Below are 56,836 nucleotides of genomic sequence, written 5' to 3'. Positions count from 1 at the left end.
GGGTAGGAGGGCCCGCGGTGGTCAGTCGATGTTCTCGCGTCGGATAGCCATGACCGGTCAAATGGGTGTTGCGACGCGGCGGATGGCGGAATCAGGCTCGATTGGCCGATGATGTTCATCACCCCTGTGATGTTATAGGTGAGAAAATGCAGCGCCATCTCAGCGGCGACATTCCGTAGGCGCTTCATCAGGAAGTGGGTCGCACCCATACGGGCCTTGATCGTGCTGAAGGGATGCTCGACGGTCTCGCGCCACGTGCGCATGGCCTTGGCAAGCCGCTCCTGACCGATGCGCGGCCCGAGAACCGACAAATTGCTTGGTGAATGTTGGGACGACGCCAGCGCGGCTATACATGCCGAAGAGACTGCGCTTAAAGCAGACGCTTTTCCAAGCGAGCCATCCGCGCCCAGAGCAACGCCAATGGGCCCAACAGAATCCCGATCGCGAGAACGATAAAGACCAGCAGCCAGCCACGCGCGGTCTGCGGTCCGCCCGCCGCATCGAGCGCAACGCCCGTCCCCCACGCGGCGAGGGCTGAAAGCCCAAAGCCGACGGTGGAATGCAGGGCCAGCGTCGCGCCGCGATGCTCGGAGACAGCCGCAGCTGACATGCCGGCCGTTAATGCACCGGAATCCGCCGGTACTGTCAGGCCATAGACGATCAGCAGCAACGCCAGCACCCACGCAGGCGCAGTTGCGTTGAGACCGATGGCGATCGCAACGCAAGCTGATGCAATCATCACGACCGTGATGGCGCGATGTCGTCCGAATTTCAGTGCAGCTTCGTTGCCGAGGATGCTGGCCGGCATCGAGATCACCGCGAAGCAGAAGCTCATTAGCACCGGCGACAACCACGAGGGTGCGCCTTGATGCGCGACGACAAAGGTCCAGAATCCCACCAGCCAGGTGCGGATGCCATAGAGCTCGAAGCAATGCGCGCCATAACCGAAGATGTAACCGAGGGCCTCGCGGTTGGTGAAGACTGGCCCGAAGTTCAACAGCCGACCTGCTTTCGGCGTGGGCCGACGCCCCTCCATCAGGAGGCACGCGACCACCATCGCGATGGGGCCGATGCCCGTGACGTAGAAAGCGATCCGCCAGCCCCAGCGATCTGCGAGCAGTTGCGCAACGAGAAACGAAAGCCCGACGCCGACCGAGAAGCTCGACGTGTACAACGTCACCGCCCGCGAGGTGTCGCCGGCGGGCAATCGGTCCGTCAGAGCCTTCAGCCCTGGCATGTAGGCCCCGGCAAATCCCAAGCCTGCGAGCGACCAGATGATCGTCCCAGACCAGAAGCCTTCGGCGAAGATGCCGAACGCAGCTGTCGCGAGGCCACTGATGATAGAGCCGCAGATCAATACGATCCGTGCGTCGATGCGGTCGGTCAACGTCGTCAGCACGGGCACGGCGAGCATGTAGCCGAACGCGTAGCCGCTCGCCATCATGCCGCCCTCGGCGGCGGACAGCCCCCATGCCGGCATCAGGTGCTGCGCCAGATTCGCCGAGAGGGTCACATGCGGCAGCAGATTGCCAACCTGGCCGATGCACATGACCGCAATCAGCGACCATCCGCTCAAGCTACGAATGCTCTCCTCCCATCGTAGCTCGCCTCGCGCGGACGGACCTCATGAGCAACCGCACCCAGCGCTGCCTGCCTTCTTCGCCGTTTCGTCGGCGGCGCAGCAGGCCGATGCCTCTTCCTTCGCCGGACCACCACAGCATCCCGCTGCGGCTGCCTCGAGGCCACCGCGCGTGCAAACGCCGGTTTCCGGCAGCACGAGCTCGACCCGGGCGGCGGCTTTCTTGTCGCCGGCAATATCGGCGACGATCGAGCGGACCTGCTCGTAGCCGGTCATCATCAGGAAGGTCGGCGCACGGCCGTAGGACTTCATGCCAGCAAGATAGAAGCCGGGCTCGTCATGGGCGAGTTCGCGGGCGCCATGGGGGCGGACCGTCCCGCAGCTGTGCTCGTTGGGATCGATCAGCGGCGCGAGCGCGGCGGGCGCCTCGATCGCCGGATCGAGTCGAAGCCGCAGCTCAGAGAGAAACGACAAGTCGGGACGGAAACCGGTGGAGACGACCAGCTCATCCGCAACCACGCTTCGCGCTCCGCAGCAGGCTCCGGTCAAAATCTTGAGACGGCCTCCGGAGTCCGAGATGTGAGTGACACCAAATCCGCTCTCCACCGTGATTTTGCCGGCCGCCACCAGCGCTGCGAAGTGAGAGCCGAGCTCGCCGCGCGCGGCAAGCTTGTCATTGCGACCGCCGCCGAAGGCCTTTGCGGGATCGGCGCCGCGCAGCAGCCAGATGGCCTGCGTACCCGGCACCTCGTCAGTCAGTTGCGCGAGATCGATCAGCGTACCCACGGCGGAATGGCCGGCACCGAGCACGGCAACGGTCTTGCCGGCATACCTGGCGCGATGGGTGCCGCACACATCCGGCATGCCGTAGGCGATGCGATCCGCGCGCTCGCGTTCACCGATGGCGGGCAAACCGTTGCTGGCGGCGGGATTGGGAGAGAACCACGTGCCTGATGTATCGACGACCGCATCCGCGCGCAACACTTCGGGGCCTTTGCCGTTCTGATAGCGGATTTCGAACGGGGCCTGCTCCCGCCCCTTTGTCTTGGCCTTGTCGAAACCGGCGCGGCTGATCGCCGTCACGCGACTGGAGGTGCGGATCGCCTCGCGGAGCGGCGTGCGTGTCGCGAGCGGATCGAGGTATTGATCGATCAGTTCGCCGCCAGTTGGGTAGGACTCGGGATCCGGCGAATTCCACCCCGTGGGCGCAAGCAACCGCGCAGCCGCCTTGTCGATATTGTATTCCCATGGCGAGAACAGCTGGACGTGCTGCCACTGACGAACAGCATGTCCTGCTTCCGACCCGGCTTCGAGCACGATCGGCGACATGCCGCGTTCGAGCACATGCGCTGCGGCCGCGAGGCCGACCGGACCTGCCCCGATGATGGCAACCGTCTTGCCGTTCATTTTGCCGTCCATTTCGCTTCTCCGATCATTCTAGAATCATCGAATAATAGCGACCGAAAAAATCAGGCCGCCGTTTGCGTATCCTTGCATCCGATTTCGTCCGCGCAGCACTCCGATGCCAGGAAATTCACCAGTCCTCGCATTGCGTCGAAGTTCGCATGACAAACCAGCGTCGTGGATTCGCGGACCTGGTTCACCAGCCCTACCGAGACCAGAGCCTTGATGTGATGGGACAGCGTCGATGCCGGGATCTTCAGCTTCTCCTGCAAGCGCCCGACCGGCATGCCCGGATGCCCGGCCCGGACCAACGCCCGATAAATCTGGAGCCGTGTCCGATTGCCCAGGGCTTCGAGGCGAGCTGCTGCGTCGTCGATCTTCATCTCCATCACGATGCACCGCCGCGCGTTGCCTGTCAAACCATATTTCTAGAATGTTCGAAATATCATTCCGGATTGGGTTGGGTTTCCGGATTGACGAGCGCTCAGTGTTTCCATAAATCTGGATATATGGAAACTGAAGACGCCGTCTTGGCGCTCGCCGCCCTGTCGCAATCGACCCGCCTGGGGGCGTTCCGGACGCTGGTGAAACACGAGCCTGATGGCCTTGCGGCCGGCGACCTCGCGCGCCTGCTGGAAGTCCCTCAAAATACGCTGTCGGCTCATCTGTCGATCCTCACACGCGCGCGCCTCGTGACCTCCGAGCGGCAGAGCCGGTCGATCATCTACCGCGCCAACCTCGCAGAATTTCGCGATGTTGCGGTTTTCCTGCTGCAGGATTGCTGCGGCGGCCGGCCCGAAGTTTGCGAGCCCGTGGTTCAAACCCTGCAATCCTGCTGCTCACCAAGGAGAGCGGAGCGAGCGCGCTGATGGATAGTTTCGACCTCCCCCGGCGCCTCGCGGCCGAGGCGCTCGGCACCGGCATTCTCGTCGCCACCGTGGTCGGCTCCGGCATCATGGCGGAAACGCTGACCAAGGACGTTGCGCTTGCGCTCCTCTGCAACACCTTGCCGACGGGTGCCATTCTTGTCGTCCTGATCGCGGTGCTCGGTCCGATCTCCGGTGCGCACTTCAATCCGGCAGTCACGCTTGTCTTCATCGGCAAGCGCGAGCTGCCGGTGAATGAGGCTGCGCTCTACGTCATCGCGCAGATCGCCGGCGGCATCGCCGGTACGATGGCCGCGCATTTGATGTTCGCCCTGCCCTTGCTCGATCTGTCGACGAAAGTCCGGACCGGCGGACCACAATGGTTCGCTGAGGCGGTGGCCGCCTTTGGGCTGGTCGCGACGATCCTGGCCGGCATCCGGTTTCAACGGACCGCCGTACCCTGGCTCGTCGGCCTCTACATCACCGCGGCGTACTGGTTCACCGCTTCGACGTCGTTTGCTAATCCGGCCGTGGCCATTGCGCGGTCGCTGACCAGCACATTCGCCGGCATTCGCCCGACAGACCTCCCCGGCTTCATCCTCGCTGAGCTCTGCGGTGCATTCGCCGGCATGCTGTTGATGAACTGGCTGCTTGGTCCCTCCAAGGCGCGCGGCCCTGTTCCAATTGCGGAGACCACCCGATGAGCGTCACGATCTACCACAACCCCGACTGCGGCACCTCGCGCAACACGCTGGCGATGATCCGGCAAAGCGGTGTCGAGCCCACTGTCATCGAATATCTCAAGACGCCGCCGTCGCGCGGCACGCTCAGGCAACTGATCGCGGAGATGGGGATATCGGTCCGCGCCTTGCTGCGTGAGAAGGGTACGCCCTACAAGGACCTCGGCCTCGCCGATCCCAAATGGTCCGATGACGAGCTCATCGACCACATGCTCGCGCATCCCATTCTCATCAATCGTCCGATCGTCGTGACACCAAAGGGCGCGCGATTGTGTAGGCCTTCGGAAGCGGTCGCCGATCTTCTCGACAATCCCATCGGCCAGTTTGTGAAGGAGGATGGCGAGGTCGTCGAGGCGCGATAGTGCGCCATCGACTGGCCGGGCATCTTCGGGAAATGGTCAAGCTCGCAAAGATCAAGCTTGTACCGGCCGCGTCGTGGATCTGACCGCCTCTGGAGGCCTGTGTCGTCATCGAACCAGCTTAATACGGCATTGCTCTCGTCGACGGAGTTTCGAGAGCGCGGGCGAAGCATACCAGCGCACCATTCCTATTTCGAGGGAAGCCGGTAAACCTCACCCGGCTGGAGGTCGACCTCTTCGAACATTCTTTGCTGCTTTTCAGATAAGACGGCCGGTAGGATGTGTGCTGTCCAGCCCTCCGGCACGGCCGCAAGGACCAGCGTCACGGCCTGGCTTGGCTTGGCCAAAGCAAGCCATACTTCCGTCGATCCCGAATCCGACGTCGCCTCGACGATGGTAAACTCTCTGCCGAAAGACTCTGCCATGAAGGGTCAACCAGCCCCCGCTGCAGCAGTTTCTAACTTAGAGCGGCTCACTCGGGCGGCTTCAATCCCGGCGATCGCAGCCAATCGCTCATGTGCGAGCCGGTCTCACATTGCCTTGCCTTACGGATCACCTGCTCCCGTAGCGGCCCGTGCGGAAGCAGGCTCGCTTCTTCGAGCAAACGCTGAGCCTCTTCGGCAAGGCGCTCCTCCAGAGATCGAGTCTGTTTGAAACGACGCCGCTTTGTCATGGCGCTGCTCCCTTGTTCGAGGAGGGCGGGAGCGCTACGGGCGTTCTCATCACAGATAGTAGCCGAGGTCCGGGCTGTGATGTCCGAAGCGTGCGCCCGTCCTGGTCGCCTCGCAAGCAGTATCTTTCGCGACTTTTCCGGAACTCTTTAGGAATGGCTCAAAGGGCGCAATCGGCTCAAACCAAGGGTTCAGCGGTCAAGTTGTCCATTTACGTGAAAGCGTCGGGCGCCGCGCACGACGCTGCCTGGACGGTCAAGCAGCCCATTTTCATTTGTGAACGGTTTGGCCACATATTAGCCTAGCGGAAAACCTTCCGAGGTGAGGGACCCGATGAATCTCGAAGACTTGTACCGGCTTCTGCGCAGCGAGCACGTCCAGGCGCAAGGGATCGTCGATACCCTCGAGGAACCCCTCCTTGTGCTTGACCAGGGCGGACGTGTTCTGACAGCCAATCGCGGGTTCTACGAAACCTTCAGGGTTGGACGGGACGACACGGTTGGGCGCAGCCTGTTCGACCTCGGCGACGGTCAATGGGACATACCCGAACTCAGGCGCCTCGTCGGCGACATCATTCCCCGATCCACCGCCGTCGTCGGCTACGAAGTTGCAGCCAATTTTCCGGCCATCGGAGCGCGAACAATGCTGGTTAGCGCCCGTCGTCTGGTTCACCCGGATAATAACAGCTCCAGCGTTCTGATCCTGTTTGAGGACGTGACCGACAGACGCCATAGCGACGCTCAAAAGGACATTCTTCTCGCCGAGACGCGGCACAGGATGAAGAACCTTCTCGGGATCGTTCGCTCTCTTGCCAATCAGGGCGATGTGGAAGGCCGGTCAGCGAAGGATTACCGGGACGCCTTTCTAGGGCGACTCCAGGCTGTGACCGAAGCCGAGACCCTGGCGCTGGCCAGCAGCGCCGAGGCCGATCTAAGTGCTCTGGTGGAGCAATCGTTGAAGGCTGCAGGCCCGGACCGCTACCGAGTGATCGCGGGAGCCGCCATTCGCCTCAGCCGCCGCCAGGTCGTGCCGATGACCCTCATCCTGCATGAACTCGTCACCAACGCCTGGAAATACGGTGCGTTCTCCAAGCCCGGAGGACTGGTACACCTCAGCTGGCGCACATCTGAGGACGACGGCAAGTCCGTCATTCACATCGATTGGAAAGAGGAAAACGGCCCGCCCGTCGCTCCGCCAACTCGCTCTGGCTTCGGCTCCAGGCTGATCGATCTCAGCGCGGTGCAGGGCTTGAGGGGCTCTGTGGAACTGAAGTACGAGCCCACCGGTTTACGCGTTTACATCACGGCGCCTTTGGAGTCCTAAAGACCAGGGAGCACTCATGGACGACGCTCCCAGAATATTGGTTGTCGAAGACGAGTACCTGATCGCACTGGAGCTCGACACCGAACTGAGGGCCGCTGGCTACCGCGTGATCGGCCCTGTCCCGGACATAGATGGCGCTTTAGAGCTTTTGAAGGTTGAGCGGCCCGACGCCGCCGTTCTCGATGTCAACTTGGCGGGAAAATGGATCACCCCGGTTGCCGAGACGCTCCGCTCGATGTCCGTGCCCTTCATTCTTGCCAGCGGCTACGTTGCCGCCGACCTCCAAGCCGAACCGGTCCTACGCGATGCGATCAACGTCGGTAAATCGTGGAGGTCCGAATTTCTCCTCACATCCCTTCGCGACGCACTCAAGCGGGTGTAGCTCGTCGCCGGAGTGGTTTCTATCGCCATTTTTGAAATGACGGGTTAGCTGCTGGAACCGAGGAGGCTTAACCTATGTTAATGTCTGCATAGGGAGGTGTCCTATGGCCGGCGAGTACACAGACTGGCTGGCAAAGAAGATTGCCGCCAGGATCGAGGAGATCAAGGCCGCCAACGAATTGACTCACGAGCAACTGCGAAAGTCCTACCTGCAACTAGGACTCTCCGAGGCTCTGCTTCAACTCCCGGTCCCGAAAGTCTGGCGTCCTGATCCGCCGAAGGAATAATGCGGCTCATCATATGTTGTAGGTAGCGAACGTCTACTTTGGTACTTAGGAACCTCATTTCATCCGAGGTCCAATCGTGTCCAAGACTGGGGACACTGAGCCATCGCCACCGCCTCCGCGACTAGGGCCACCGTGTCCCAAGTGCAGCGGGCCCTTGCGGACACCACATCCATCCTCGACGTGAAGAACGACAAAATGGTGCCGATCTATCGATGTGGCGACTGCCACGAAGCAGTGTGGCTGTGAAACTCATAGGCGAATATCTTGAACGTCCCGCCCAGTTCGAGCGGTTGGCATCTTGGGCTGCTGCGCCTTGCCGATGATGGAAGAGCGAGCTCAGGAAAGCCGGCGTGGGAACGATGGCGCGCCTGACTTCAACCGCCACGGTCAAGAACGCGCCGTATGCCGAGTGCGACGAGAGGCTAGGCGGGGGCCTTCAGAGAATCGAGACGCTTGCGGAGAAACGCCAGCACCATGATCTCGTCGGAAGTGAGCTTGGCGTACTGGCGCTTGAACTTCTGCGCGATCTTGAGTTCAATCATCTTCACGAGGTCACCGGACATGTAGGCGTCCAGGACTTCCGGATGCACGTAGCACTTGCGGCAGATTGCCGGTGTGTTGCCGAGCTGCTTCGAGACGCTCTCGATCGCCGCGACGACGTTGCGCTTGGCCTCGGCCTGGCTGTCATACTTTTTGCATTCGGCCAGGGCCAACGCAGCCAGAACCGTTCCTGCCCAAGTCCGAAAATCCTTGGCGCTGAAGTCCTCGCCGGTGATGTCCTTGATGTAGGCGTTGACGTCGCCGGAGTCGACGGTGCGGGGCTGTCCGTCGTCGTCCAGGTACTTGAAGAGCTCGTGTCCCGGTATCTCCGCGCAGCGCTTCACTATTGCGGCTATCCGCCTGTCCTCGACGCGAAGCTTCCATTGCTTGCCTGACTTGCCCGTGAAGTCGAACCGAAGGACGCCGCGCCCGACAGCGACGTGCTTGCGGCGCATGGTGGTGAGCCCGTAGGACTTGTTTTTCTCGGCGTACTCGGCGTTGCCGACACGGATCAGCGTCTTCTCCAGAAGACTGACGATTGTGGCCAGCACCTTTTCGCGGGGAAGCCCGTCCAGCTTCATGTCGGCGGCGACCCGGTCCCGCAACGCAGGCAGGGCGGCCGCGAACTGGATGATATGCTCATACTTATTCTGGTCGCGTAGCTCCCGCCATTTCGGATGATAGCGGTACTGCTTGCGGCCCCGCGCGTCGAGCCCGGTTGCCTGGATGTGGCCATTTGCCGAAGGGCATATCCATACGGATTCGTAGGCCGGCGGGATCCCGATTGATCTGATGCGTCGGAGGATGGTGGCATCGGTGATGCGCTTGCCGTCCTTGTCGTAGTAGCTGAAGGTGGTTCCGGTCCGTTTGCGCGTGTAGCCCGGCGCGGAGTCGCTGACGTAACGAAGGCCTTCTTCCGCAATGGTGGCTGCGACCTCGGCGGTGCGGTCCAGAACCTGTTCTTCGTTGCGAGTCTCTCGGAGCATGGGCCTGTCCCTCGGAAGCACCCTGGGATCGAGGCTCCACTCCTTTCTAAAGGAATGAACACAGCGGTTGGTTCCGTTCGGACATCGCGAGTCGTACATGCAGATCAGTAGCCGCGCAGAATACCGGCTCCCAGCTAAAGCCGGCGGTTCCTCTCCACGTGCGCTGCGCAGGCTGACGGTCGCGGCCAGGCCTAACTTCAGACAATCGCCACAAAGTTCACCGACATGGCTCCCCAGTCAGTGTGCGAAGGCCGCATGTGTTGCGTCAGCGCTATGTCGTCGAGAAACGACCACTCGAGGTCAGCGTCGAGCAGATCCTGCGGGCTGACCGTCGCGCGGGAGCACGTGCCATCCTGGCATCCATCGATAAAAGGCGCTTCGAAAGCAGGTCCGAAGGGCAGCGCCTCCGCAAGATGCTTCGCTTCGAGACCTCTCTCTGGGAAAGCGGCCACCATGCCGTGGCCGGCGTGGATGAGGCCGGAATGAGCCCCCTCGCCGGCCCAGTCTCCGCGGGCGCGGTGATCCTGAAACCCGGAACGCGGATAGTCGGGATCGACGACTCGAAAAAGCTTGACGCCGCGGCTCGCGAAGAGCTCGCGAAGGAGATCAAGGAAAAGGCAGTCAGCTGGTATGTGGCGTTCGTCGAGGTCGAGGAGATCGACGCGATCAACATCTATTGGGCGGGCATCCAGGCGATGCAGCGTGCGGTCCGCGGGCTCGGGTTGGCGCCGCAGCATTTGCTCATCGATGCGAAGCGGTTGAAGGAAATTGATATTCCGCAGCAGGCGATCATCAAAGGCGACGGCAAGTCCGCCAGCATCGCCGCCGCCTCCATTCTCGCGAAAGTCGAGCGCGACACCGTCATGCGAACGCTCGACGTATGTCACCCCGGCTACGGATTCGCGGACCACAAGGGCTACCCGGTGCCGGCTCACTATGAGGCGCTCGCCAGGCTTGGCGCATGCGCAGCTCACCGGCGATCGTTCGGACCTGTTCGTAAGGCTCTCGGGTTGCCGCCCCTGCCGCCGTGGCCTTCGGCAGCTGAGCGCGAGGCGGGCTGAACAAATCGTACGCTTCGTCTCGGCAGCGCTATTTTCGCGAACGACATCCTTGGCGATCTTGTCGGAGCGCAGGCCGAGATAAACCGGTTGGCGCAGCTCGCCCTTGCTGGTCCACTCCGCGAATTTCACTTCCGCGACCAACGAGGGACGCACCCAGGTCGTGACCCGCTCGTCCTTCACCTTGGCAGGAAAGGGCGACTTGGCTGCCTTGAGCCTCATGAGCTTGCCGTAAAGCTGTTCCAGAACTTGGTGGCTGAAGCCGGTGCCGACGTGGCCTATGTACCGCCACGCATCGCCTTCGCGTACCGCCAGCACGAGGGCGCCGAAGAACGGCCGGGTTCGCCTCGGCGCCGTGAAGCCGGCGATCACGACCTCCTGTCGCTGTGCGGTCTTCACCTTCAGCCAGTCCGCGGTCCGGCCTCCAGATGCATACGCGCTGTCGGAGCGCTTCGCCATGATCCCTTCGAGGCCTTTCTTCTCGGCCTCCGCGAAGAACTTTTTGCCGTCGGCTTTTCGGTGCCGGCTGAATGCGATCAGTCTGTGGCGTGGCAGGATGGCCTTGAGTCGCTGCTTGCGTTCGAGAAGCGGCAGCCCACGCAGGTCCTCCCCGTCTGCGAACATGAGGTCGAACACGCAATACATAAGCTTAGCCTCGCGACGCAGGGCGTTTTGAAGCAGTTGGAAATGGGATACACCGTCCTTCCCGATCGCGACGAGCTCGCCATCGATCACGGCGTCGCCCTTCACGCTTTCCAGGCCTGTGCAATCTCAACATACGAATGGCTGATGATCTTGCCGTTGCGGCTGTACAAGGCCACCTTGCCCCCGCGGATCTCAGAGACCATGCGGAATCCGTCATACTTGTCCTCAAATACCCAATGGGGATCGTCGAAGGGGGCATCGGTGAGCGTCGCCAGCATTGGCTGCAGGCGCTTAGGGAGCGTTGACTCTCGGCTCATTTCGAAGCCGACTGTCGATCGAGAACTCTCTCGGTGCTGCCGGCACGGAATACCCCGAACACACGCGTCCGAACCGAAACGAACGCTTTCCAGAGTTTCGCGAACCAAGGGATCATGAGCAGCTTCGGCTTCACCATGACGAAGAGCCGCTCGACCACCAGAAGGCTGAATGCGTAGCAGGCCACGATCATCGCCGTCCCCGTGATCCAGTGGCCCTCTCCTGCCACGCTACCGCGACGAGCTTCAGGGGCTCTACGGTCGCTGTCGGGAGCGCCAACAAGAAAAGCGACTGGTAGGGGCCGAGGCCTCCGATGGACCTTCTTAAGCTCATGCGATGCTCCTCCGAGGAAGAACGACCGCAGCCTGCCGGTTGTTCCTGGTAGCGGAACATACCTCGCTTGATCTCTTTCCATCCGTGCGGGCGCTTGAGAAGGACTGGATGCGCGCCGCCATCGAACACCACAGCGAACTCAAGGACGCAGCGCCGCCCTTGGAAAACGAGGTGACCGCCGGGCGTAGCAGCCCGGTCCAGAGACAAGGGACCACGATAGGCAAAGTGCATGTCGTCCGTATCTTGAAGCGTGTGATGCCTCGCGTCGCATGGATGTTTTGCCATTCTGCTCGATCGGGTCAGTGGGCCGCGCTCCTTTCACCCTCCGCAACTCCCAAGCTTTGCTTGGTCCACCACTTCGCGTTCCGCGCGTAGCCAGAACTCCGCATCTCTACCGTGTGGCCGCGCCGCACGCTCCCAGAGCTCGTACGCGCGTCGCCTGGTCTCGTGTTCCAGGCTCTCAAGTTTCAGTCTGCAAACTCTGAGGCTGATCTCACCAGCGAATTCTTCGAGGCGCTTCGCGGTCGCCTGATCGGTTATGAGCGCGGCCGCGCGACGAGCCAACCGAAGCTGATGTTCAAGCCGCCGAAGTCCGGACAGGTGGTCAATGAACGCACTCTGCATAGACCGTGATGGCCTCAGGGATTGTCCGACGTCTTAAGCTCGTGGCTGAGGCTTTCCTCCTTCAAGCGTCGCTCGGCCTCGTACCAGAACTCATCTATTCGGCCCTCCGGCTTACCAGCTTCCTCCCAAAGCTTGTAGGCGCGGGCACGTACGTCATCTAAATCAACTTGGGTCATGCTGCTTCATCCTCCCTTGCTGTACGTCAGCTGCCAAAGGTACTGGCCGCCGGGACCAGAACTCGAAATTGCGAAAGCAACCTGTTTGGCGGTGCGGAGTTCCCCAGCCGGCAGACCAACAGAGTTAGGTAACTGATCGTCACAGCCGCGCGGCTGGGGTTCGCTGTCCACCGGACGAACCTGGTGTATCGACCATAGGAACGATGGTCCAAGGCGAAACTTGGCTCTGCATGCGTTTCCGACGCATAGGCTCTCCGACGGATAGCCCGAGCGGCCCCAGCCCTGGGCCAACGTCCAGGCCTGGGGTCGTTTCATTGCATAAGAAGGCCCGCCAAGATCAGCCATCCGTTGTTACGCCTAGGCGTCTGAACGGCCCAGGTCTTTCGGAGCGTCGGCTCGTACGTCTGCAAGCTCGTTCAAGCCGCTTAGGCCAACTTTCAAGCCACCCGAGGTCAAGCCTGATCCCCGCAGACGTACTGGGTCGCACCAGCTTGGACGCTCGTTTGCAAAAACGCCTGGTGCCTCTACGCCGGCCTCTTTCCGGTCCCCGGAACTTCTGCTTGGTAGCCAGCGACGTTCAAATCGCGTTGGGATGCGTGGTGCGTTACTCGGGGTGATCGTGTTTCGCTCCGTGCCGTATGCGGAGCGGCACATTGATCACGGTCAGGTCGTCATCCCCGATTCGGAGCAGTCGTGAGCGCAGACGGGCAGCCCGATGCGTATGCAGAAGGTGCTGGTACCATCGATCCTTCACCACGTCTGGTATCAAGACCGCGATACGCTTGCCCGGATGTTGGGTTCTGGTCTCGTTGATCAACTTGATCATCGGAATCTGTAGGTTTCGATACTGGGATTGCAGAATGACGAGCCGGGGCGGCGACATCCCTGCTCGGCTCAAAGGCTCCTCGAGCTGAGTCCGCCAGCGCTCCTCCAGTCTCCGCCGCTCTTCTTGCTGATCAGGACCTGACAGCTTCATAAGATGGATGGCTATCACACTCGGCGAGATGCTCATCGCGAACGTCAGGGCGTTTTCGCTCAATTTGGTCCAGCTCTCGAACGCCACCATCGCGATCGGTGCACTCAACGTGCTCAGCTCGACGGGCGCTGCAGCACGAAGCTCGTCGAAAAGTTGATCGTAATAGCTGCGTATACCCTTGAGCAGAACGATTACGATCGGAAGAACCAGAATGGTAATCCAGGCCCCTTCCACAAATTTCGCAGCCACGATGACGATCAGAGCCACGCCGGTCGTGAGCGCTCCCGCCATGTTCAAGGCAAGATGGGTCTTGTTTTCGCTGCTTGAATATCCGGCCGCTATGTTCCTTCGCCAGTGCCAAACCATTCCGACTTGGGAGATCGTGAACGTCAGGAAAGCACCAATCGCGAAGAGCGGGATCAACCTGTCGGTGATCCCGCCGAATGCAATCAACAGAACACCGGACGTCACGGCCAGGTACAGGATACCGACATCGAAGACCAGACGGCGGCCTGCGATGGCGAATGATTTCGGCAGAAAGCCGTCTTCGGCGACAACGCGGCACAGGCGAGGGAAATCCACGAAGCTGGTATTGGCCGAAAAGGCCAGCACGCAGAGCAGCGACCCGATCGTCGTGTAATAGAGAACGCCTTCCCCCACGACCGCGGCTGAGATCTGGGACAGGATGCTGCGATACCCATCGTGCTCCTGAGACATTGCACCGATCCCATAGGCGCGGGCAAGAAACGCGATCCCCAGCAACAGCACGCCCAGGATAACGACGATGGCTGTCAGCGTTCGATGCCCGTATTTCACCGCGGGCTCGCGGAAGGCCGTCATGCCATTGGAGACGGCTTCCACGCCCGTCATCGCAGTGCAACCGCTGGCGAATGCACGCAAGAGCAACCACAGCGTGGCCGCCTCCGTGGCCCCTTCCATTGCTGGCGGCGGCACGACGGCTTGTGGATGACCGCCGGATGCGAACGCGCGATAGATACCTAGAATAAGAACGAAACCGAAGCTCATAACGAAGAGGTAGGTTGGGAGCGCGAACACGCGCCCCGCATCCAAGGTGCCGCGCAGGTTGACCAACGTAACTATGGCGAGGATGGCCAAACAGAGAGGAAGGATATACGGATGCAGCGCTGGCGCGGCGGATACCAAGGCGCCGACACCTGCGGCAATCCCGACCGAGACGTTGAGAACATAATCCACCATCAGCGCGGCAGCGGCCAAGAGACTGGCATTCGTCCCCAGATTGTCTCTCGCGACGATGTATGCGCCTCCATTGCTGGGATAGGCGCGGATGGTCTGCCAGTATGAAGCAAAAAGAATAGCCAACAGGGCCACGATCGGCACCATGATCCAGCTGATGTAGGATGTCGCACCTGCTCCTAGTGGGATCAGGATGGAGAGCGCGGCCTCGGGTCCATATGCGGACGAGCCGAGCCCATCCAGTCCCATCGCTGGCAGCCCCTCAAAGGCACCGATTTTCCGCTCGTTGAACTCGCGGTTGGCTAACCGTCTGCCGAGAATAAAATCCAGTACGCTCACAGAAGTATCCAGAAGTAAGAGACGAAACGAAGGTCTCTTCGAAACGGCTGTGTTCGTTCTTTCGCCAGCCCCGCCACATCGTTCTCCGGATCATCTTCCTTCAATATAGCCTTCGCTACCCTGCTCGCCCGATGGCGAGCATGTGGTTTCGCGCCGGCGGACGGTTCTGCGAACCAATCTGATGCAGCGGTGAACGTTCCTCGGCTTGGCGAGGCTGGCAACCCGCCTAGCTGGCGGCCCGCCTCGGAGCCGGGAAGCTTATCGGGATGGCCAGCTGATGAGCCCGGGCCCGCTTCTTGTACGCGCCATGGACCTGCCACCGCGTGGCTGCCGCTATGAGGGTTAGAACGTTCGCGCAAGGGCTCAATGGGCAGTAAACCATTGCCGCGGTGGCGGAACACAGGCCCACTGTTGGCGAGCTTTTCGAAGGCAAGGCGCCAGTCACGTACCAGGCGCTGTTGCACGACCTCATCATTTCGACTCCCAGGAACGATCATAAATAGAGCCGCTTTATTCGTGAGCATCTCGGACCAGCCGTTTTCGGACAGCCAGAGATGAACGAAGGACCAGTCTATGCGCATCCTTCTCGTCGGAGGCACGGGACTGATCGGGTCGGCAATCCAGGCCAGGTTGTCGGCTGAAGGGCATGAATGCGTACTCGTGTCGCGTCATCCAGCAGTTGCAGCCGATACGCACCACATTACCCTCGATGTGGCTCGGACCACCGACGCTTCGAAATGGAAGGGGATTCTTGCAGGCGCCGATGCCGTGATCAACGCTGCGGGTGCTCTGCAGGGACAGGACATGCAAGGCGTTCATGTCACTGGCAGCGCGGCGCTTTATGCGGCCTGTGAAAGCGCGGGCGTCCGCCGTGTCATCCTGTTCTCGGCGATCGGCAGCAATCGGGATGCCAGGACGGATTTTTCTCGCAGCAAACGGGATGGTGAAGCCGCCCTGATGGAGCGGGATCTCGATTGGGTCGTGTTACGGCCCTCGGTCGTCGTTGGCAGGCCGGCCTATGGTGGCAGCGCGCTGTTGCGGGGGCTGGCGTCACTGCCGGTTCTGCCGGCCATGCCAGACACGGCAGCTATTCAACCCGTACATCTGGATGACGTCGTCGACACGGTCGTGTTTTTCCTGCAACCCGGCGCGCCTTCTCGCGTAGCGCTTGATTTGGCCGGTCCGCAGCGGATGGCCTTCAGCGATGCCGTCGCGCTGTTTCGCTCCTGGCTACGCTGGAGGCCGGCTTACCGCCTACACCTGCCGTCTTGGGCGGCTTCGGCGTTCTATCGCGCAGGGGACCTTGCGCAGATGCTGGGCTGGGCAACGCCGGTTAACTCAACTGCACGGGTCGAGATGCAGCGTGGCGCGACCGGCGATCCCCAGCCCTGGCGCCAAGTCACCGGCCTGGGCCCAAGGGATGTCGAACTTGCGCTCGCACGCGAACCCGCCTCAGTGCAGGAACGCTGGTTTGCGCGGCTCTATGCGCTCAAGCCGCTTATCTTCGGCGTCTTCGGCCTGTTCTGGATCGGCACCGGCATCATCTCGCTGGGTCCGGGCTGGGAAACCGGTATGTCGTTGCTTCGGGAAGGCAGGCTCCCGGAAGATGTCGCAGCCGTTACCGTCACCGGCGGCGCGCTCGCCGATATCGTCATTGGCCTTGCCATTCTCTGGCGCCCTCTGAGCCGCTATGGCCTCTGGGCAGCGCTGATCATCTCGCTCACATATGCAGTGATCGGTACGACGCTGGTGCCGCGGCTGTGGTCCGATCCACTCGGGCCCATGCTGAAGATCTGGCCGGTGATCATGCTCAATTTGGTCGCCATGGCGATCCGAGAGGATCGCTGATGTTCTACTTTCTGGTGAAGACTGTGCACGTCATCGGTGCTGCGGTCCTACTCGGCACCGGTGCCGGCATTGCTTTCTTCATGCTGGTGGCGCATCTGCGCGGCGACCCGCGCGAGATCGCAGGGGTCGCGCGGAGCGTCGTGCTGGCCGACTTCCTGTTCACGGCGAGTGCCGTGATCATGCAGCCGATCACTGGCACATGGCTCGCATTGTCGAGCGGATACTCCCTTGGCGATGGTTGGGTTGCGGCATCCATCGCTCTCTACGTCGTGACAGGCGCCTTCTGGCTGCCTGTGGTGTGGATGCAAATGCGAATGCGCAATCTCGCCGTCAATGCCGTTGAGACCGGCACCAAGCTGCCTTCCGAGTATTACCGGCTCTTCCGTTGGTGGTTTGCCTTTGGATTTCCGGCGTTTGCAGCCGTGATGGCTATTTTTTGGCTGATGATCGCCCGGCCCCCTATTCCATATTGGGATTAGTTGAACGTGTAGCCCGTCGCCAAATCTGGATGTGCCGCTCGGTCTGTTTCCGCGAACTCGATCGAGTAGCCATAGTCTGTGTTGGCAACCTGGAACGGGCAAGGCCGGCAAAGATCGGCCCTTGGTCAGGAGCGATCTCATGATGATGTTTCCGCAGGCAGCCGCGATGCCGACCCTGAGTGGCTAGGCGATCTCCGTCTTGGAGAACGCCAGGGCCATTGCGGAGTGCGACGAGCAGGGCTGGATACAAGACCGGGCCAATGTCCGCGACAGCCTTCGAAATTGCTCGTGCGCGCACCAAGGCGGACAAATCACAAAATCCGATGAGCTAGTGATGCGATCAAGGGCCCTACTGCTGAAGGAAACAGAGCCATCGACAGTTCTAGGGAGCAAGGGTCCGAGTGGCCCCAGACGAGAACCTCCGAGGGCGATAGCCTTAGGCTATTTCGCGAGCTTTGGTTGGAGCCTAGTCATTGATGCCGGCGCCGCGGGGACGCTCACCACTGCAAATCGCGGCCACCTAGCTGAGAAGCATCATTCTGCCAGCCAGATGATTGGCAAGGAACGATTGAACTAGATGCCTCGGCTTCAATCGCTGGGGAGGCGATCAGCTGCGGACGGACGGTTAGTGTTCAATTTCATACATGCCATCCCAATCCACGGACTCCGCGGCCGAAGCCCGATCGCCCGGTTCAGCGGCGTGCAGCACGCGGTCGTGCAGCAAGCAGCTTCAGCTCGCCCCCCAATCCTGGCTACCTGTACGATGTTGCGGGCACCGACCGGACGCTTGCGCGGCTTCGGGACCGTGGCACTCAGTTCGCCGCCTGCTCGGCAGCCCGACGAGCCCGTCGTCCGGTCGTCTTCACATGATCATTTGCCGCCTTTTCCGCCTTGGCGCGCGATTCGCATTTCTTTCGCAACTCTTCGATTTCCTCGTCGGTGAGATGCTCGCTGCCGACAAGCGAGTTTCGCGCCGCCCCGACTCGGATCAGTTCGTCGAGCTTGACCTGCATGGCGGCGCTGTCGCGGTTCTGCGAATTCTGTATGAGGAACACCATCAGAAAGGTGACGATTGTGGTGCCGGTGTTGATCACCAGCTGCCATGTGTCGGAATAGCCGAACAACGGACCGGTCACCGCCCAGACCACCACCACCAAGGCCGCGAGCACGAAAGTCGACGCCCGCCCCGCAGCCTGCGAGGTACGGGTGGCAAATTCGCCGAAGAAATGGGCTACCCCGCCTGCCGTTTTCTTCCGTCTGTCGCTCATGAGACCTCCGACACAGGAAGAACGGGCGAAGGGGTTCGCGGGTTCCGAAAGGTCCTAACGGGCGACTAGGTCCCCCGAAAGTATGAGCCTGTGCGGCCGGATCTCCCGGAACTCGAGAGCACTTTCCGGTTGGACGCCCAGCATGGCTGGAATCGAAGACTACCGCTCTGATCGGCGACTGTGAGACTGCAGGTCTGGTCGGGCGCGACGGGTCGATCGATTGGCTCTGCGTCTCCCGCTTCGATTCGGACAGCTGCTTCGCGAAGCTCCTCGGCGATGAGCACAACGGATACTGGAAGGTTAGCCCCGAGGCTCGGTGGAGCAGCGAAAGATGTTGCCGACCGGGCACCTTGATCCTCGAGACAACCTTTACGACCGACCAGGGCCGAGTCCGCCTCCTCGACCTCATGCCGCCGAAGGCGGATCCGTCGAAGGTCGTCAGAATCGTCGAAGGCATGGAGGGTGAGGTCGAGATGCGCAGCGAACTTGTGGCGCGCTTCGACTACGGGACCAGCATACCTTGGGGCAGCCGCCTCGAGGAGGGCGCTGTGAGCATGGTCGCGGGCGCCTCGATGCTGATGCTCAGGACCGCAGTCCCGATGCGCGGCGAAGCCATGAAGACCGTGGGCTCGTTCTCGGTCGCGCGGCCAGACCGTGGCTTTCGTCCTTTCCCATCAGATTTCCTACCAGGATCCCGCCGACCCCGAAGACCCTCTGCCCTTCTGAAACAAGCCGAGGATTTCTGGCGCGATTGGTCCAGCCGCTGCAAGACGGCAGGGCCATATTCGGAGGCCGTCCAGCGATCCCTGATAACTCTCAAGGCACTTACGTTCGTGGCCAGTGCGGCATCGTAGCAGCGATGCTACTACCTCGCTGCCGGAGTAGATCGGAGGCCCGAGAAACTGGGACTACCGCTTCTGCGTCAGATCGCGGGCGGTGTTCACCAGCGCAATGTGGAACACCGCCGGGGAAAGCTTTCCGATCAGCCGCCACGTCATGGCGTCAGAGCTGACGCCCCAGCCGAACGATGATGTCGCTCGCCTGGAATATTTGTGCATGGGCCGGCAGCAGCCGCCATAACGTCTCGCCGACGATGAGTTTCGGCGTCGGCAATTCATGCTCGGTGAAATTGGCCACGATTTGTAGCGTATCTCCGGCTGTTGTCTTCCAGCGAGTGTCCAATCCTCCCGTGCGCGGGCTCTTTCCAAGCAGCCTTCGCTCGGCCGAGACAAAGCCGCTGTCAATCAAGGGGACGATCTTCTCGCGCCGGATCCGTAACAATCGAGCGGTCAGAGCCCGGAACTTGAGGCTGCCCGGAGAGCTATCTATGGTCTTCCAATCGAGCTTCGATGCGAGAAAAGTCTGCTCATCACAGGGATCCGGAATCTTGGCGCGCATTTCAGGCGTCGCAAATGCCTTGAACTGCGCAAATTCCTTCCGTCGTCCCTCGCGCGTCAATTCGGCGGCTTCGCCGGACCAATCCGCGAAGAACAGGAAGGGTGTTTCGACCGCCGCCTCCTCGCCCATGAACAACATGGGAATATGCGGACTGAGTAGAACGAGGGCGAGCGCCTGAGCAAGTTTTTCCGGATTGACCAGTTTCGACAAGCGCTCCCCTAAGGCTCGATTGCCGATCTGATCATGATTCTGCGCAAAGAAGATGGTGGCTTCGGGCGGAAGGTGAGCGCTCGGTTCGCCGCGCGGTTCGTTGTGAAGTGGAAAGACTTCACCCTGATACGCAAATCCCTCCGTCAAAGCTCGTGCGAGATGCTCCAGCGGCTTATCGGCAAACGCGCGATAGTAACCCTCATCCTCCCCAGTAAGCAGGACATGCAGCGCGTTGTGAAAATCATCACCCCACTGCGCGTCATAGTACCTCGCCTGCCCCTGCTGGCGCTCAAGTAGATGGGCCTGGTTTGCTTCATTCTCCAGCATCAGATGCACGCGGCGGCCGGGCAATTCGTGACGCACCGTCTCGGCGAGTTCGATGAGAAAGTGTCGCTCCGAATCGTCCTTGAGCGCGTGGACCGCATCGAAGCGGAGGCCGTCGAAGCCGTAATCGCGCAGCCACATCAGCGCATTCTCGATCAGAAACCCGCGGACAAACGCGCCCTCGCGTCCCTCCAGGTTAACCGCAGGTCCCCACCCGGTCGTATGATGCGTCGTGAAGAAGCTCTCCGCATAGCTGTGAAGATAATTCAGCTGCGGTCCAAAATGGTTATAGACCACGTCCAGATAGACCATGATGTCGAGCGCGTGAGCGGCCCGCAAAAGCCGCTTGAGATCCTGCGGCCGGCCATAACGCGCGTTTGGTGCGTTCAGTAGCACACCGTCATAGCCCCAATTGTGCCGGCCAGGGACGTCGTTGAGCGGCATGAGCTCGATGGCCGTAATGCCGAGATCACGCAGGTAGGGCAACCTGCTCTCAACACCGGCGTAGGTCCCTTCCTGGCTAAAGGCGCCAACGTGCAGCTCATAGATCACCATCTCCGCCCAGGGACGCCCTGGATAGAGGACGGGGTCTCGAAGCGTCGCTGTGTCGATAACCTCGCTCGGCGCCCCAACATCGTCCGGCTGAAAGAAGGAGGCAGGATCGGGGACGACCAGGTCTCCATTGATTCTGAATTGATAGCGTGTGCCGGCGTGAGCGGTAGGGCTCAGCAATTGATACCAACCCTCACTGTCACGTGGCATCCGCCGCGGCGGTCGGTCGGCCTCGAGCAATTCGACCGATCGTGCGGTCGGCGCCCAGAGATTGAAGGCGACCCCATGATCCACGATCTGAGGACCGTGACGCCGGATCTGCCCGACTGCTCCTAGCCTTTGAGACAAGCCGTTCGCCTTTCACGCTGCATGTTCTTGTTCGGCATGCTTTGGCGAGTCCTTGCGGCATCTCAACGCGCTTTACGTTCGCTTAAGCAATGCGTGAGGACGAAGAAGCTTGCGTCGGTGCATTCGTTCCTAGGTAGCGTTCACTGGCGGGACCGTCTTACAGACACTCGCGCCTCTCAGCCGGGAAGGCTTCTGTACACTTTTGGACCGAGCACAGAAAAAAGCGTAGCTTATTCTAGCCTTTAGGAACCATTGCTGCGGCGCGGAATTTACAGATGGCGCTTCATTGGGAAGCGCATCTGGAATCCAAAAAGATGGTTGGCGTAAACCACTTCAGCCGGCGGGCGTAGCGGATGCGAATTCTGTTCGCGACCCCCGAAGTATCAGATTTCGTTCAAGTGGGCGGTCTTGCTGCGGTATCGGCGGCTCTCCCGCGCGCCTTGCGCAATTTTGCTGACGTACGCGTCGTCATTCCTGGCTATCCCGCTGTTCTGCGCGGCCTCAAGGACCTTAAGACCATCGGTCGATGCCAGCCATTCGCTGCTCTTCCGGCATTCGATGTCGGTCTTGGGCATACCGCAGATGGCTTGAGCTATTACGTCGTTCGTTGCCGAGAGTTGTACGAGCGGGACGGAACACCGTATGCCGATGGGTGCGGCGCTGATTGGTCGGACAACAACGTCCGTTTTGCGACCTTCTCTTACGCCGCCGCGCAGATCGCCAGAGGCCTGGTCGACAAGGATTGGCGGGCCGATCTGGTCCACGCCAACGATTGGCAATGCGCGCTCATTCCGGGCTATTTGGAATGGCACTACGACCACATTCCGACGGTGTTCACGATCCACAATCTCGCCTATCAAGGCGTTTTCGACCGGAGTTCGCTCGCGCCGCTGGGCATTCCGGAGACCAGCTTCAATATCGATGGCGTCGAATTCTACAATCGCCTGTCTTTCATCAAGGCCGGCCTCGTCTACGCTTCACACCTGACGACCGTCAGCCAGACCTATGCCCGCGAAATCACTACGGCGGAGTTCGGGTGCGGTCTCGAGGGATTGTTGCGGCAACGCGCCGATCGCCACCAGCTGTCCGGCATCCTGAACGGGATCGACGAGAGTTGGGATCCGCGGACGTGCTCGTCGCTGTTTCAGCCGTTCGGGGCCGGCGATTGGGCGGAACGCGCGATGAATGCCGACGATGTCCGGGACCAGTTCGGTCTTGCCGTGTCCCGCGGTCCGCTGTTCGCCTTGGTCGCGCGCCTGGTCCATCAGAAGGGGATTGATCTCGTAATCGAGAGCGCGCAAGCAATCGTCGACGCCGGCGGCCAGATCGTCGTCACGGGCAAGGGCGAACCCCGCTTCGAGGAAGCCCTGCTGCAGGCGCAGGAGCGAGCCCCGCAGTCCATTGCCGTCAAGATCGGCTTCGACGATGCCGAGGCGCGCAAGATCTTCGCCGGCAGCGACTTCACCTTGATGCCGTCCCGCTTCGAGCCCTGCGGACTGAGCCAGATGTATGCTCAGCGCTTCGGCTCTTTGCCGATCGGCCATCGCACCGGCGGTCTTGCCGAGACGATCGTCGATGGCGAGACCGGCTTCCTGTTCGATCAGGCGTCGGCTCCGGGCTTTCTCGGCAGTCTTTGTCGCGCCTTCTCGACGTTCGGCATGAAGGACCGCCTCGATCAAATGCGCAGAGCCGCCATGGCTCAGGCCTTCAGCTGGAGGCAATCGGCCAAGTCATACGAGGATATCTACCGATCGTCGATCTAGAAGATATCGAGCACAGATCATGAAAATCGCGCAAATCGCTCCGCTTGCGGAGAGCTGCCCGCCAGGTCTCAATGGAGGTCGATCATTTGCGCTATCCCTTGATCGGCGCTATGCGGATCGGATTGCCACGACATTGTTTGGACGTCTCGATCTGCCCGATCTGAAGGCTTTCTACTCCGCCTTCCCCGAACCTTCGCCGGTCTCGATTTCGGACGCACAACGCCATCCGATGCCCCGGTCAACTGGCTCGCCACCGTGCTGGTCGGAGCCCTTTGGTCTCGTCATGATCGAGGCGATCGGGCGCGCTTGTGATTGCCCTTTCGCACGGTTCGGCGCCGGAAATCATCGACCATGGCCTAAGCGGGTTTTGTCGTGCGACCGTCGAGGAGGCGGTCGCGGCGGCGAACGCAGTCGGTACATTGGATCGAGCCGCGATCCGCAAGCAGTCCGAACAACGCTTCACGGCGGAGCGAATGGCGAGCGACTATCTGACCGCCTATCGCTGGTCACTGGCCCTTCGGCAAAGACCGCAAGTGGACGTGCTCGCCAGTCTTGAAAGCAACAGCGAGATCAGCATTCCGACACCTTCTGCCGGGTTGGAAATCGCTGCCGCCGCGGCTGGCTGACATCCTCAGGAACGGAATCAGCGAGCGGCGGTTACAAGACAGAGGAGTTGCCGCCATGCGCCGCTCGACACCCAAGCCGATCCGCAACAAGCTCGACCTGACCGACCGCGTTCAGATGCGCCTCGTGAGAAAACGTTTGGGTCTGTCCGATGCCGAGCTAACCGCGATCGCCGAGCGTATCGGCAGTTCGATCTCCGCGATCAGCAAGGAAGTCGCCAGGCAGCGCGCCAGCACGCTGACCAAGCAGGCTAACGTGCCCCCCACGGCTGTGATCGCCTCGGCTGCGGCCACCGAGCAGGCCACGGCCGAGATACCCACACCAGCGCTGACGTCCTGACCAGATTGTCATCGGGGGCAGACATGGACCAAAAAATGCAATCTGACGACGCCCTGACGCGGGCGGCGTCGAGCCTGCGCCGATCCCGAGTCAGCGAGGGCAAACCGTTTCCGCTCGGCGCCACCTGGGACGGCCTTGGCGTCAATTTCGCGCTATTCTCGGCCTACGCCACCAAAGTTGAGCTCTGCCTGTTCGACGACGAGGGCGAAACCGAGATCGAGCGGATCGAACTGCCGGAATACACCGACGAAATCTGGCATGGCTATCTGCCCTCGGCACGCCCCGGCACGGTCTACGGCTATCGCGTTCACGGTCCTTACGAGCCTGATGCGGGGCACCGGTTCAATCCCAACAAGCTCTTGCTCGATCCTTATGCCAAGCAGCTGGTAGGGCAACTGCGCTGGGGACCGGAACTGTTCGGCTACCAACTCGAGAACTCCGACAAGGATCTGTCTTACGACGAGCGCGACAGCGCACCCCTGATGCAGAAGTGCCGCGTCATTGACCCGCGGCGCGCAAGCCCGAAGTGCCGTGGGAGCGGACGATCGTCTACGAGATGCACGTGAAGGGCTTTACTCAGCTCCACCCGCTGGTGCCCGAGGCGGACCGGGGCACCTTTTCAGGGCTCGCGCATTCGGAAATCCCCGGCTATCTGCGCTCGCTCGGAATCACCAGCGCGGAGCTGTTGCCAATCCATGCCTTCGTCGATGACAGTTACCTGGTCGACAAAGGCCTGCGCAACTACTGGGGCTACAATTCCATGGCCTTCTTCGCGCCGGAGCCGCGTTACCTGAAGACGCCGTTCGCGAACGAATTCAAGGAAATGGTCAACCAGTTTCACGCCCACGGCATCGAGGTCATCCTGGACGTCGTCTACAATCACACCGCGGAAGGTAATGAACTCGGGCCGACGCTCTCGTTCAAGGGCATCGACAACGCCAGCTATTACCGCCTGCTGCCGGACCAGAAGCGCTACTACATCAACGATACCGGCACCGGAAACACCGTGAATCTGTCGCATCCGCGGGTGCTCCAGCTCGCTGCGGATTCGTTGCGCTATTGGGCAACCGAGATGCGGGTCGACGGCTTCCGCTTCGACCTTGCCACCATCCTGGCGCGCGAACCCTATGGATTTGACGAAGGCGGCGGCTTCCTCGACGCCTGCCGTCAGGATCCGGTGCTGTCCAGCGTCAAGCTGATCGCAGAGCCCTGGGACATCGGTCCTGGCGGCTATCAGGTTGGCCAGTTTCCGCCTGGATGGGCCGAGTGGAATGACAAGTTCAGGGACACCGTACGCGCCTTCTGGAAGGGTGACGACGGCACGCTGGCGGATCTCGCCAAGCGCGTGTCAGGGTCTGGCGACCTCTTCAACAAGCGCGGACGGCGACCCTGGGCCAGCGTCAACTTCGTCACGGCGCATGACGGCTTCAACCTCAATGACCTCGTCTCGTACAACGAGAAGCACAACGAGGCGAATGGAGAGGACAATCGCGACGGCCACAGCAACAACCATTCCTGGAATTGCGGAGCCGAGGGACCAACGGACGACCCGGAAATCATGGGGCTGCGCGAACGCCAGAAGCGGAACCTGCTCGCCACGATGGTGCTGTCCCACGGCACGCCGATGCTGCTCGCAGGGGACGAGTTCGGGCACACGCAGAAAGGCAACAACAATGCCTATGCCCAGGACAACGAGACGACCTGGCTCGACTGGATGGGGATCACAGCAAACGGCCGCAACCTTCGTGAATTCGCGCGCAAGCTGATTGCGACCCGCAAAGCCTTCCCGATCCTCTATCGCAGCCGGTTCCTGGTCGGCTCCCACAATGAAGAACTCGACGTCAAGGATGTGACCTGGCTGTCACCTTCTGGCGAAGAGATGACGGACGAGCAATGGCAGGACGGAAACGCCAAGTGCTTCGGGATGCTACTTGACGGACGTGCTCAGGAGACCGGCATCAAGCGCCGCGGGTCGGATGCAACGATGCTTCTGGTCTACAACGCGCACCATGATATCGTAAACTTCACCCTTCCGGGGGTAGCCGACGGTCTCAGCTGGTTGGGCTTGATCGACACCAACCGGCCAGACGCGCGAATGGCGGAGTTTGAGTTCGGGCACGCTTACGAAGTTACCGGGCGGTCCCTGTTGGTATTCGGGCTTGCCAACGATAATGTCGCGACGCGGCGCCTACGGCAGGGCCTGGGCGCGCTGCTGGATATCGCTGACACGCCTCTATCCCGTTAGATGGACCAGCCCGCTACGGTTGCTCAGCATTCTTCGCGACGGACGCCTTTAGTGTCTCCTGCTCCGAAAGACCTGACATCGGATGAAAGACGCGAGCGGCGCCGGGTTCGCCGGGAAAAGCAGCGCGAGGATAACATCCTGCGCGCGGCAAAGATGCACCGCGTTAGGCTAAAGATGGAGAGCGAGGGGCTTCCGCCACCGCCTGATTTGCAGAAAGCCGTCTTCGTAGGCTGTTCCGGCTGGCGCTACTGGAAATGGCGGGATTCATTTTACGCATCAGTGCCGCAACCGAACTGGTTCGCGCATTACGCCTCCGTCTTCGATACAGTCGAGATCAATGCGTCCTTTTACTCGTGGCCGACCATCGCGAATGTTCGCGCCTGGCGCCGCCAGCCCGGCGGCAAGGGCGTCGTTTACACCGTAAAGGTTTGCGAACTCATCACCCATGTCAAAAAGTTCAAGGGCACGAAAACGCTGATCCGGGATTTTGGCATTATCGCGGATATTCTTGGCGAGCAGATGGGCTGCTTTCTGTTCCAGCTCCCGCCGAGCTACCGATACACGAAGGCCCGCCTCGCTGCGATCGTGAGCCAGCTTGATCCTAAGCGCCGCAACGCGCTCGAGTTCAGGAACAAGAGCTGGTGGAATGAGGAAGTCTATCGTGCACTGCGCAATGCCGGGATCATCTTCTGCTCCTGCAGCGGTCCGCGCCTTCCTGACGAACTCGTCCGGACAGCGGATGAGGTTTACGTACGCCTCCATGGACCCCAGCGCTGGTATCACCATAATTACTCGGACGAAGAACTTCTGAAATGGGCGAGCAGGATCCGGGGGAGCGGCGCTAAGAGAGCCTGGATTTATTTCAACAACGACTACGACGCTCATGCGCCTGATAATGCGAAAACCCTCCATCGCATGCTGGCGCCCTTCCGGCCCAAACGGAGCGCCCCCCGACCCGGTTAGGAACCTACCCCGCAGGGGGTGCTTACCTTCGGCGCCCCTGATGGCGGGGCAGCAGAACCCAGCAAACCAGTCGGAGCGGGCAATGCTTTTTTGGTTTTCAGCACTGACACTCATGTCCGATGCCCTCGAGGTCATGGATATGCGCCTACGGCAGATGGCCGTGGGAAACGGCACGTCTGACGAAATGTTTCTCATGATGACGGAGAAGCTGGACGCCGCCTCGGAGGCCGGTTCGATTTTCATGCGCGGCGGCGACTGCGGCCACGTTCTTGACCATTACAGGAAGATCGTCGCAGCGAATGTCGAGCGACTGTCAGCCGGGCGATAGGAACGCCGTGCAAACCGCGCTTCAGATATTTTGAAGATCCTCTTCCGGTCTTGCCCGCTCTGTTTCTGCCATTGACCGGGTATGTGGCCCAGGGCAAGAGCAAACGCCGGGTTCATCGCACATCGCGCAGGCCCGGACGACGGGCATGTGCTGACCCGCTTCGTCTGTTCGACACCAAAGTGCACACAAGCTGCAACGGGAGTTAGCAGCGTACCGCGCCGAGTTCAAGTTGGGACTGCTTATCGGTATGCCCAAGAGGTCCTCCACGGGTCAGCCTGCGGGGCGTTGCCCCTTCTTCAAGTGATCCGTTCGTACCCACAAGCCCTCGGTGCCGGCACTGGGTAGCGCGCGAGGACGACGCCGTCCTCCCGGATAATAGCGTGGCTGGCGGACGCGCCGGCGCTAAGGGTCGCAAAAAACTTCTCGAATGCGCTCGGCGGTACGACGACGGCGCTGATTCCAGCGACGGCTCCTGTCTGGTCGTGCCATTTCTTGCTGACCGAGAAGAACGCCGCACCGCCGATCTTGGGAATCAGAATTTTCCCGATGAAACGTTCGGGTTTTAGCGTCCTTGTTGTGCTATGAAGTAGTCGCGGTCAGAGTTGTTCAAGTCAGGAGCCGGAAACACGGACGATGTGACCAATGGTCTGCCCGACCGGTCGAACAGCCAGATGGCCCGGAGATCTGGCGCTTTCCCGATCATCTCCTCTAGTGCTTCGTGGAGGTGCTCCTGGTCCGCTTTCAGACTTTCGCTGCTCTGTTTGCGGGTTATTCCTTCGACACTGGCAAAAAGGATTTCGATCTCTTCAAACACCTTGTTGGTGTGCTCCACGGCGATGTCGAGCGAGCGACTGATCCGCTCGTTGGCCGACGTCGAGACGAACCTGTAGTGTTCCAGGCTCGCGACGCTCAGAACGAAGAGCGCGCCCAAGACGGTAGCTGCCATGACCAGAGTGAAGCTTGCCGCAGCCGACCGAGGAGCTTCATTTTTCGGGTCCGTGCTCACCCCCAGCAACAGGCCTGGGGCGAGTTGGCCCCCTCAGCCTCCCCGATTGTCGAAATTTCATTGGCCATGGGCTTCCCCGGTCAGGGAACCTAATCCTGGCGAACTTAGTTGGTTCCATCGCTGACTTCCTGGCGTGCTTGATCCGCTCGCTGCGGCGACCGCCAGAAGGTGTTGCGCCTCTACAATAAGCGGTCACTCAGTGCAAATTCAGCGGCCAAAAACAACTCCACTCAGGAAGCGAGAGGGGCGGCGCCGCTGGAAGAGCTAGAAGAAACTGAGCACCGTGAAAAGCGAGAAGGCCGTCTTCGCCTCCACCCTGCCGCCACTCCGCTCGCACATGCGAGCGCCCGGCAGATCAGGCGTGCCACGCAGGCGAGTGAGCCGCGGCGGCGAGCTCGTACGGGTGAGGCGCGTGGCCTCTGGCGCGCACGGAGAGCGAGTGGCGATCGTCGACGTGCGCCATACTGCACCTCCTCGGCGCCAGCGGGCGAGAGGCGCCGATTCACGCTGCCGCGCTTTCGTGCTAGCGTGCCGTGCCGCGCTGATCGTGCGGAAAGGCGCGGCACTGGCCGCAGGAGCCGTACCAGAGCGGCCCCTGCGGCCAGGGTAGCCGCCGTTGAGAGATCATCGGTCGCTACAGATTTGCTGGCGGACGGAGCACAGCTCAAGCGTCCGCAATTGCCTCGCAAAGCAAAGCCCACGACGGATCGCGCCGGGCTCCTATTGGTGATTGAAGTCTCGCCTCCGGTGCTTCGTCGGTCGCCGGATTGTTTGCCCCGTCCGGAACGTCCTTCGGCAGGAGAGAAAACTGCCTCAGCGGTCCTGAACACGTGCAAGTTAGGCCGACTTCTGCGTCGCCTCGGCGAGCGCAGCCTTAGCCACCTCGGTCAGTCCGGAAAGGGTTCTGTTCCCTTGGATCGCGCTGTCCAGCAAGCTTTCAGCGATCTTCTTTCTCAGCTCGTGATTGCCGCCATGGGGCAAGGATCTGCACACGTCCTCGAGCACTACGTCGAGATTCGCCAAGGTGCGGTCGTCGAGCTGAGTCATGGATGCCTCGTCGTTTGGAGCTCATCGTCGGCGGCGCGACCCGGCGGCGCCTGTTCCGGGGCGGTCCAGCCCTCGAACCGGAGTGCCGTCTCGGCTTGGCGAACCTTCTTCAACAGTTCCTCTCGAACCGGCCCTGGAGGAAGACGGGACGCCTTATCACCGACTTCCTTCGCGAACCTGGAGAGACGGTCGGTCAGAGACTCCCTCTGCTTGAAACGCCGCCGCTTATGCATATCGCTGCTCCTCGCACCACGACCGGAGCGCCATTAGGGCCCTTGACTCCACACAAGAAGGATCCATGACATTTGTTCCAGATCCGGAACCAATAAATTCAAGTGGCTTAGATAGGGCTCGAGGACTCGATATTTAGCTAGAGGGAGCTGTAGAACCCGAGACGCCGGATCGCGTTTGCCCGCTGGCCAAAGTCGACCAAAGTCGGCTTTCCTCATTGAAAAACAGTGACGAGCGGCGGCCAGTCGTCAATCAGCCCGGCTGCGCCGAGAATTTGGGGGTGACATGACCCGAGACAGCCATGCGGATCCAGCCGCCGAAATAGCCGCTTGGCAATGGCGGCAAATCGTCAATGGGGCCACCGATACAGCCATCATCACGACTGACGTCCGCGGCGCGGTGACAAGCTGGAACACGGGGGCTGTGAACATCCTGGGATGGGACGAGGCCGAGATGCTCGGCAAGTCGATCAGCCGCATTTTCGCGGCGGAAGAGCAACAGGCCCAACTGGCCCGCGAGATTGAAGACGCGATATCTGTCGGCAAGGGCGGCGGCGAGGAGGGCTGGCGGCTGCGGAAAGATGGGAGCCGATTTTGGGCCGTAGGCGAACTGAGCCCCATCCGTGATGGAGCGAATGTCGTTGGTTTCATAAAAATCCTGCGCGACAGAACGGCCCAGCGGGACGCTGAGGAAATCATCAAAGAAGAGCGCCACGCGCTCGAAGTGCTCAACCGAGCTGGTTCGGAGCTGGCTCTCGAGACCGACCTCCACAAGCTTGTGCAGATCGTCACGGACGCGGGAGTGGAGCTTTCGCGGGCGGAATTCGGCGCCTTCTTCTACAACCTCGTGAACGATGCTGGAGAGAGCTACACGCTCTATACGCTGTCGGGAGCTCCCATTGAGGCGTTCTCGAAATTCCCGATGCCCAGGAATACGGAGGTCTTCTCTCCTACGTTCAATGGCGAGGGGATCGTTCGATCGGACGACATCACCAAAGATCCTCGCTACGGCAAGAATGCTCCACGAAAAGGCATGCCCGAAGGACATCTGCCGGTCCGCAGCTATCTTGCAGTACCGGTCGTATCGCGCACCGGCGAGGTTCTGGGCGGATTATTCTTTGGACACGCGAAGACTGGCGTGTTCACCGAGAGATCCGAGCGGGGCCTTGCAGGCCTCGCTGCGGAGGCCGCCGTAGCGATAGACAATGTCCGCCTTTCGCAGGCGATGCAGCGCGAGATCGGCGAGCGAAAGCGGGCGCAAGAGGCTCTCGTCGAACTGAATGCCACACTCGAAAAGCAGGTAGTGGAGCGCACCGAACAACTGAGAAAGAACGAGGAGGCTCTTCGCCAATCGCAGAAGATGGAAGCCGTCGGCCAGTTGACCGGCGGCGTGGCGCACGACTTCAACAATCTGCTTCAGGTCATCATCGGCAATCTCGACACGATCAAGCGCAATCTGCCAGAGGAATCCGCCCGACTGCAGCGCGCCGCCAAGCACGCCATGAACGGGGCGCAGCGTGCGGCCACGCTGACACAACGGCTCCTGGCGTTCTCGCGACGGCAGCCACTCGACCCGAAGCCGCTCGACGTGAACGTGCTGGTCAACGGCTTATCCGAGATGGTGCATCGTACTTTGAGCGAGACGATCTCGGTGGAAACCGTCCTCGGTGCAGGAGTATGGCGCGTCGAAGTCGATCCGGCCGAGTTGGAGGCCGCGATCATCAACCTCGCAGTCAATGGCCGCGATGCCATGCCGAACGGCGGACGCCTCACCATCGAAACCAGCAATGCCCATATCGACGAAGCATACGTTGCCGCGCACAGCGAAGTCGTTCCCGGCCAATATGTCGCCATCGCTGTCACGGATACCGGCGTTGGCATGGATGCCAAGACGGTTGCGCAGGCCTTCGAGCCCTTCTTCACGACGAAAGCCGTCGGAAAGGGCACGGGACTTGGCTTGAGCCAGGTCTACGGTTTCGTGAAGCAGTCCGGCGGGCACGTGAAGATCTACTCCGAAGTCGGACAGGGGACGACGGTGAAGCTCTATCTGCCGCGGATTGCAGGCGAGGGATTGACCGTAGAGGAGTCCGGTTTGCTCCCTAGTCCTGAAGGTGCACAGGAGGAGACCATCCTTGTATTGGAGGACGACGAGGACGTGAGGGCGTACTCGGTCGACACCCTCCGTGAACTGGGCTATCGCGTCATCGAAGCTCACGACGGGCCAGCGGCTTTACGCCTGCTTGAGCGGGAGCCTCGGGTCGATCTTCTGTTCACCGACGTCGTCTTACCCGGCGGGCTGACCGGGGCGCAGGTCGCAGCTCAAGCGAAAACGGTTCGCCCCACCTTGAAGGTTCTGTTCACGACCGGATATGCGCGCAATGCCATCATTCATCACGGCCGGCTGGACAAGGGGGTGCAGCTGATAGTCAAGCCGTTTAGCTTTACCGAGTTAGCGGCAAAAGTCCGCGATGTCCTTGACGCAAAGGCGGATTGATCAAGACGGTTGGGTGCAATGCAGCCGTGACGAGGCGTGCGGGTTCGGGCGCAATCTTTCGACAAAGTCGCTTGCCTCACCGAACCCGTCTTGTAAATTCTGTTGCTGAAGCAAGTCCTGGGGGCGTGGCATGCGAGAGGATTCTCCGCAGAGTAGCCAGCGTTGCGACGGGTTCGCCCATTTCGCGGTTGTGCTGAAAAAGCGCGGACGAAGCCGTTGGACATGGGCCGTTAACGCAGCGACGGGACAAGTCCTTATGTGGGGCTCCGAGCATACGCGCGCCGAAGCACGATACAAGGCCGATCGCGCGCTGTTCCTGCTTCTTTGCTCTAGCGCAAGCCGTCACTCCAAAGCACCGGCTGAAGGACCTGAGCTCCTGGCTCGCGCCGAAATGACTATGTCAGAGGCCCGCCAGCGGCGACACGAAAGCCGAGCAGCTATCGCAAAGCTGCGCGGGCGGAGGAAAGCCCTCCGCGACAGCATTGAGAAGCTCCGTTTGGCTCATCAGGCGGTTATGCTGGAGGCTGAGTCGGCTCGATTATTCATGCGGCTCGCAGCGGAAAATTTAAAGCACGCTGCGGACCATCGGCCGCCTGTCGCGATCAAAGCTCCTTCCGCAGACCCCTGAAGTTTGGTGGCGGCCTTCCCGTCAGCTGACTTCGCTCCGATATCGAGCTCGGCGGGCAACCATTGGCTCTACGGCCGCGCCTTTTCGAACCAGAGACTTCAGCTGCATTCGCAGCTTGACGGTCGGCCCCTCGTCGAAGTTATCGTCGACATTGCCCGATTTCGTTGCTGGCGCCGGGCTGGCCTCCCAATTTGTCATAGACGCATTTGTCGCTGCCCCACGTTTTCAGAGCTTGGGGTGGAGCAGAAGTGTCCGCAATTTCTCGCTCAACTGCTCGATCGAGAACGGCTTACCAATCGCGGGCGCCTCTCGGAACTCCTGCTCAAGGGGTGGTCCGCCATAACCCGTGCTGAACAAGAAGGGAATTTTGCGATCGCGTAAGATGCGGGCTACCGGAAAAACAAGCTCTCCAGCGAGATTCACGTCAAGGAGCGCCAGATCGAAGGATGCCTTTGTCGCGAGTTCACAGGCCTTTGTTACGTGCGCCGCTGAGGCGACCACCTTCAATCCCAGTTCCTCAAGCATGTCTTCGATCATGAGGGCAACCAAGCCTTCATCCTCAACGAGAAGAACTCTGGTACCGGAGATCTCAGCCATTGGATGCCGGAAGTATAATGGGAAACACCATGCGGCAGCGTGCGCCCTCTGGCTCGAAGACCAGATCGAACTCGCCGGCCAGGTCATGCTCTATGCAACGCTCCATCAGCCGCGTGCCGAATCCGCGCCGCTTGGGAGGCGTAACCGGTGGTCCCCCACGTTCGCGCCATTCGCACTCGAGCGTGCCTTGGTTGTCCCTGCCCACCCGCCAAGTGAGTGACACTGATCCACCCGGCAGGGACAGCGCGCCATATTTCACCGCATTGGTCAGAAGCTCGTTGAAGACCATAGTGACACTCAGCGCCGTGCGCGCGTCCAGATCGACGTGCGGCCCCTCGGCCAATACCCGCCCGCCAGACACGGGAGCGACGATATCGTCAACCAACTTTTCGAAAGGGGCATCCTGCCAGTTTCGCTGAGTGAGCAGGTCATGCGCTCGGGCAAGCGCAAGGAGCCGTCCGGTGAATGTCGACAGAAACTCGTCCAGATCAGCGGCATGGCGGGCGGTTTGACTCGCGAGAGACTGCACCGTTGCCAAAGTGTTTTTCACACGGTGGTTCAACTCGTCGATGAGGACCTTCTGAGCGTTCTCAGCTCGCTTGCGCTCGCTGATGTCGACCAGCATGTTGATAGCGCCGACCAGGTTGCCCGCGGCATCTCGCAGCGGGGTCGGATAAGGAATGAACGGCACGCGTCCGCCGTCCGGGCGCTCGGCCACCGCCTCGGCACCGCGAACCGGCCGGTTTTCGCGGAGCGCTACGGCCATCGGGCATTCATTGTGCGGCAGCGGCGAGCCGTCAGGCCAATAGAGTTTCCAGGTCACGCACCACTCATCGCCCGGCTGTGGCGTTCTCCCAGCCATCTCCACCGCGGCGCGATTGTAGAAATTGATACGGCCCTTTGCATCGGTCGTGTAGATCGCAGCCGGCAACGCCTCTAGAAGATCGCGCATGCGCTGCTCGCCTTCGCGCAGACGGTCTTCCAGCTGTTTGGTGGCGGTGACATCCTGGGCAACCCGTACACCGTACAGAAAGCGACCTTGCGTATCGCGGACGGACGAACTGAAAATGTCGAGATGCCGCACTGACCCGTCCGGCCTGAGTGCGCGCTTACGAATGGAGTAGTTCGCGATGTCGCCGCGCACCTGCCGCGCGTATAGCTCCGCATCCTCAGCCTGGTCATCGGGATCGGTGTAGTCGAAGAACGTCATTCCGAGCAGCTCGTCGCGTGAGCGGCCCGTGATACGGCAGAGAGAGTCATTCACACGCAAGAAACGTCCGCTCTCGTCGGTCTCGGAAATACCTACGCTGGCTGCTTCATAAGTTGCAGCAAGCCGGGCTTCACTGGCTTGTCTCGCTTCCTCAGCAGCGTGCAATTTGCTGACGTCAATGGTGAAGCAACGCGTGTTGGCGAACTTGCCCTCCACAAAGCGGCTGTTGGATGTAATCAGCACATGTTTGACGGAGCCGTCACGCGCGCGAAGCCGGGCAGGATAGCGGTCGAGCCGCTCGCCGCATGAGAGGCGCTGAAGGATATCGCCGATGATCGGAGCATCGGCATGAAACTCCGCCACATGGCGGCCGATGTACTCCTCGGGTCTGTACCCCAGCATATCCAGTTCGGCTTTGTTGGCGCGAAGGATAATCCCTTCGCTGCTGACGATATGCAGGCCCACGGCACCGTTCTCGAAAAAGTCCTCCAGATCCTGCGTCTTCCGGCGGACTTCCTCCTCGACCTGCTTGCGGCCCGTGATGTCTTGGAAGCAATTGATGGCGCCTTGGATTCCGCCAGAGGGGTCGCGCAACGCGCGGATATTGACCAAGGCTGTAAAGCGAGAGCCGTCCGGCCGCGCCATGATGACTTCGGCATTGCGCGTGGGCGTACCGAGACGAACGGCCGTGGCCATGGGACAGTCGTTGTGTGCTAGCGGCGTTCCATCGAGCAGATAAAGTTGATGCGACCCGCAGAAGCGCTCCTTCTTGGAGATATCTGGTGTTCGTCCCCACAATTGAACGGCCTCGGTGTTGTAGCCGACCAGGACCCCGTGGGCGTCACAGAGGTACACCGCACCCGGGATGGCATCGAGAGCCGCACCACCGGCAGCGACCAGCGCCTCGAACTCGGTCGGCTGGCGACGAGCAGAGAGCGGAAATTCTTCGACATTCGACATGAAAACTGCTCTCGGGGCGAGAGGCGGAGGTGGGAACCGCTGTTCGAAAAGGGGATATAGGCAGACGCCCCCGTTGGCCCACCGAACCCTGCTCAACGTCCGGAGCGTCCGCGGGTTCCTAAGTAGTCGTCAATTACTTCGCGAATAGCATGAACGGTCACGATGTTCACGTGATGTTCAACCCTGCGTGGTGCTGTCCGGGGAGTGTCTCCCCTTCTCGGTGATTCTGGCCGTATATTCGTTCCGCCTGGGGAACGGCGGACATGGATTACCGCGCTTACATCCTTGATGATGACGGGCGCATCACCGGCGTGCATGAGCTGGATTGGGCTAATAATGACGAGGCGACGCGAGTTCGCAAAGACGCGCGCCGTTGAATACTACGGGGATGCTATTGGATGCTCAGCCAAGTCACTCCGCCGGGTTTGCATGATGGCGAGCGATTCCTCACCCAAAGCTCTGATAGAGCAACGCCTGATCTTGGAAGCGAGCGCTTGCTGGCACACACCGGCCGCACGGTTGAAGCAATTGCCGCAGAGCAGGCTTCAGCGAACCAACAAACTTCGTGAAGTTTTTCAGACGGCACGGACGATGCGACCGCTTGACTTCCGAGCAAAGTTCCCGGGCGCCCGTTCAGGCTGACACCGTCCTCACCGCTCAAGCCTTAAAGATCGTTCTGAACCAAATGCCGCCCTCAGCGCGCTCTGCGACCTCGCACCGAACTGACAATTTCCGCTGCAGCGTCCTGAAGTTCTTCGAGATGCCGGGCGGCGAAGACCTCCACCGAAAAGGCGGTCCTGAGCCAGACAATGTTGATCGAGCCCAGAACGCGCGCGCCATCGCGCAGGGGGACAGCAATTGAGATCAAGCCGTCCGCATGCGGCGGCTTGCCATACCAGCCGCCGACATGGGTGGGGTCGCGCGTTGCGTAGCCGCGTGCTCGCACTTCCGCGAGAATCGTATTCAGACGTGCGGGCTCTCGCGCCAGACGATCTTCGGCCTTGTTCGAAGTCCGCAGCATCTCGATGATCTCCTGCCGCTCCTTGGCGGGACAATAGGCCAGATAGGCTCGTCCAACACCGGTCAGCAACCAGTTCACCTGCAGACCAACCCTCTCCTCTTGCAACAGGATCGGGCTGCGCGCACGGGTGGTCTCACGGATTTCCATGTGGTCTCCTGCCGGCACCATGAGATCCGAAGGCCACGAAACGCGCCGACACAGCCGCTCGAGCACCGGAGCAGCGGCTTCCGCGATCCGATCGCGACGCTGCCGGCGAGACGGCGCGCGCGAAAGCGTGGCGCCGATGCGGTAACTCCCATCCGCAAGCCGCCGGGTGACCACGCCGGACCGTGCCAGCGTGTGAAGGATGCGGAGCAGGCTTGGCTTGGAGATACCGGTGAAGACGTAAAGCTGCTGCAGCGAGGAATCGGGCTGCATCTGCAGAGCCTGCAGGACACGAAGGCCCCGCTCCAGGCTCTTGATGATTTTCGGACCCGCCACCGCCATTCTCCATTCCACAATGTGAAATGCAGCATTCCACAACGTGGAACATACGTCGATTTTTCTGGCAAATCCAGCCAGAGCGTCCGAAGCTCGCGTGCCTGCAGGTTGCAACTTTGGAATTGGCATTGAAAAACCCAGCGTTTGATGGAGCTTTTCCATGAGACCCCACCTGTTCTTCCGCAGCGCCTCATTCTCCGTTGCGACCGTGGCCCTGCTCGCAGCCTCAGCACCACAAGTATCGGCGCAGACCTCGTTCCCAACGGGGACGGTTCGCTTCGTGGCGCCGTTCTCGGCCAGTACGCCGCCCGACATCATCAGCCGCATCGTCTCCAAGGAGCTGACCGAAGCCGAAGGCTGGCGCGTCATCGTCGAGAACCGGCCTGGCGGTGTGACCACCATCGCAGCGACCGATGTCCTGACCCAGCCGGCGGACGGTAACAGCCTCTATGCGATGTCGGTGCCGTCGGTTGCAGCACCGTCGCTGGTCCCGAACATCTCGTTTAATCTGGACAAGGATTTCGACCCGGTCATCAAGGCGACAGTCTCTTACAACGTGCTGGTGGTGAACCCCTCGGTGCCGGCCAAGACGGTCGCGGACCTGGTGGCATTGCTTAAGAGCCAGCCCGACAAGCTGACGTTCTCGTCCGGCGGCTTCGGCACGCCCGCCCACCTGATCGGCGAGCAATTCAAGCAGCGGACCGGCACGCGGGCCCAGCACGTTCCCTATGCGCAATTCCCGCAGGCGATCGGCGACCTGCTCAACGGCACCAACGCCTTCATGTTTATCACCATGTTGCCGGTCGTCGACCTGATCAAGACCGGTAAGCTGCGGGCGCTTGCGGTGACCGGACCGAAGCGTGTGCCGCTTCTTCCTGATGTGCCGACCATCGTCGAAGCCGGCTATCCTTCACTGGTGGTCGAGGACTGGACCGGCTTCGCAGTGAAGCATGGCACGCAGAAGGAAACGGTCGCACGGCTCAACGCCGCCATCAACAAGGTACGGGAGAAGCCGTCAGTGCGCGAGGCGCTGGCAAAGATCGGCGCCGAACCGGCGGGCGGCACGCCCGAGCAATTCGGCCGGCTCGTCGGCGATCAGGTTTCGCACTGGCACAAGGTCGTCGCCGACGCCGGCATCAAGGTCCAGTAACAGTGACATCAGATTTTCGAGTGACGCTCCTCGCGACGGGGACACCAATCCCCCGTCCCGATCGTTTTGGCCCGAGCACGCTGATCGAAGCGGGCAGTCACACTGTGCTGATCGATGCCGGCCGTGGCGCCGCCATGCGATTGTTTCAGCTCGGCGTTCCGATCGGCCGGATTGATGCGCTGTTGCTCACGCATTTTCATTCCGATCACACGGTCGGCATTCCTGACCTCTGGCTCACGGGCTGGCTGAGCTCATATTTCGGCAACCGCCAGCGTGCATTCAACGTGGTCGGCCCGGTCGGCACAGCCAAACTGATGCACCACCTCGAAGCGGCCTACGCCCACGACATCGAGATCCGCGTCGAGGATGAGAAGCTGGCACGCGAGCATGTCGCGATCACGGTGGACGAGTTTGCGGAGGATGGCGTCGTCTATCAGACCGGCGATCTGCGCGTCATCGCCTTCACGGTCGATCATGGCGACGCCATTAAGCCGGCCTATGGCTATCGCATTGAGTATCAGGGCCGGGTCGCGGTGATCTCCGGCGACACTCGCTACAACATGAATTTGCTGCGGTACGGCGAGGGCGCCGATCTGCTGGTGCACGAGGTTGCGATGGCTCCGCCGGAACTGCTGGGCCAAGCCGACATTCAGCGCATCATCAATCATCACACCTCGCCCCAGGAAGCCGGACGCGTGTTTGCGCAGACACGGCCGAAGCTCGCCGTATTCACGCATCTGGTTATGCTCGCCAGTGACTCCGTGACGGCACCAAGCGCTGGCGATCTGATCGCGGCGACCCGCGAGACTTATGCCGGACCGCTTGTTGTCGGCGAAGACCTGATGAGCTTCGACATCGGCGAGACCGTTATGGTCAGAAATCAAAAGTCTGGCCCCTGAGACGTCGGGTTTGACTTCAAAGGCTGCCCTCGGCAGCTTGCATGTCTTTGGTCAGCTCACCTGCCGGAAGCGGCCGTCGCACGCTCTGAGCCTAGGTCAGTCACGGCCCAATTGCCAAACGCTTTGGCGGCGCGCGGCTGATCTGGACAACAAAGCCGCGTCGTCCTGAGGCGGGCGCGGCTCCAGAGCTTCACGCGGACGGCGGTTTGATTGTTACGCCGTACTTGGAAGCAATCGCCACCAGCTTTCCGGGATCCGGCATGCCGCCACCGGTGGCGGTTTCGAACTCGGCGAACATTTGATCGAGGGCCGCAGCTCGGCGTGCAGAGGATGAGGACGCGAGTGGTCTCGTCCCCGATCTTGCGCAAAGCATGATATCCTTTGGGAAGCGCCAGGCCGTTGTCCTTGCGGAAGTCGGCGATCGTCTTGTGGTCGGGAGCAAGCCGACCCAGCAGCCACATCACCTCGACATTGCGCCCGGCCTCTCGTTCGAGCCGCCGGATCGATTGCACCCGGTTCGGATAGCCATAGGTGTAAAGCTTCAGGAGTGGTACGACGGCCGGCCGGTCTCCGCCGGCTCCACCCCTCAAAGCCCATCTCGGCCAGCTCCAGTGCATCGACAAATATGTCGATCAAGCGAACAGGATTGCTCTCGTCAATGAAATCATCGAGGCATTCGGGCAATAGCGTCCATTGCCCACGATCCGCCCCCGCAACGAAGCGCCTCATCAATTCCCCCCGCAGAATCACGAGAGAATCATACCAGCACCGCTGCGTTTCCACACGCCCAGGGTCAGTACCGGACATAATCCACGGATTATCGGCTCATGTACCGCTCTGCGAGAATAGGCTGCATAGCGCTGTTTCGAAACACTTTGATTTGCGCTTCCGTTAACTCGCCGAACAACGCAGGATCGGCAAGGGCGGGGATACAAACGATCTCTTGGCGCGATAGAGCCGATAGCGAAGCGGTCACCACGTCTTCGGCGGTCATGGCTGGGGGTAGCTTGCTAGTGTCTATGCCGTGCGCGACATGAAATTCTGTACTGACGCGACCCGGAAGGCAAGCCTGCACATTGACGCCGGTGCCGCCAAGCTCGCCTGCAAGCGCCTGGGTGAAGGCCAAAATAAACGCCTTTGCTCCAGCGTAGGTCGCGCGTGATGGGAGCGGGTCTGGCGGCAACACCGCACTGATGGCAAGGAGCGACGCTATGTTGATCACCGCACCCTTGCGCCGTCGTACCATACCCGGCAGAGCCGCTCGCGAGAGTCGCGCGACCGTGCGCACATGAATGTCGATGAGATCGTCGATCACTTCGGGATCGATTGACACGAATGGCTGATAGCCCGCAAATCCAGCGTTGTTGATCAGCAAGTTTAGCGTTTCATCACTGTCCACCAATGTCTCGACTTTCGCCAGATCTGCGGGGTCTGTCAGATCCGCGCAGACCACATCGGCCGTTATGCCGTTCCCTCGCATCAGTCGTTCTGCCAACTCGGTGAGCCGTTCCTGCCGACGAGCCACGAGAACGAGGTCGTAGCCTTCGTGCGCTAGGCGTTCTGCATACGCCACGCCGATTCCTGACGACGCACCAGTAACGAGAGCCCGGGGGCGTTCTGAGCTGAGATCGGACATTGCAATCTCCCATGGTTCTGCGAGACCCGAACGTTACGCCAAACCGGAGACCATTGGATAGGGGCCGGTATGGGTCACGAGCGGCGGTCCTCGCAACCATCGTACAAGGTACGGTCTTCCGCAAACAGCCGATATGGCGGCGGCTGCTGAGTTGTTCAGCTCAGGGCCAGGACCGGACCAAGGTAACATCACATCAATCGCTCGTTGCATGCTCGCTGCGTGGGTCCAGTGGCAGGACCATGAGGACTTGGTCGTAGTATTCGCTTCCGACTTCTAGGCCCCGCCGCTCCAACCCGTATTCTTCGAAACCGGCCGCAATATAGAGCCGGCGAGCGGCAAGGTTTGAAGCCACCACCGTCAAGCAAACTTGTTCGACGAGAGTCCGGGCGTGAGCAATAACCTGACGCACTAGGACGGCCGTCAGGCCCGTCGGCCGAACGTACATTCCCCACAGCACGCCCTTATGCCGTAGTTTCGGAGTGTCATGCATCGCCATCCAGCTACGCCGACTAGTGGCAAATTGCTAAGGCAGCCACCGAAAACGGTGGTCGCCTGCAGGCAATCGGCCCACCAAGAGGTTGGCTTTTCTGCCTCGAAGTCCCATGAGGCTCCGATGGATTCTGGATGAGCTTTGATGCTTTCAAAGCGCAGCTCGCGATAGTGCGCGCTCAACTCGAGCCTCCACTATTGCCTTATACTGCCACCATCCGCGGCAGGGTGATCGTGAACTCCGTAAATGCTCCCGGCTCCGTTACGAACGCGATCCTGCCGCCGTGTTGTTTGACGATGATGTCGTGGCTCATCGAAAGCCCCAGCCCGGTGCCTTCGCCGGGCGGCTTGGTCGTAAAGAAGGGGCTGAAGATCTTGGCTTTGGCCTCCTCCGGAATCCCGAGGCCATTGTCGCGTATCCTAATCTCTACTTCGTTTGCCAGAGCTCTCGTGGTGGCGCTCAATGCCGGCTCGAAATCATCGTCGGCAGCTTCCTTACGCTTGTGAGCCGCATAGAAGCCATTGGAGATCAGGTTGAGGAGCACCCGCGTGATCTGCTGCGGATAAAGCTCCGCTGTTCCGGCGTTCGGGTCGAGGTCGCGTTTGAGCGTGATGCCAAAATCGGATTTCTCCGCGCGGGCGCCGTGATACGCTAGGTTGAGGCTTTCCTCGACAATTGCATTGATGTCGGTCGGGCGACGTTCGCCGGCCCCCTCGCGCGAATGCAGCAACATGTTCTTGACGATGGAATCGGCGCGTTTGCCGTGCTGGACGACCTTGTCGAGGTTGCCCTTCAGCATCTGCGCAAGCTCGTCTACGTCTGCGCGGATCTTCTCATCGAGCTCCGCATTTCTGAGCAGCTCGTTGAGCTCGCCGATCAATTCTGCGGAGAGAGAAGAGAAATTGTTGACGAAATTGAGTGGATTCTTGATCTCGTGCGCAATGCCGGCAGTGAGCTGGCCGAGGGATGCGAGCTTCTCGGTCTGCACTAGGCGGTCCTGGGCGGCGCGCAATTCATCGAGGGATTTGGCTAGTTCGCGGGTGCGAGCTTGAACCTCCTCGAACAAGCGGACGTTGCCAAGCGCGATCACCGCCTGATCGGCGAAGGTTTGCAGCAAGGCGATCTGCTTCTCGCTAAACGGATTGACCTCGGCCCGACGAAGTACGATCGCACCAATGCTCTCACCTTCGCTTAGCATCGGCACGGCAAGAAGGGTCCGGCAACCATCCTGTCGTGACATCGCCTGCGCAATAGGAAAGTCGCCGCCTTCATCGGAGAGGACGTCATGCAAGTGTACCGGCACCCGGTCGGCAATTGCGAGGCCCGACACGGAAGTGCGGTCGTCGGTCCACGTCTGAGTTCCCATTCCGATCGGTCCGTGATGCGCCCGAACGACGAGATCCTCGCCCTCCTTCAGAATTACCACCGAATCATAGGCCTCGCAGAGCTCGCAGGCACTCTCAACGATGGTGCGCAACACCGGCTCAACGTCGGTCGGCGACGAGGCGATCACCTTGAGAATGTTGGCACTTCCGGTCAGATAGGTTAGAGCCTCGGAGACGTCGCGCGTCTTCGCCTGCACTTGTTCAAACAATTTGACGTTCTCGATCGCGATCACCGCTTGATCGGCGAATGTTGTTACCAGTTCGATCTGCTTGTCCTCGAAAGACCCTACGGCGAAGCGAAACAGGTTGATGACACCGAAGGCGTGCCCCTCCCGGACGAGCGGGACACCAAGCGCGGCCCGCATGCCAATGAGCTTTTGTGCTTGCGGGCGATTGAAGTCGGGATCAGCGAGTAAATCCGGGACGTGAACGGGACGGCCATCAAGAATAGTTCGGCCGAAAATCGAGCCGCGGTCTGCCTTCGTCGTGTAGGTCTGGAAGTGCTCGATCCATTCGGGTTTGCAGCCATAGGTGGCGGCAAGCCGGTAATTGCCCTTGTGTTCGTAGCGGATCGTTCCAATCTCGGCGTCGCACAGCCGACAGGCTGACGAGAGCAGGGCGTCCAGCACGGTCCTCAGATCGAACGCCGAGCGACTGATCACCTTGAGTACATCGGCGGTCGCGGTCTGCCGCTGCAAGGCCTCGCTTAACTCATGCGTCCTGAACCGAACCTGCGCGAACAGACGCGCGTTCTCGATAGCGATCACTGCTTGGTCGGCGGAGGTTTGCAGCAACTGCACGTGGTGATCCACGAACGACCCCGCTTCGAGCCGCGTCACGCTGATCAGGCCGATCGGCACATGGTCGCTCATCAACGGCGCGAGCAGCATGCTGCGGAAACCACGCGCACGAGCGATCTGCTTTTTCTGCGAGTCGGGAAGCGTCTCGATATCGCCAATCTGCACCGGTTTGCCAGCCTGTGCGAGCCTGAACGGCTCGAAGCGAGCGACGGGGGTCGGAAATCCGGCCTTCAGCACCTTATCAGCGGCCGAGCTAGTCGGCGTGAAGGCCGCAAGGTGCGCAATGTCGTCGACGAAGCGGAAAACCGCCGTCGAAAAGCCGCCGATCAGCCGCTTGGCGCTGCTCGCGATGGCGTCGAACACCGGCTGTACGTCGGACGGCGAGGAGGCAATCACCTTCAGGATGTCGGCAGTGGCGGTCTGCCGCTCCAGCGTTTCCCTGGTCTCGTTGAACAGGCGCGCATTCTCGAGCGCCATCGCTGCCTGGCCGGCAAAGCTCCGCAGCAGCACGAGCTCATCATCGGAGAACGGATCGAGCCGGTCGCGATAGACGATCAGAGCGCCGATTGGCTTGCCCTGGATGCGCAGCGGCGTGCCGCACATGGTCCGGGTGCCGGCGGCCCGGGCGTGCGGTAGGCCGGAAAACTCGGCTAGATCGGGATCGAGATCGTCGAGATCCGGCACGTGGATTTGCCGGTTTCGACCGACCACCGCGCCGGGCATGTTGCGGTCGCCCGCGTTGATGGCGGTCGGCGGCAAGCCCGCGCGGAGGAGCTCGTCGCTCGCGCTATAGCGGTAGGCCTTGCCCCATTTACCATTTTCGGCAAGGTGGATCGAGACGCTGAAGGCACCGATCAGCCGGGCGGTAGTCTCCGCTATCTGTTCCAGAGCTGAGTCGGCGTCACCGGAGGTGCTCGCAATCGTTGCCAGGATATCCGAGCTGGCCCTTTGGCATTCCCGCGATTTTGCAAGCTCGCGCTGCAGGCGTTCGACCTCGACCACGCTCGACTGGAGCTTCTGTTCTAGCTCGGCGATCCTGCGCGCAAGATCGGCGTCTTGAGACAGCTTGGCCATCGACAAATCCATATCGCGCGCCGTCGGCACCGCGCTAAATTATCTAAAAACCCAATTACTCCGCGGTCAAGCTAAGCCGGCCAGCGATATCGTTGCAGATATTGGAAGAAGCGATCGAGTACCCTTCAGTTCCGGGCCCACCACGTTCCAAGTCCGCTCCGCGTCAAACTGCAAGAACTCAGGATGAGCAACCGCCAAGCGGCAATGAGCGAGCCTCCGTCAGACGAGGCATTACGTCGCTGGTGGGCCAGAAACCGACCACGCTTCAGTTAACCCGTTGACGTGCCCGCACGATATGGGCACCAGGTCCGAGCGCGATGCCTCGCCCTAGGATTCCGTAATAATGCTGAGCTATTTCGCTGGCACCGAGATCTTCCACTACGTTAAACCCCACGCCGTGCAGCAAGTGGTGCAACTCGATCGGCTCGAAGAGGCTGAGCCAAGGCTCACCTCGCGCGGCCGCTCTTTCTGCAGTTGCAACAATGCTAGCGCGGCGCTCAGCAGGATAATTCTCAAACGGTTCGGCATAATCGAAAACGACGGCAGCTTGTGGTAACTCGGATATGAACTTCAGGGTGGACCAGACCGCATGCTTTGTCAGATATGGTACAACGCCCAGCCATTGAAAAAACGCTGGCTCGTCCACCACGAAACCGACTCTCGTTAGACCTTCTGCCAGACTATCTCGCTCAAAATCGATGGGCGCGAAGACAAGCGACGGCGGCTCGGACAGGCCTACGGCCTTTATCCGATCACGTTTCCATACTTGCATTGCAGGGTAGTCGACCTCGAAAACACGAAGGCCTAAGTCAGCATATGGATTTCGCAAGGAGAATGTGTCGAGGCCAGCACCCAGTACCACGACCTGACGTACGCCACGTGCAACGCAATTTTCTATTGTGTCTTCGGAGAACCGGCTGCGTGCGGCTATGAATAAGCGCATTGGGCGCACGGAGTCATCTCTTGCGATCTCGCTCAAGGACGCCGCCGTCTCCGCATCTAGTATTCTCAGAGCAAACTCATCCTTGAAAATTGCCCCGCGTTCCAAGGTTTGGTGAATGGCGCGGTAAGCAGCTGCCTGCCGAGCGGTTTGACTTGGTTGTCCATCACGCATGACGATTTCGCCAGTCGTTTGGTGTTAGAACGCGCCTTGTAGCATGCCGGCGGCAAAAACTCACGTTGGCTCGCCCTCCGACAGCAAACCTTGGCGTTCTGAAAAACACCTTTGCGAACAACGCTTTCGAGCACTTGAGATCGCCGCCTACAAGTCGCTGTAGCTGTAGGGGTCCCGACGTTCACTTGTCCGACGGTATAACGCGAGTCTTTGGTCAAGCCGTGTACGACCAGGACAGATTTGCCATCCGACGCAATCGCCCCGTCGATCGTCAGCCAGTTCGGCATGCCCTCCTTCAGGGCTTCTGCCCTGCGGCCGGCATGGACTCCCCGAAGCGGCGGGTGGGGAGGAGGAATGGCTCGCCGAGCGCATGGCCCGCCACATGCGGTCGAAGCCACGTGGTGGGCGCACGTGAAAGCGCGTGGTGCCCGACTTGGCGCAATTGCTCCGGGCAAACCTCGCCCCTATTGGCGGCTTCCAAAATCTTGGGTCGCGACGTGCGTGCCCGTCTCGCCAGTCGCAACGCTTCGGCAGACCTCATCGAAAACCGAAAGAGCGTCGTAGCGGCGTCAAACATACCAACCCCTCCCCGGCAACATGCTTTCTGAAATTCGATCCTTACGGGGCCGTGCGATTTCATATGAATCCCGGCAAATTGGCAACCGATACAGGCGCTGCAGCGCAAAAACGCATACGTGCTCCTCGACCCGGCGGGGACGAGAACTAACATCATTGTGGCAGCGCCCGCTTCAGGGTGGCAGGGTACTTGCGCCTAGACCGGCGTCACTCGGGGGAAAGTGACCATGCAGGAATCCTTGGAAGAACCTCTGCCCGGCCCGCGCGGATGCGCAAGCAACGTCGTGCGGCCACCGATGCCGGCCCGCGAGCGACCGCGATCCTGAAGGAAACGGGGCGATGCAGGACATGGTCGCACAGCTGGAGAAGCTGAGAACCGACTCGGCCGAGTGCAAACTAATCAGTGAACTCGCGACAGATCCGGCCAAGCGAGAGCTTTTCGCGCGGATCGCCACGCACCTCGCGGTTTTGGCGGACGAGGTCGAGCGCGCCATAGCCGGGCGACCGACAGGCACGAATTAGAGTTGGTCGGCAGAGCCTATCGGACGCAGCTCGCTGCAGCGCGGAGCAACTCAACCCTCTTTCAGAGCGTCCTTGACCTGCCGCACAAGCCAACTCTCGCCGGCAGGTCTCACTCGGACTTTCGCGCCACCGCCGACGAGTTCGTGGGACGCCATCTCGTCCTCGCTTTCGACGACCGTCAGCTCGGTTTCGGGCTTCCAGTCGAGCGTCAGGTCGAGATCGCCCGGGAAGATCTGCCACTTCGAGCCGTCATCGAGTTCCACGATGTGGCTTTGCGAGTGCGATCGGATTTTCATCGCTCAAGCGGCGCCGACATGCGGCTGCCGCGGCAAGCGCTCGGCGGAGGCGGAGCGTTGCAGCCGACCTTCCTCGCCATGACCGCACTTGGCGCATTTCAGCCTCACGTCGCGTTCCGCGTAGCCGGCTTTCGGCGCGCGCGCGGCCATCGGCCATGCGCCGCAGCTCGGGCACTTCACCAGAAGGATATCCGTTTCGATCATGTGCGGGCTCCGCGGGTGCACCCCATGTCTGACCAACGTGCTGCCGTCGGGTTGGTTTCGGGCCGAATCGCGCGCTTGAGCACCACTTCCCAGTGGATTTCTCGGGGCAGAACGAGTTGAGGTCACCTCCACCGCACGCACTTGGTCATGCGCCAGAGGCATTCAAGCAGATGCACGAGTGAGGGGCTCCCGTAGCCCTGATCCGATTGAGTATGCCCTTTGCTGACTCCTTTCCGTTCGAACGTGCGCAGGAACGTTTCCTGAGGGGCGCGGTTCGATTCCGGCATGGGAGGAGCGGCATTCCGGCTTCGCACGAACGAAAGGATATGTTTGTGGCGAATCCAAGCGAACCAGCATCGACGGGCGAAGAGAGAATTCCGTCAGCAGCGGGCCCAGGAATTGGGTCGGTTCTCTCGCTTCAGGTGGGCGTCGTCGTTATCGCGGCGCTTTACCTTGCCCGCGAAGTGCTTGTGCCAATCACCGCTGCCATCCTGCTTTCGTTCGTGCTCTCGCCGCTGGTCGACCTGCTTCGCAGATGGCGGCTCGGCCGCGTCCCATCCGTGCTCCTCGCGGTCCTCATCGCCTTCGCGATCATCGGGCTGATCGGCACCTTCGTTGGCACGCAGGTCGCGCAGCTCGCGAGCCGTGCGCCACAATATGCGACGACCATCGAAACAAAGGTCGCGAAAGTACGCGGCTTCGCCCTCGACAAGATGTCGGGGATCGCGGAGCACCTCGGCTACGTCTTCAAGAACACGAACGTACCAAGCAGCGAAGGCGCTCCGATGCCCGCGGATTCCGGCAAAAAGGCCGGCGAGAAGCCATCGGGCGCGGCTCCGGCCGGTCCGATCGGCCTGCTTGAGAAGTATCTTTCGCCGGTACTCTCGCCGTTCGCCACGCTCGGCATCGTCATTATCGTCGCAATCTTCGTACTCATGCAGAAGGAAGACCTGCGGGACCGCATGATTCGCCTGTTCGGCTCGACCGACCTGCATCGCACGACCACAGCGATGGACGATGCGGGCACGCGGCTGAGCCGATACTTTCTGGCGCAACTCGGCCTGAACTCGGCCTTTGGCGCCGTCATAGCGACTGGATTGTTCCTGATCGGCGTGCCTAACCCGCTGCTTTGGGGCATTCTCTCAGGATTGTTGCGGTTCGTGCCGTACATCGGATCGTTCATCTCGGCGGGACTGCCGATCGCCTTGGCAACGGCCGTCGATCCTGGCTGGTCGATGGCGGTGTGGACGGCGGTGCTCTACGTCGTGGTGGAGCTCGCCGTCAGCCAAGGCGTGGAGCCGATCCTGTACGGGCACAGCACCGGCCTCTCTCCGTTTGCCGTCGTCGTCTCGGCGATCTTCTGGAGCTGGCTCTGGGGATCGGTCGGACTGGTGCTGTCCATGCCCCTCACCCTCTGTCTTGTCGTGCTCGGCAGGCACGTGGACCGCCTGGAATTTCTGGACGTCCTCCTCGGCGATCGTCCGCCGCTCACTCCCGTCGAAAGCTTCTATCAGCGTATCCTCGCCGGGGATGCCGATGAGGCTCAGGATCATGCCGAGCTCCTGCTGACGGAGAGGTCGCTGTCCTCCTACTACGACGAGGTGGCGCTCAAGGGTCTTCAGCTCGCCGCGAACGATGCTGAGCGCGGCGCCGTGGGACGGCAGCAACTCGAAGGCGTCAAAAACACGATCGACGAACTGATCCGCGAGTTGGCCGTACATGAGGACCGCGATCCCGTCGCGAAGATTCAGGCCGCGGGCACGCCTATCGACCAGCGCAAAATGGCCAAAGAGCCTCCTCCTCGGCAAGTGGCCGATACACGGTGGCTCAAACCCGCGTGGCAGGGACCCGGCGCCGTGATGTGCCTCGCAGGCAAAGGTCCCTTGGACGAGTCCGCCTCCGCGATGCTGGCGCAACTGCTCGGAAAGCACGGCCTGGGGGCGACGGCAACAAGCTACCGGGCGGCGTCCCGCGGGGCGATCTCGTCGCTCGACGTGGCCGGTGTCGCGATGATCTGCGTGTCCTACCTCGATATCAGAGGCAACCCGTCCCATCTTCGGTACCTGCTCCAGAGGTTGAGGCAGCGGGCACCGGGTCTTCCAATTCTGGTTGGACTGTGGCCGGCGGACGATGAAGTTCTTCACGACGAAAAGGTACGATCGAGCGTGGGGGCGGATTTCTATGTCACCTCGCTGCGTGAGGCGGTCGATACCTGCATCGCGGAGGCAAAGAACGACAACAATAGTGTAACTCCCTTCGCGGGCCGCAACGTCACCGCCCGATGAAGACGGCCGGCCCCTAACGTCGGCTTCGCCTGAGATACGCTGCTACCGCTTCCTTACTAGTTGATCAAGCAAGGACTAGATCGTGTAGCCCAACGACCGACGGGGTTTAGATAGCCGTTTAGATAGCCCGGCGGCTTCTGCCAGCTACCAGGCCATATACGAACAACACTATGACAGCCCCGACGACGGCGCCCACTAGTCCGGCCCCTTCGCCGGGCCTATACCAGCCGAGAGCCTGGCCAAGATACGTCGCGACGAACGCCCCTACGATTCCGAGGATGGTCGTCAGGATGAAGCCCGAAGGTTCGTTGTCGCCAGGCATGATGAACTTCGCGATGACGCCTGCAACGAAGCCGATGATGATCGTCCAGATGATGCCCATATCTTTCCTCCCAAACTTGCGATGCCGTTATCACGCCGACGGAGCGGGAAGGCGTCCGTCGGGCGTATACTTGTCTACGGCTGCCGGAAGCTCGCGGGACAATCGGTCGAGAATCTCCTCCTGCGACAGGCCGGTCTGCTGCTCCAGCTTTTGCAGGACGTCCGCGACCGATGGCTTGCTTCAGTTCGGGCGGAGTGACCTCCCGGTTCGGGCCCTGATTGATCCACGATTGAGCCGCCTCGCCCTGACCGTTCTGCCTGAAGTGCTCAAGCAGCTCGCCGATGCCGCCATTGAGCAGCGAGCCGACGCCGCCACCACCGACCAATCCGCCCAAATTGCCGAGCATGCTGCTCAACGAATCCTTGCCTCCGCCTACTTGTTGGCCGGACGTAGCGTTGCGACACATCTCAGCCAACTTGTCTCGATTTTGATAACCCGCAATCGCGAGCATGCCCAAAAGAGCGGTCATCGATGGCATTCCGCGGCTCATGTTGGCTTCTTATTTTCCGACGGGACAGCAGCGCGTGAGACGGGCCGCGCCCCGGGCCCATCTTAAAATTGCTTGGCCTTTTCCTTGGCGGCCTGAGCGGCACCAGTTCCCGCCTGCTTCATGCGATCAACCGCTTCGGCACCCAAGTCGCTCGCCTCCGCTGCGATGGTATCGGCAGCTTCTCGCAGCGCCTGCGAAACGGCGCTTCCACGCCTGCTCAGATCGTCCTTCACTTGGTCGCTGACATCCCCGACGTAGTCATCTTCGATCTGGGAGGTTCGAAACGCGCCCGCGAGTGCTGCGCCTATCGCCAAGCCGATCGCGCCTATGACGAGAGGCTGCCGCTCCATGATATCGCCGAGTGAAGACTGGGCTTTCGCGATTGTGTCCGCTCCCGGTAGAGGATTGCCCATCTTGCCGAACTGTTCGCGAGCGTAAGCTACGCCTTCGTCGAAGCGGTCCCGGACGCTGTCAGCCGCGTCAGACATTTTGCCGGCTGCAGTTCCGGCGGCTGCGCGTATCGTCTCGCCCGCACCGCTTCCTTCATGATCCATTTCCGGCGCGGTGGGAGGTGCTGCGGTTCGCTGCAAGCCCGAAGCCGCAGCCCGCAGGTTGCTCGCGCCGCTGTCGGCAACGTTTGACACGGCGGGGGCGGCAGACTGGGCTGTCCCCTTCAACTTTTCGTCGCCCACCAGCAACCAGAGGGCACCGCCGCCGATCAACGCGGCCGAAAGGGGGTTCTCACGGGCTGCGGCAAGGAGACTGTCAAAAAAGCCGGATTGCGCGCTCATCGCACCATTCCCTTCACAGTGTCTTTGTCCTTTTCCAACTGTCGCATGGTCTCCTGCGGCGCCAGGCTGCGCGCGTCCAGCCGCTTCATGCCCACCGCAAACAAAGCGCCAGATATCGCAGCGGCGACGATCGCAGAGGTCAGGTAGGACAATGCGGGCGACCACCCGGCACTGATCAACGCTGACGACAAGGCGAACAGCGCCATCACGACAGCCGGAATGACAAGCACTGCGCCCCCAGCCAGAAGCCCCAACGCTCCACCGAGCTTTTGGACCTTTTCGCCGAGTTCGGCCTTCGCCAGGTCGACCTCATTCTGGAAAAGCTTCGCGACCTGAGCCATCGCGTCGCCGACAAGGGCCGAGACGTTGTGCAGGTCGCTTTTCCCCGTTTCGATATCGTGCTGGATGCTCATGACGCGCTGCCGCCCCCCGAAGATGGATTCGGTCTTTGCCCGGTCATGGTCGATCCCGTGGTGGTCTGTCCACCGATGCCGTCGCTCCCGTATGCTGTCCGCGCCCTGGATGCGTCAGATTCCCCCGTCCGCTGCGAGGCCGAAGAGCCGCCGGAGGCCTTCAGGAAACGTACAGCGGCGAACCCAGCCAAAACGGATAGGCCGAGAAATGCCGCCGGTTGCCGCTTCGCAAAATCGGTCGCACCGTCGACGAGGTCCCGGAAGCTGCCATCGCGAACCTTCGCGGCTGCTTCTTCCACATAGTCCGCGGCTGAGTTTATACCGCGTGCGGCAAATGGTACGTCGGCCTCGAATGCACCGGCAGCTTGGCGGAAGTTGCCAGCCAGGCGTTCGATGAAATCGGCACCGGTCTGTTGCTGCTCCCGTGCCCGTTCCTGGATCTGGTCGACGGTGCCGCTGGCGACATTCTTGGCTGCATCGGCGGCTTCGCCGAACTTGTCCCGAGCCATGTCCGCCGATGCCTGCAGGGCGTCCCCCGCGCGCTGCTTCATCTCGGCCCCTGCATCGCCGATCTGGTCCTTCAGACCGGTGGAGGAGCTGCTCTTGCCTTTGTTGAAGTTGGTAGGCTTGACCACATCTGAATCGCTCATGCTGTTTCTCTCAACTGCTCGATTTTGGGGAAGGGCTGAATGCTGCGTCAACAATCTCGGCGGCCGCTTCCTTGAGGTTGTCGGCTAAGTTACGGGTCATTCGGCTCGCGTGCCGCCCAAGGTCAGCGTCACTCACGCTTCTTGTCGCGGCATCGGCCGCAGACAACGTCGCATCCTTGGCTGCCTCGAAACCCGATTGAGCGGCCTCTCCTGCAGCGCGCTTCAGGCTGTCGCTCGCCGGCCCTGCCGTCCGGTCTTCGAGTTTCGTTTGCGGAAGGGCTGCGGCGATGATTGCCCCGATGGCGATACCGAGTCCTCCGATCAGCGCGGCGTTGTCGCCGATGATCTGACGCGCCTGTTCTGGAGCGGCGGAGGCCGAATCCTTGATGGAGTCCATCCCGTCCGTAATCTTGTCACCGATCGTCCCCGCGGCCTCCGCTGCTCGGGACTTGAGGTCTTGGGCCGCTGTCTTGGCCGAATCCATCGCGTCGTTAACTGCGCCAGCGGCGCGTCCTTCTGAGTCGGAGATTTTCGCCTGCGCCCCACTTCTCGCTTCCTGAACACTGTCGACAGTCTGGTCAATGACCCGACCGGCACCATCCATCATGGGCGATATCGCTCCAGCAGCCCGGTCGCGCACTGTCTTGGAGGTAAGCGCGAGGCCTGCGGCAATCATGAGAAGCGGCAGAGGCACCCCTTTGGCCAGCCGCAGCAGCGGCACAGCCACTGCGGTACCGGCAGCGACCGCGCGCATCGGGTTATCCATCGCCTGCTGTTTGAGCCCCTCGACCCAGCCTTGGGCCTTGTCGCTCACGTAGCCCGTCATTTCCGATTTAACGTGTTGAGGCGAGACCATGTGGCGCAGATCCCGTGTCGTATCTGATATTCCCTGCTTGAGACGTTCGACCGTGGCCGCCAATTCCGCCCGGTTACGCTCGGACTCCCGTCGTAGCTCCTCCACCGATCGCGTCATCTCACCCTCTTGTTTATTCTTGGATTGTGCTTCTACGACGAACTCCCCCTTCACTGGTTAGTTCCTAGGCACTTAGGCGCTCCTTCCGCCGCATCGCCGCGCGCCGACACGCCTGGTGGGTTCTCCGTCGGCTGCCGCAGAACAGACGGGGGTCTCAACGGCCGCCGCTGGTTCGAGATCCGCTCGTCAGAGGATCCCAAGCCCCAGGGTCCCCTCTCTCGAAGGAGGAGAAGCCGCGAGTGTCCCCTTGAGTTTGCCTTTGGAGCGTGTCCCAATACTCCCGACTCCAGGGAGAATCTCGGTATGCGGCTCGATCGAAATGTCCCTTAGAGGCCTGGCGCTGGCAGTCTTTCTGGCGGGTCTTCTCGAAGGCTCCCACGCATTCGCGCAGGAGGACAAGAAGACCGACGACGACAAGCCCGCCGATCCCGACACCGGCGAGAGCACTGTCGAGGAGAAGACCCTTGGTCTTCTGCCGAACCCATTCCAGAAGTACGGGATCAAGTTCGCCGCGACCTACATCGGCGAGTCGCTCGGGAACGTCTCCGGCGGACTAAAGCAGGGAGCGATATACGAAGGCCGGCTGAACTTGGCCATCGATGTGGACATGCAGAAGCTCATGGGCATCGACAAGCTCACCTTTCACGGCAACATGTTCCAGATCCACGGCGACGGGCTGTCTCGAAACTATCTCGACAATTTCTTCGTCGTCAGCGGCATCGAGGCGTTACCCTCGACACGTCTCTACGAGGCCTACTTCGAGAAGCAGTGGGGCGACAAGAAGGTCTCTTTGAAGTTTGGACAGCTTGCCGCCGACAGCGAGTTCTTCAACACGAAATACACGGACGTCTTCGCCAACGCTTCGATGGGATGGCCAGCAATCACGTCGCTCGACCTGCCGAGCGGCGGTCCGTCGCCGCCGCTGGCCGCGATGGGCACCCGGTTGCTGGTCAACATCACCGATCAGCTCTCCATCCTTGGAGGCATCTTCGACGGCAACCAGGCCGGCCCGGGACCGGGCGATCCGCAAGAACGCAACCGATATGGCGTCAGCTTCCGCATCAACGATCCGCCCCTGCTGCTGGGACAGATCCAGTACGCCTGGAACAACAAGAAAGGCGATCCCAACCTGACCGGCCAGATGAAGTTCGGCGGATGGCGTCACTTCGGGCCGTTCTCCGATCTTCAACTCGCCAGTAACGGCGTTTCGCTTGCCGCGCCCACGAGCAGCGGCACACCGCTCACGTTGGCGGGCGACGTCGGCGGATGGGCAGTTTTCGAGCAGCAGCTTTATCGGGTACCCAAGAGCGATGACCGCGGCATCGGCGTCTTCGCGCGCGTCTCCGGCGCTCCGGCCGACCGCAACCTGATCGATCTCTACGCGGATGCCGGTCTCGAATCCATAGGTCTCAGCGACAAAAGGCCGGACGACAAGTTCGGCATCGCGGCCGGCTACGCGCATGTCTCGAAGCGAGCCCAGGCGCTGGACTTTGACTATCGGGCGCTCGCCGGCCAGGCGTGGCCGGTGCGCAGCTTCGAAGGGCTTCTCACGGCGGTGTACCAGTATCAGCTCCGTGACGGTTGGACGGTCCAACCCAATTTCCAATACATCTTCCGACCAGGCGGCGGAGCCACAGACCCGGCAGGTCAGACGCCCGGTCGAGTGCTCAAGAATGCGGCGGTCTTGGGCCTACGCACGACGCTGAAATTCTAAACGAGTTCGGGATTCATGGCAGGCCGGCCAACGCTCCTCGCCCATCTTCGTACGGCGCTTACGGACACAGGACTAAACCGCTCGCGCGGTAGGCACGACGGCCGGCAGCACGGCTGAGAGGATAGCGCAATGAGGCGTCCTGCCTTGAGATGAGGGGTTCGCAACCTTCATCAAGACAGGAGCATCCCTCATGACCGATAAGGCCATAAGCCCGTTGCGCCGGCGCATGATCGAAGACATGACGATCCGGAAGTTCGCGCCCAAGACCCAACATGACTACGTGCAGCGGGTCAAGCACTTCGCAGCCTTCCTCGGACGATCGCCGGATACAGCCAGCTTCGAGGACGTACGCCGCTATCAACTCCATCTGGCGTCGAGCGGCGTCGGCGTGCCGACCATCAACCTGACCGTCTCGACGCTGCGGTTCTTCTTCAAGGTCACGCTGCGGCGCCACGAGATCGTCGAGCACACTCACGTCGTTCACGAGCCGCGCAAGCTGCCGGTGGTGTTGAGCGTGGAGGAGGTGGCGCGGCTGCTCGATGCCGCACCGGGGCTGAAGTACAAGGCGGCGCTGAGCGTGGCGTATGGTGCGGGACTACGCGCCAATGAAGTGGTCTCGCTCAAGATCTCTGATGTCGACAGCCAACGCATGATTATCCGTGTCGAGCAGGGCAAAGGCGGCAAGGACCGCAACGTCATGCTGTCGCCCAGTCTGCTCGAACTGCTGCGCACCTGATGGAAGGCTGCGCGCCCGCAGGGCCGGCTGTTCCCTGGCCGTGACCCGGCACAGCCGATGACGACGCGCCAGCTCATTCGCGCCTGTCATGCCGCGGCCCAGCTCGCCGAGATCAACAAGCGCGTGTCGCTGCATACCCTGAGGCACAGCTTCGCCACCCATCTCTTGGAGCAGAACATCGACGTGCGCGTGATCCAGGTTCTGCTCGGTCACGCCAAGCTCGATACGACTGCGCTCTATACCCGGGTCGCCACCAAGACGATCAGCGAGGTCATGAGTCCGCTGGAGCACATCGCGATCAAGCTAAAGGAGGCCCGGCCGCCGGGTTGACGCGGGGCCGGCGTGTCTCGTCCGGCTCTTGAGGTTGCGGATATTTTCCGCGACCGTGGTCCGGCGTGGCGCAAGGCCCATGCCGGCCATGTCAGCCTCGACCAGTTGAAGGTGATGTCGGCGATCGAGAACTGCCGCACGGCAGCGCTCGGTGGCCACGTCACGCGCTGCGAGGACTGCGCCTACACGTCCATCGCCTACAACTCCTGCCGCAACCGGCACTGCCCGAAGTGCCAGGGCGCTGCGGCGAAGCAGTGGCTCGCCGATCGCGAAGCCGAGCTGCTGCCGGTGCCGTATTATCACGTCGTGTTCACGCTGCCGGCTCGGATCGCCGACATCGCCAACAGGGCTACCATCTACGATCTGCTGTTCAAGGTCTCGGCCGAGACGATGCTGACGATCGCCGCAGACCCGAAGCATCTGGGCGCCAGGATCGGCATCACGTCCGTGCTGCATACCTGGGGCTCGGCCATGACCCACCACCCGCATGTGCACATGATCGTGCCGGGCGGCGGCATCTCGCCCGATGGCCAGCGCTGGGTGTCCTGCCGGCCGGGGTTCTTCCTGCCGGTGCGCGTGCTCTCACGCCTGTTCCGGCGCCTGTTCCTGGGTCGCCTTGCCGCCCTCCACCAGGCCGGGCGCCTGAGCTTCTTCGGTAACGACGCTCATCTCGCCGGAGCACAATCATTCGCCGCGTTGCTGGCAGCGTCGCGCAAGACGGAATGGGTCGTTTATGCCAAGCGTCCG

51 protein-coding genes and 6 pseudogenes are annotated in these 56,836 nt (G+C 61.2%); 24 read left to right on the top strand and 33 right to left on the bottom strand.

The features are described from left to right. Positions 1-89 precede the first annotated feature (89 nt). The 4 genes and pseudogenes from BM222_RS42520 to BM222_RS35050 all read right to left on the bottom strand — a co-directional run. Positions 90-266: pseudogene (locus BM222_RS42520) on the bottom strand (transposase); the annotation flags it as partial. A 104-nt stretch (positions 267-370) separates the two neighbouring features. After that, positions 371-1,549: an MFS transporter gene (locus tag BM222_RS35060; protein WP_092238990.1), complete on the bottom strand. Its 1,179-nt coding sequence runs from the start codon at positions 1,547-1,549 to the stop codon at positions 371-373. Between the two features lie 75 nt (positions 1,550-1,624). Then, a complete protein-coding gene (locus tag BM222_RS35055) occupies positions 1,625-2,986 on the bottom strand; it encodes an NAD(P)-binding domain-containing protein (RefSeq protein WP_092239015.1) in 1,362 nt (453 codons plus the stop codon). 62 nt (positions 2,987-3,048) lie between these two features. Then, positions 3,049-3,366 (bottom strand): ArsR/SmtB family transcription factor, encoded by a 318-nt coding sequence (locus BM222_RS35050; protein WP_092239013.1) that lies wholly within the window; start codon positions 3,364-3,366, stop codon positions 3,049-3,051. A gap of 126 nt (positions 3,367-3,492) precedes the next feature. On the opposite strand from BM222_RS35050, the gene BM222_RS35045 reads away from it, so the two are divergent. Genes BM222_RS35045 through arsC form a run of 3 tightly spaced genes read left to right on the top strand, consistent with a single transcriptional unit; the run spans position 3,493 to position 4,951 of the window. Then, positions 3,493-3,852 (top strand): ArsR/SmtB family transcription factor, encoded by a 360-nt coding sequence (locus BM222_RS35045; protein WP_092238989.1) that lies wholly within the window; start codon positions 3,493-3,495, stop codon positions 3,850-3,852. Continuing rightward, complete coding sequence (locus BM222_RS35040) at positions 3,852-4,553, top strand: aquaporin (protein WP_092238987.1); 702 nt, start codon at positions 3,852-3,854, stop codon at positions 4,551-4,553. The genes BM222_RS35045 and BM222_RS35040 overlap by 1 nt, the downstream gene beginning before the upstream one ends. After that, a complete protein-coding gene (gene arsC, locus BM222_RS35035) occupies positions 4,550-4,951 on the top strand; it encodes an arsenate reductase (glutaredoxin) (RefSeq protein WP_092238985.1) in 402 nt (133 codons plus the stop codon). The genes BM222_RS35040 and arsC overlap by 4 nt, the downstream gene beginning before the upstream one ends. A 185-nt stretch (positions 4,952-5,136) precedes the next feature. Here the strand turns inward: arsC and BM222_RS35030 are convergent, their stop codons facing one another. Further along, on the bottom strand, positions 5,137-5,373 hold the full coding sequence (locus BM222_RS35030; RefSeq protein ID WP_092238983.1) for a hypothetical protein: 237 nt from the start codon (positions 5,371-5,373) through the stop codon (positions 5,137-5,139). A 47-nt stretch (positions 5,374-5,420) separates the two neighbouring features. After that, positions 5,421-5,621 carry a hypothetical protein gene (locus BM222_RS35025; RefSeq protein WP_092238981.1) on the bottom strand — a complete coding sequence of 67 codons (201 nt, stop codon included), beginning with the start codon at positions 5,619-5,621 and terminating at the stop codon, positions 5,421-5,423. A gap of 331 nt (positions 5,622-5,952) precedes the next feature. Between BM222_RS35025 and BM222_RS35020 the strand changes: the two genes are divergently transcribed. From BM222_RS35020 to BM222_RS35010, 3 genes are all read left to right on the top strand, one after another. Beyond that, positions 5,953-6,942, top strand: coding sequence for a sensor histidine kinase (locus tag BM222_RS35020; RefSeq protein ID WP_092239011.1), 990 nt, complete (start codon positions 5,953-5,955; stop codon positions 6,940-6,942). A gap of 16 nt (positions 6,943-6,958) precedes the next feature. Continuing rightward, positions 6,959-7,324 (top strand): response regulator, encoded by a 366-nt coding sequence (locus BM222_RS35015; protein ID WP_244547377.1) that lies wholly within the window; start codon positions 6,959-6,961, stop codon positions 7,322-7,324. 103 nt (positions 7,325-7,427) lie between these two features. Continuing rightward, positions 7,428-7,610 carry a hypothetical protein gene (locus BM222_RS35010; protein ID WP_092238979.1) on the top strand — a complete coding sequence of 61 codons (183 nt, stop codon included), beginning with the start codon at positions 7,428-7,430 and terminating at the stop codon, positions 7,608-7,610. 422 nt (positions 7,611-8,032) lie between these two features. On the opposite strand, the gene BM222_RS35005 is transcribed toward BM222_RS35010, so the two are convergent. Beyond that, on the bottom strand, positions 8,033-9,136 hold the full coding sequence (locus BM222_RS35005) for a DNA topoisomerase IB (protein WP_092238977.1): 1,104 nt from the start codon (positions 9,134-9,136) through the stop codon (positions 8,033-8,035). 260 nt (positions 9,137-9,396) lie between these two features. On the opposite strand from BM222_RS35005, the gene rnhB reads away from it, so the two are divergent. Further along, positions 9,397-10,197 carry a ribonuclease HII gene (gene rnhB, locus BM222_RS35000; RefSeq protein ID WP_092239007.1) on the top strand — a complete coding sequence of 267 codons (801 nt, stop codon included), beginning with the start codon at positions 9,397-9,399 and terminating at the stop codon, positions 10,195-10,197. Between the two features lie 33 nt (positions 10,198-10,230). On the opposite strand, the pseudogene ligD reads toward rnhB, so the two are convergent. The 6 genes and pseudogenes from ligD to BM222_RS40575 all read right to left on the bottom strand — a co-directional run. Further along, positions 10,231-11,156: pseudogene (ligD, locus tag BM222_RS34995) on the bottom strand (non-homologous end-joining DNA ligase); the annotation flags it as partial. Further along, positions 11,153-11,383, bottom strand: coding sequence for a hypothetical protein (locus BM222_RS34990; protein WP_244547376.1), 231 nt, complete (start codon positions 11,381-11,383; stop codon positions 11,153-11,155). The gene BM222_RS34990 and the pseudogene ligD, both read right to left, overlap by 4 nt. 422 nt (positions 11,384-11,805) lie before the next feature. Then, positions 11,806-12,111: a DUF2934 domain-containing protein gene (locus BM222_RS34985; protein ID WP_092238975.1), complete on the bottom strand. Its 306-nt coding sequence runs from the start codon at positions 12,109-12,111 to the stop codon at positions 11,806-11,808. 14 nt (positions 12,112-12,125) lie between these two features. Next, positions 12,126-12,287: a DUF2934 domain-containing protein gene (locus BM222_RS34980; protein WP_092238974.1), complete on the bottom strand. Its 162-nt coding sequence runs from the start codon at positions 12,285-12,287 to the stop codon at positions 12,126-12,128. Between the two features lie 604 nt (positions 12,288-12,891). After that, entirely contained in the window at positions 12,892-14,817 is a 1,926-nt protein-coding gene (locus BM222_RS34975; protein WP_092238971.1) for an APC family permease, read from the bottom strand. Continuing rightward, positions 14,814-15,398, bottom strand: a complete 585-nt coding sequence (locus BM222_RS40575) for a hypothetical protein (RefSeq protein ID WP_143106152.1) — start codon at positions 15,396-15,398, stop codon at positions 14,814-14,816. The genes BM222_RS34975 and BM222_RS40575 overlap by 4 nt, the downstream gene beginning before the upstream one ends. On the opposite strand from BM222_RS40575, the gene BM222_RS34970 reads away from it, so the two are divergent. Both BM222_RS34970 and BM222_RS34965 read left to right on the top strand, forming a co-directional pair. Then, entirely contained in the window at positions 15,391-16,665 is a 1,275-nt protein-coding gene (locus BM222_RS34970; RefSeq protein ID WP_092238969.1) for an SDR family oxidoreductase, read from the top strand. The genes BM222_RS40575 and BM222_RS34970 overlap by 8 nt on opposite strands. Beyond that, positions 16,665-17,144, top strand: a complete 480-nt coding sequence (locus BM222_RS34965; RefSeq protein ID WP_092238967.1) for a DUF2269 family protein — start codon at positions 16,665-16,667, stop codon at positions 17,142-17,144. Before BM222_RS34970 ends, BM222_RS34965 begins: the two co-directional genes overlap by 1 nt. A gap of 812 nt (positions 17,145-17,956) precedes the next feature. On the opposite strand, the gene BM222_RS34960 is transcribed toward BM222_RS34965, so the two are convergent. After that, entirely contained in the window at positions 17,957-18,412 is a 456-nt protein-coding gene (locus BM222_RS34960) for a low affinity iron permease family protein (protein WP_092238965.1), read from the bottom strand. Between the two features lie 146 nt (positions 18,413-18,558). Here BM222_RS34960 and BM222_RS43530 point away from each other — a divergent pair, with 146 nt between their 5' ends. Further along, a complete protein-coding gene (locus tag BM222_RS43530) occupies positions 18,559-19,266 on the top strand; it encodes a trehalase-like domain-containing protein (RefSeq protein WP_502690988.1) in 708 nt (235 codons plus the stop codon). A 148-nt stretch (positions 19,267-19,414) separates the two neighbouring features. On the opposite strand, the gene treZ is transcribed toward BM222_RS43530, so the two are convergent. Continuing rightward, positions 19,415-21,190: a malto-oligosyltrehalose trehalohydrolase gene (treZ, locus tag BM222_RS34950; protein WP_244547375.1), complete on the bottom strand. Its 1,776-nt coding sequence runs from the start codon at positions 21,188-21,190 to the stop codon at positions 19,415-19,417. Between the two features lie 407 nt (positions 21,191-21,597). On the opposite strand from treZ, the gene glgA reads away from it, so the two are divergent. The 6 genes and pseudogenes from glgA (at position 21,598) to BM222_RS34920 (ending at position 27,506) form a co-directional block, all read left to right on the top strand. Next, positions 21,598-23,007 carry a glycogen synthase GlgA gene (gene glgA, locus BM222_RS34945; RefSeq protein ID WP_092238959.1) on the top strand — a complete coding sequence of 470 codons (1,410 nt, stop codon included), beginning with the start codon at positions 21,598-21,600 and terminating at the stop codon, positions 23,005-23,007. A gap of 308 nt (positions 23,008-23,315) precedes the next feature. Beyond that, positions 23,316-23,633, top strand: coding sequence for a hypothetical protein (locus BM222_RS34940; protein ID WP_092238957.1), 318 nt, complete (start codon positions 23,316-23,318; stop codon positions 23,631-23,633). Between the two features lie 55 nt (positions 23,634-23,688). Beyond that, the gene (locus BM222_RS34935) at positions 23,689-23,970 is read left to right on the top strand and encodes a hypothetical protein (RefSeq protein ID WP_092238955.1); all 282 of its coding nucleotides are present in this window, start codon (positions 23,689-23,691) and stop codon (positions 23,968-23,970) included. A gap of 23 nt (positions 23,971-23,993) precedes the next feature. After that, positions 23,994-26,215: pseudogene (gene glgX, locus BM222_RS34930) on the top strand (glycogen debranching protein GlgX). A 51-nt stretch (positions 26,216-26,266) separates the two neighbouring features. Further along, complete coding sequence (locus tag BM222_RS34925) at positions 26,267-27,178, top strand: DUF72 domain-containing protein (RefSeq protein ID WP_244547374.1); 912 nt, start codon at positions 26,267-26,269, stop codon at positions 27,176-27,178. Positions 27,179-27,218: 40 nt separating this feature from the next. Then, positions 27,219-27,506 (top strand): hypothetical protein, encoded by a 288-nt coding sequence (locus BM222_RS34920; protein WP_244547373.1) that lies wholly within the window; start codon positions 27,219-27,221, stop codon positions 27,504-27,506. A 562-nt stretch (positions 27,507-28,068) separates the two neighbouring features. Here BM222_RS34920 and BM222_RS34915 read toward each other — a convergent pair. Together BM222_RS34915 and BM222_RS34910 are read right to left on the bottom strand one after the other, a co-directional pair. Beyond that, positions 28,069-28,437, bottom strand: a complete 369-nt coding sequence (locus tag BM222_RS34915) for a PDC sensor domain-containing protein (RefSeq protein ID WP_143106151.1) — start codon at positions 28,435-28,437, stop codon at positions 28,069-28,071. Positions 28,438-29,349: 912 nt separating this feature from the next. After that, on the bottom strand, positions 29,350-29,559 hold the full coding sequence (locus BM222_RS34910) for a hypothetical protein (RefSeq protein WP_092238949.1): 210 nt from the start codon (positions 29,557-29,559) through the stop codon (positions 29,350-29,352). 516 nt (positions 29,560-30,075) lie between these two features. Here BM222_RS34910 and BM222_RS34900 point away from each other — a divergent pair. Continuing rightward, a complete protein-coding gene (locus tag BM222_RS34900) occupies positions 30,076-32,283 on the top strand; it encodes a PAS domain S-box protein (RefSeq protein ID WP_092238945.1) in 2,208 nt (735 codons plus the stop codon). A gap of 853 nt (positions 32,284-33,136) precedes the next feature. Here the strand turns inward: BM222_RS34900 and BM222_RS34890 are convergent. The 3 genes from BM222_RS34890 to BM222_RS40570 all read right to left on the bottom strand — a co-directional run bounded on the left by BM222_RS34890 (position 33,137) and on the right by BM222_RS40570 (position 37,341). Further along, complete coding sequence (locus BM222_RS34890; RefSeq protein WP_092238941.1) at positions 33,137-33,508, bottom strand: response regulator; 372 nt, start codon at positions 33,506-33,508, stop codon at positions 33,137-33,139. Further along, positions 33,501-35,678, bottom strand: a complete 2,178-nt coding sequence (locus BM222_RS34885) for a PAS domain-containing sensor histidine kinase (protein WP_092238939.1) — start codon at positions 35,676-35,678, stop codon at positions 33,501-33,503. Before BM222_RS34885 ends, BM222_RS34890 begins: the two co-directional genes overlap by 8 nt. 694 nt (positions 35,679-36,372) lie before the next feature. Then, the gene (locus tag BM222_RS40570; RefSeq protein WP_177243645.1) at positions 36,373-37,341 is read right to left on the bottom strand and encodes an IclR family transcriptional regulator domain-containing protein; all 969 of its coding nucleotides are present in this window, start codon (positions 37,339-37,341) and stop codon (positions 36,373-36,375) included. On the opposite strand from BM222_RS40570, the gene BM222_RS34875 reads away from it, so the two are divergent. After that, positions 37,340-38,329, top strand: coding sequence for a Bug family tripartite tricarboxylate transporter substrate binding protein (locus tag BM222_RS34875; RefSeq protein ID WP_092238937.1), 990 nt, complete (start codon positions 37,340-37,342; stop codon positions 38,327-38,329). The two genes, BM222_RS40570 and BM222_RS34875, sit on opposite strands and share 2 nt — an antisense overlap. 20 nt (positions 38,330-38,349) lie before the next feature. Beyond that, the gene (locus BM222_RS34870; RefSeq protein WP_177243644.1) at positions 38,350-39,228 is read left to right on the top strand and encodes an MBL fold metallo-hydrolase; all 879 of its coding nucleotides are present in this window, start codon (positions 38,350-38,352) and stop codon (positions 39,226-39,228) included. Between the two features lie 386 nt (positions 39,229-39,614). Here the strand turns inward: BM222_RS34870 and BM222_RS34865 are convergent. The 5 genes and pseudogenes from BM222_RS34865 to BM222_RS34845 form a co-directional block, all read right to left on the bottom strand. Continuing rightward, positions 39,615-39,957 (bottom strand): annotated as a pseudogene (locus BM222_RS34865) (transposase); the annotation flags it as partial. 88 nt (positions 39,958-40,045) lie between these two features. After that, a complete protein-coding gene (locus tag BM222_RS34860; RefSeq protein ID WP_092238933.1) occupies positions 40,046-40,864 on the bottom strand; it encodes an SDR family NAD(P)-dependent oxidoreductase in 819 nt (272 codons plus the stop codon). A gap of 193 nt (positions 40,865-41,057) precedes the next feature. Continuing rightward, complete coding sequence (locus BM222_RS43525; RefSeq protein ID WP_502690987.1) at positions 41,058-41,354, bottom strand: GNAT family N-acetyltransferase; 297 nt, start codon at positions 41,352-41,354, stop codon at positions 41,058-41,060. A 202-nt stretch (positions 41,355-41,556) separates the two neighbouring features. Continuing rightward, positions 41,557-44,613, bottom strand: coding sequence for a GAF domain-containing protein (locus tag BM222_RS34850; RefSeq protein ID WP_092239000.1), 3,057 nt, complete (start codon positions 44,611-44,613; stop codon positions 41,557-41,559). A 265-nt stretch (positions 44,614-44,878) separates the two neighbouring features. After that, positions 44,879-45,727 (bottom strand): class I SAM-dependent methyltransferase, encoded by an 849-nt coding sequence (locus BM222_RS34845; protein ID WP_092238930.1) that lies wholly within the window; start codon positions 45,725-45,727, stop codon positions 44,879-44,881. Positions 45,728-46,642: 915 nt separating this feature from the next. Here BM222_RS34845 and BM222_RS34835 point away from each other — a divergent pair. Then, a complete protein-coding gene (locus tag BM222_RS34835; RefSeq protein ID WP_092238927.1) occupies positions 46,643-46,825 on the top strand; it encodes a hypothetical protein in 183 nt (60 codons plus the stop codon). A gap of 50 nt (positions 46,826-46,875) precedes the next feature. Here the strand turns inward: BM222_RS34835 and BM222_RS34830 are convergent, their stop codons facing one another. Together BM222_RS34830 and BM222_RS34825 are read right to left on the bottom strand one after the other, a co-directional pair. Next, positions 46,876-47,121, bottom strand: coding sequence for a hypothetical protein (locus BM222_RS34830; RefSeq protein ID WP_092238925.1), 246 nt, complete (start codon positions 47,119-47,121; stop codon positions 46,876-46,878). 3 nt (positions 47,122-47,124) lie between these two features. Further along, a complete protein-coding gene (locus BM222_RS34825; protein ID WP_092238923.1) occupies positions 47,125-47,325 on the bottom strand; it encodes a hypothetical protein in 201 nt (66 codons plus the stop codon). A gap of 326 nt (positions 47,326-47,651) precedes the next feature. Between BM222_RS34825 and BM222_RS34820 the strand changes: the two genes are divergently transcribed. After that, the gene (locus BM222_RS34820; protein WP_092238921.1) at positions 47,652-49,610 is read left to right on the top strand and encodes an AI-2E family transporter; all 1,959 of its coding nucleotides are present in this window, start codon (positions 47,652-47,654) and stop codon (positions 49,608-49,610) included. Positions 49,611-49,728: 118 nt separating this feature from the next. On the opposite strand, the gene BM222_RS34815 is transcribed toward BM222_RS34820, so the two are convergent. The 6 genes and pseudogenes from BM222_RS34815 to BM222_RS34790 all read right to left on the bottom strand — a co-directional run bounded on the left by BM222_RS34815 (position 49,729) and on the right by BM222_RS34790 (position 53,363). Then, positions 49,729-49,992: a GlsB/YeaQ/YmgE family stress response membrane protein gene (locus BM222_RS34815; RefSeq protein ID WP_092238919.1), complete on the bottom strand. Its 264-nt coding sequence runs from the start codon at positions 49,990-49,992 to the stop codon at positions 49,729-49,731. 30 nt (positions 49,993-50,022) lie between these two features. Continuing rightward, positions 50,023-50,482, bottom strand: a pseudogene (locus tag BM222_RS42505) (YidB family protein). A gap of 62 nt (positions 50,483-50,544) precedes the next feature. Continuing rightward, the gene (locus tag BM222_RS34805; protein ID WP_092238917.1) at positions 50,545-51,273 is read right to left on the bottom strand and encodes a hypothetical protein; all 729 of its coding nucleotides are present in this window, start codon (positions 51,271-51,273) and stop codon (positions 50,545-50,547) included. After that, the gene (locus tag BM222_RS34800) at positions 51,270-51,686 is read right to left on the bottom strand and encodes a phage holin family protein (protein ID WP_092238915.1); all 417 of its coding nucleotides are present in this window, start codon (positions 51,684-51,686) and stop codon (positions 51,270-51,272) included. The genes BM222_RS34805 and BM222_RS34800 overlap by 4 nt, the downstream gene beginning before the upstream one ends. Then, positions 51,683-52,390 (bottom strand): hypothetical protein, encoded by a 708-nt coding sequence (locus BM222_RS34795; RefSeq protein WP_244547371.1) that lies wholly within the window; start codon positions 52,388-52,390, stop codon positions 51,683-51,685. Before BM222_RS34795 ends, BM222_RS34800 begins: the two co-directional genes overlap by 4 nt. Beyond that, on the bottom strand, positions 52,347-53,363 hold the full coding sequence (locus BM222_RS34790) for a DUF3618 domain-containing protein (protein WP_349509897.1): 1,017 nt from the start codon (positions 53,361-53,363) through the stop codon (positions 52,347-52,349). The genes BM222_RS34795 and BM222_RS34790 overlap by 44 nt, the downstream gene beginning before the upstream one ends. 265 nt (positions 53,364-53,628) lie before the next feature. Here BM222_RS34790 and BM222_RS34785 point away from each other — a divergent pair, with 265 nt between their 5' ends. From BM222_RS34785 to BM222_RS34775, 3 genes and pseudogenes are all read left to right on the top strand, one after another. After that, complete coding sequence (locus tag BM222_RS34785; RefSeq protein ID WP_092238911.1) at positions 53,629-55,023, top strand: carbohydrate porin; 1,395 nt, start codon at positions 53,629-53,631, stop codon at positions 55,021-55,023. Positions 55,024-55,213: 190 nt separating this feature from the next. Next, positions 55,214-56,089 (top strand): annotated as a pseudogene (locus BM222_RS34780) (tyrosine-type recombinase/integrase). A gap of 12 nt (positions 56,090-56,101) precedes the next feature. Then, positions 56,102-56,836, top strand: a 735-nt coding sequence (locus tag BM222_RS34775) for an IS91 family transposase (protein WP_143106148.1), incomplete at its 3' end; no start/stop codon positions are given.

This window comes from Bradyrhizobium sp. Gha, from assembly GCF_900113735.1.
Taxonomy (GTDB): Bacteria; Pseudomonadota; Alphaproteobacteria; order Rhizobiales; family Xanthobacteraceae; genus Bradyrhizobium.
Note: the sequence above shows the minus strand (reverse complement) of the source record. Positions and strands in the feature narration are given on the sequence as shown.

What these genes read in the sequence shown, in the direction of transcription:
- BM222_RS40575 (WP_143106152.1), bottom strand. Translation starts at nt 15,398, where the DNA reads ATGCGCATAGACTGGTCCTTCGTTCATCTCTGGCTGTCCGAAAACGGC.
- BM222_RS35025 (WP_092238981.1), bottom strand. Translation starts at nt 5,621, where the DNA reads ATGACAAAGCGGCGTCGTTTCAAACAGACTCGATCTCTGGAGGAGCGC.
- glgA (WP_092238959.1), top strand. Translation starts at nt 21,598, where the DNA reads ATGCGAATTCTGTTCGCGACCCCCGAAGTATCAGATTTCGTTCAAGTG.
- BM222_RS34830 (WP_092238925.1), bottom strand. Translation starts at nt 47,121, where the DNA reads ATGAAAATCCGATCGCACTCGCAAAGCCACATCGTGGAACTCGATGAC.
- BM222_RS34835 (WP_092238927.1), top strand. Translation starts at nt 46,643, where the DNA reads ATGCAGGACATGGTCGCACAGCTGGAGAAGCTGAGAACCGACTCGGCC.
- BM222_RS34800 (WP_092238915.1), bottom strand. Translation starts at nt 51,686, where the DNA reads ATGAGCATCCAGCACGATATCGAAACGGGGAAAAGCGACCTGCACAAC.
- BM222_RS34805 (WP_092238917.1), bottom strand. Translation starts at nt 51,273, where the DNA reads ATGAGCGCGCAATCCGGCTTTTTTGACAGTCTCCTTGCCGCAGCCCGT.
- BM222_RS35050 (WP_092239013.1), bottom strand. Translation starts at nt 3,366, where the DNA reads ATGAAGATCGACGACGCAGCAGCTCGCCTCGAAGCCCTGGGCAATCGG.
- BM222_RS35020 (WP_092239011.1), top strand. Translation starts at nt 5,953, where the DNA reads ATGAATCTCGAAGACTTGTACCGGCTTCTGCGCAGCGAGCACGTCCAG.
- BM222_RS35060 (WP_092238990.1), bottom strand. Translation starts at nt 1,549, where the DNA reads ATGTGCATCGGCCAGGTTGGCAATCTGCTGCCGCATGTGACCCTCTCG.
- BM222_RS34890 (WP_092238941.1), bottom strand. Translation starts at nt 33,508, where the DNA reads ATGGCTGAGATCTCCGGTACCAGAGTTCTTCTCGTTGAGGATGAAGGC.
- BM222_RS34845 (WP_092238930.1), bottom strand. Translation starts at nt 45,727, where the DNA reads ATGCGTGATGGACAACCAAGTCAAACCGCTCGGCAGGCAGCTGCTTAC.
- BM222_RS40570 (WP_177243645.1), bottom strand. Translation starts at nt 37,341, where the DNA reads ATGGAAAAGCTCCATCAAACGCTGGGTTTTTCAATGCCAATTCCAAAG.
- BM222_RS34935 (WP_092238955.1), top strand. Translation starts at nt 23,689, where the DNA reads ATGCGCCGCTCGACACCCAAGCCGATCCGCAACAAGCTCGACCTGACC.
- BM222_RS34815 (WP_092238919.1), bottom strand. Translation starts at nt 49,992, where the DNA reads ATGGGCATCATCTGGACGATCATCATCGGCTTCGTTGCAGGCGTCATC.
- BM222_RS35055 (WP_092239015.1), bottom strand. Translation starts at nt 2,986, where the DNA reads ATGAACGGCAAGACGGTTGCCATCATCGGGGCAGGTCCGGTCGGCCTC.
- BM222_RS34965 (WP_092238967.1), top strand. Translation starts at nt 16,665, where the DNA reads ATGTTCTACTTTCTGGTGAAGACTGTGCACGTCATCGGTGCTGCGGTC.
- BM222_RS35045 (WP_092238989.1), top strand. Translation starts at nt 3,493, where the DNA reads ATGGAAACTGAAGACGCCGTCTTGGCGCTCGCCGCCCTGTCGCAATCG.
- BM222_RS35005 (WP_092238977.1), bottom strand. Translation starts at nt 9,136, where the DNA reads ATGCTCCGAGAGACTCGCAACGAAGAACAGGTTCTGGACCGCACCGCC.
- BM222_RS43525 (WP_502690987.1), bottom strand. Translation starts at nt 41,354, where the DNA reads ATGCATGACACTCCGAAACTACGGCATAAGGGCGTGCTGTGGGGAATG.
- BM222_RS34900 (WP_092238945.1), top strand. Translation starts at nt 30,076, where the DNA reads ATGACCCGAGACAGCCATGCGGATCCAGCCGCCGAAATAGCCGCTTGG.
- BM222_RS35040 (WP_092238987.1), top strand. Translation starts at nt 3,852, where the DNA reads ATGGATAGTTTCGACCTCCCCCGGCGCCTCGCGGCCGAGGCGCTCGGC.
- BM222_RS34860 (WP_092238933.1), bottom strand. Translation starts at nt 40,864, where the DNA reads ATGTCCGATCTCAGCTCAGAACGCCCCCGGGCTCTCGTTACTGGTGCG.
- BM222_RS34785 (WP_092238911.1), top strand. Translation starts at nt 53,629, where the DNA reads ATGTCCCTTAGAGGCCTGGCGCTGGCAGTCTTTCTGGCGGGTCTTCTC.
- BM222_RS35030 (WP_092238983.1), bottom strand. Translation starts at nt 5,373, where the DNA reads ATGGCAGAGTCTTTCGGCAGAGAGTTTACCATCGTCGAGGCGACGTCG.
- BM222_RS34980 (WP_092238974.1), bottom strand. Translation starts at nt 12,287, where the DNA reads ATGACCCAAGTTGATTTAGATGACGTACGTGCCCGCGCCTACAAGCTT.
- BM222_RS34970 (WP_092238969.1), top strand. Translation starts at nt 15,391, where the DNA reads ATGCGCATCCTTCTCGTCGGAGGCACGGGACTGATCGGGTCGGCAATC.
- BM222_RS34825 (WP_092238923.1), bottom strand. Translation starts at nt 47,325, where the DNA reads ATGATCGAAACGGATATCCTTCTGGTGAAGTGCCCGAGCTGCGGCGCA.
- BM222_RS34960 (WP_092238965.1), bottom strand. Translation starts at nt 18,412, where the DNA reads ATGAGCGACAGACGGAAGAAAACGGCAGGCGGGGTAGCCCATTTCTTC.
- arsC (WP_092238985.1), top strand. Translation starts at nt 4,550, where the DNA reads ATGAGCGTCACGATCTACCACAACCCCGACTGCGGCACCTCGCGCAAC.
- BM222_RS34920 (WP_244547373.1), top strand. Translation starts at nt 27,219, where the DNA reads ATGGCGGGGCAGCAGAACCCAGCAAACCAGTCGGAGCGGGCAATGCTT.
- BM222_RS35010 (WP_092238979.1), top strand. Translation starts at nt 7,428, where the DNA reads ATGGCCGGCGAGTACACAGACTGGCTGGCAAAGAAGATTGCCGCCAGG.
- BM222_RS34875 (WP_092238937.1), top strand. Translation starts at nt 37,340, where the DNA reads ATGAGACCCCACCTGTTCTTCCGCAGCGCCTCATTCTCCGTTGCGACC.
- BM222_RS34985 (WP_092238975.1), bottom strand. Translation starts at nt 12,111, where the DNA reads ATGCAGAGTGCGTTCATTGACCACCTGTCCGGACTTCGGCGGCTTGAA.
- BM222_RS34850 (WP_092239000.1), bottom strand. Translation starts at nt 44,613, where the DNA reads ATGGCCAAGCTGTCTCAAGACGCCGATCTTGCGCGCAGGATCGCCGAG.
- BM222_RS34885 (WP_092238939.1), bottom strand. Translation starts at nt 35,678, where the DNA reads ATGTCGAATGTCGAAGAATTTCCGCTCTCTGCTCGTCGCCAGCCGACC.
- BM222_RS35015 (WP_244547377.1), top strand. Translation starts at nt 6,959, where the DNA reads ATGGACGACGCTCCCAGAATATTGGTTGTCGAAGACGAGTACCTGATC.
- BM222_RS34910 (WP_092238949.1), bottom strand. Translation starts at nt 29,559, where the DNA reads ATGACTCAGCTCGACGACCGCACCTTGGCGAATCTCGACGTAGTGCTC.
- BM222_RS34820 (WP_092238921.1), top strand. Translation starts at nt 47,652, where the DNA reads ATGTTTGTGGCGAATCCAAGCGAACCAGCATCGACGGGCGAAGAGAGA.